Annotated in this window: 54 protein-coding genes and 2 pseudogenes (2 of these 56 cut by a window edge); 27 read left to right on the top strand and 29 right to left on the bottom strand. The window is 64.8% G+C overall.

The window, feature by feature from the left end:
- The 5 genes from ABDJ85_RS01070 to ABDJ85_RS01050 form a co-directional block, all read right to left on the bottom strand.
- Positions 1 to 1,092 carry the 5' portion of a HesA/MoeB/ThiF family protein gene (locus ABDJ85_RS01070; protein WP_347702874.1) on the bottom strand. The gene continues 246 nt to the left of window position 1, outside the view, so only the first 1,092 of its 1,338 coding nucleotides appear in the window; the start codon lies at positions 1,090 to 1,092; its stop codon lies beyond the left edge, outside the window.
- Complete coding sequence (locus tag ABDJ85_RS01065) at positions 1,089 to 1,418, bottom strand: E2/UBC family protein (RefSeq protein WP_347702873.1); 330 nt, start codon at positions 1,416 to 1,418, stop codon at positions 1,089 to 1,091. Before ABDJ85_RS01065 ends, ABDJ85_RS01070 begins: the two co-directional genes overlap by 4 nt.
- 77 nt (positions 1,419 to 1,495) lie before the next feature.
- Complete coding sequence (locus tag ABDJ85_RS01060; protein WP_347702872.1) at positions 1,496 to 1,732, bottom strand: multiubiquitin domain-containing protein; 237 nt, start codon at positions 1,730 to 1,732, stop codon at positions 1,496 to 1,498.
- Entirely contained in the window at positions 1,725 to 2,744 is a 1,020-nt protein-coding gene (locus ABDJ85_RS01055; protein WP_347702871.1) for a helix-turn-helix transcriptional regulator, read from the bottom strand. The genes ABDJ85_RS01060 and ABDJ85_RS01055 overlap by 8 nt, the downstream gene beginning before the upstream one ends.
- Before the next feature lie 6 nt (positions 2,745 to 2,750).
- Complete coding sequence (locus ABDJ85_RS01050; protein WP_347702870.1) at positions 2,751 to 3,587, bottom strand: helix-turn-helix transcriptional regulator; 837 nt, start codon at positions 3,585 to 3,587, stop codon at positions 2,751 to 2,753.
- Between the two features lie 157 nt (positions 3,588 to 3,744).
- On the opposite strand from ABDJ85_RS01050, the gene ABDJ85_RS01045 reads away from it, so the two are divergent.
- Genes ABDJ85_RS01045 through ABDJ85_RS20315 form a run of 6 tightly spaced genes read left to right on the top strand, consistent with a single transcriptional unit; the run spans position 3,745 to position 10,372 of the window.
- Positions 3,745 to 4,035, top strand: a complete 291-nt coding sequence (locus ABDJ85_RS01045) for a hypothetical protein (protein ID WP_347702869.1) — start codon at positions 3,745 to 3,747, stop codon at positions 4,033 to 4,035.
- Between the two features lie 20 nt (positions 4,036 to 4,055).
- Complete coding sequence (locus ABDJ85_RS01040; RefSeq protein WP_347703813.1) at positions 4,056 to 5,336, top strand: hypothetical protein; 1,281 nt, start codon at positions 4,056 to 4,058, stop codon at positions 5,334 to 5,336.
- Positions 5,333 to 5,989, top strand: a complete 657-nt coding sequence (locus ABDJ85_RS01035; RefSeq protein ID WP_347702868.1) for a chromosome partition protein MukE — start codon at positions 5,333 to 5,335, stop codon at positions 5,987 to 5,989. Before ABDJ85_RS01040 ends, ABDJ85_RS01035 begins: the two co-directional genes overlap by 4 nt.
- A complete protein-coding gene (locus tag ABDJ85_RS01030; RefSeq protein WP_347702867.1) occupies positions 5,970 to 9,008 on the top strand; it encodes a hypothetical protein in 3,039 nt (1,012 codons plus the stop codon). Before ABDJ85_RS01035 ends, ABDJ85_RS01030 begins: the two co-directional genes overlap by 20 nt.
- Complete coding sequence (locus tag ABDJ85_RS01025) at positions 8,995 to 9,963, top strand: DUF2399 domain-containing protein (protein ID WP_347702866.1); 969 nt, start codon at positions 8,995 to 8,997, stop codon at positions 9,961 to 9,963. Before ABDJ85_RS01030 ends, ABDJ85_RS01025 begins: the two co-directional genes overlap by 14 nt.
- Positions 9,911 to 10,372 (top strand): RNaseH domain-containing protein, encoded by a 462-nt coding sequence (locus tag ABDJ85_RS20315; protein WP_430765515.1) that lies wholly within the window; start codon positions 9,911 to 9,913, stop codon positions 10,370 to 10,372. The genes ABDJ85_RS01025 and ABDJ85_RS20315 overlap by 53 nt, the downstream gene beginning before the upstream one ends.
- Positions 10,373 to 11,258: 886 nt before the next feature.
- Here ABDJ85_RS20315 and ABDJ85_RS01020 read toward each other — a convergent pair.
- The 3 genes from ABDJ85_RS01020 to ABDJ85_RS20310 are packed head-to-tail and all read right to left on the bottom strand — an operon-like array spanning position 11,259 to position 13,232.
- On the bottom strand, positions 11,259 to 11,897 hold the full coding sequence (locus ABDJ85_RS01020; RefSeq protein ID WP_347702865.1) for a hypothetical protein: 639 nt from the start codon (positions 11,895 to 11,897) through the stop codon (positions 11,259 to 11,261).
- On the bottom strand, positions 11,894 to 12,925 hold the full coding sequence (locus ABDJ85_RS01015; protein ID WP_347702864.1) for a phage exclusion protein Lit family protein: 1,032 nt from the start codon (positions 12,923 to 12,925) through the stop codon (positions 11,894 to 11,896). The genes ABDJ85_RS01020 and ABDJ85_RS01015 overlap by 4 nt, the downstream gene beginning before the upstream one ends.
- Positions 12,912 to 13,232, bottom strand: a complete 321-nt coding sequence (locus tag ABDJ85_RS20310) for a helix-turn-helix domain-containing protein (RefSeq protein ID WP_430765514.1) — start codon at positions 13,230 to 13,232, stop codon at positions 12,912 to 12,914. Before ABDJ85_RS20310 ends, ABDJ85_RS01015 begins: the two co-directional genes overlap by 14 nt.
- Positions 13,233 to 13,329: 97 nt before the next feature.
- Here ABDJ85_RS20310 and ABDJ85_RS01010 point away from each other — a divergent pair, with 97 nt between their 5' ends.
- Positions 13,330 to 13,899, top strand: coding sequence for a sce7726 family protein (locus ABDJ85_RS01010; protein ID WP_347702863.1), 570 nt, complete (start codon positions 13,330 to 13,332; stop codon positions 13,897 to 13,899).
- Between the two features lie 12 nt (positions 13,900 to 13,911).
- Here ABDJ85_RS01010 and ABDJ85_RS01005 read toward each other — a convergent pair whose 3' ends face one another.
- Positions 13,912 to 15,009 carry a beta family protein gene (locus tag ABDJ85_RS01005; RefSeq protein WP_347702862.1) on the bottom strand — a complete coding sequence of 366 codons (1,098 nt, stop codon included), beginning with the start codon at positions 15,007 to 15,009 and terminating at the stop codon, positions 13,912 to 13,914.
- A 556-nt stretch (positions 15,010 to 15,565) separates the two neighbouring features.
- Complete coding sequence (locus ABDJ85_RS01000; RefSeq protein WP_347702861.1) at positions 15,566 to 16,012, bottom strand: diguanylate cyclase domain-containing protein; 447 nt, start codon at positions 16,010 to 16,012, stop codon at positions 15,566 to 15,568.
- A gap of 565 nt (positions 16,013 to 16,577) precedes the next feature.
- Between ABDJ85_RS01000 and ABDJ85_RS00995 the strand changes: the two genes are divergently transcribed.
- From ABDJ85_RS00995 to ABDJ85_RS00970, 7 genes and pseudogenes are all read left to right on the top strand, one after another.
- Complete coding sequence (locus ABDJ85_RS00995) at positions 16,578 to 17,096, top strand: hypothetical protein (RefSeq protein WP_347702860.1); 519 nt, start codon at positions 16,578 to 16,580, stop codon at positions 17,094 to 17,096.
- Positions 17,097 to 17,192: 96 nt separating this feature from the next.
- Positions 17,193 to 17,744: a hypothetical protein gene (locus ABDJ85_RS00990; RefSeq protein ID WP_347702859.1), complete on the top strand. Its 552-nt coding sequence runs from the start codon at positions 17,193 to 17,195 to the stop codon at positions 17,742 to 17,744.
- A 2-nt stretch (positions 17,745 to 17,746) separates the two neighbouring features.
- Positions 17,747 to 18,607 carry a hypothetical protein gene (locus ABDJ85_RS00985; protein ID WP_347702858.1) on the top strand — a complete coding sequence of 287 codons (861 nt, stop codon included), beginning with the start codon at positions 17,747 to 17,749 and terminating at the stop codon, positions 18,605 to 18,607.
- A gap of 389 nt (positions 18,608 to 18,996) precedes the next feature.
- Positions 18,997 to 19,593, top strand: a pseudogene (cysC, locus tag ABDJ85_RS00980) (adenylyl-sulfate kinase); the annotation flags it as partial.
- 292 nt (positions 19,594 to 19,885) lie between these two features.
- Positions 19,886 to 20,401 carry a DUF3658 domain-containing protein gene (locus ABDJ85_RS20305; protein WP_430765504.1) on the top strand — a complete coding sequence of 172 codons (516 nt, stop codon included), beginning with the start codon at positions 19,886 to 19,888 and terminating at the stop codon, positions 20,399 to 20,401.
- Between the two features lie 185 nt (positions 20,402 to 20,586).
- Entirely contained in the window at positions 20,587 to 21,669 is a 1,083-nt protein-coding gene (locus ABDJ85_RS00975; protein WP_347702857.1) for a hypothetical protein, read from the top strand.
- Positions 21,670 to 21,836: 167 nt separating this feature from the next.
- Positions 21,837 to 23,360, top strand: coding sequence for a hypothetical protein (locus ABDJ85_RS00970; RefSeq protein ID WP_347702856.1), 1,524 nt, complete (start codon positions 21,837 to 21,839; stop codon positions 23,358 to 23,360).
- Positions 23,361 to 23,445: 85 nt separating this feature from the next.
- On the opposite strand, the pseudogene ABDJ85_RS00965 reads toward ABDJ85_RS00970, so the two are convergent.
- The 6 genes and pseudogenes from ABDJ85_RS00965 to ABDJ85_RS00940 form a co-directional block, all read right to left on the bottom strand.
- A pseudogene (locus tag ABDJ85_RS00965) lies at positions 23,446 to 23,655 on the bottom strand (integrase core domain-containing protein); the annotation flags it as partial.
- 12 nt (positions 23,656 to 23,667) lie between these two features.
- Positions 23,668 to 24,033: a hypothetical protein gene (locus tag ABDJ85_RS00960; RefSeq protein ID WP_347702855.1), complete on the bottom strand. Its 366-nt coding sequence runs from the start codon at positions 24,031 to 24,033 to the stop codon at positions 23,668 to 23,670.
- Positions 24,034 to 24,061: 28 nt separating this feature from the next.
- Complete coding sequence (locus ABDJ85_RS00955; protein ID WP_347702854.1) at positions 24,062 to 25,207, bottom strand: TniQ family protein; 1,146 nt, start codon at positions 25,205 to 25,207, stop codon at positions 24,062 to 24,064.
- Positions 25,208 to 25,218: 11 nt separating this feature from the next.
- Positions 25,219 to 26,931, bottom strand: a complete 1,713-nt coding sequence (locus ABDJ85_RS00950) for an AAA family ATPase (RefSeq protein WP_347702853.1) — start codon at positions 26,929 to 26,931, stop codon at positions 25,219 to 25,221.
- Between the two features lie 531 nt (positions 26,932 to 27,462).
- Positions 27,463 to 28,050 carry an HPP family protein gene (locus ABDJ85_RS00945; protein ID WP_347702852.1) on the bottom strand — a complete coding sequence of 196 codons (588 nt, stop codon included), beginning with the start codon at positions 28,048 to 28,050 and terminating at the stop codon, positions 27,463 to 27,465.
- A gap of 4 nt (positions 28,051 to 28,054) precedes the next feature.
- Positions 28,055 to 29,422, bottom strand: coding sequence for a cation:proton antiporter (locus tag ABDJ85_RS00940; protein ID WP_347702851.1), 1,368 nt, complete (start codon positions 29,420 to 29,422; stop codon positions 28,055 to 28,057).
- Positions 29,423 to 29,643: 221 nt separating this feature from the next.
- On the opposite strand from ABDJ85_RS00940, the gene ABDJ85_RS00935 reads away from it, so the two are divergent.
- The 4 genes from ABDJ85_RS00935 to ABDJ85_RS00920 are packed head-to-tail and all read left to right on the top strand — an operon-like array spanning position 29,644 to position 32,508.
- On the top strand, positions 29,644 to 29,892 hold the full coding sequence (locus ABDJ85_RS00935) for a type II toxin-antitoxin system Phd/YefM family antitoxin (protein WP_347702850.1): 249 nt from the start codon (positions 29,644 to 29,646) through the stop codon (positions 29,890 to 29,892).
- A 10-nt stretch (positions 29,893 to 29,902) separates the two neighbouring features.
- The gene (locus tag ABDJ85_RS00930; RefSeq protein ID WP_347702849.1) at positions 29,903 to 30,403 is read left to right on the top strand and encodes a PIN domain-containing protein; all 501 of its coding nucleotides are present in this window, start codon (positions 29,903 to 29,905) and stop codon (positions 30,401 to 30,403) included.
- Positions 30,404 to 30,451: 48 nt separating this feature from the next.
- A complete protein-coding gene (locus ABDJ85_RS00925; protein WP_347702848.1) occupies positions 30,452 to 32,056 on the top strand; it encodes a tryptophan halogenase family protein in 1,605 nt (534 codons plus the stop codon).
- Positions 32,053 to 32,508: an OsmC family protein gene (locus ABDJ85_RS00920; RefSeq protein ID WP_347702847.1), complete on the top strand. Its 456-nt coding sequence runs from the start codon at positions 32,053 to 32,055 to the stop codon at positions 32,506 to 32,508. The genes ABDJ85_RS00925 and ABDJ85_RS00920 overlap by 4 nt, the downstream gene beginning before the upstream one ends.
- A 4-nt stretch (positions 32,509 to 32,512) precedes the next feature.
- Here ABDJ85_RS00920 and chvE read toward each other — a convergent pair whose 3' ends face one another.
- The 3 genes from chvE to glmS form a co-directional block, all read right to left on the bottom strand.
- Positions 32,513 to 33,565 (bottom strand): multiple monosaccharide ABC transporter substrate-binding protein, encoded by a 1,053-nt coding sequence (gene chvE / locus ABDJ85_RS00915; RefSeq protein ID WP_347703812.1) that lies wholly within the window; start codon positions 33,563 to 33,565, stop codon positions 32,513 to 32,515.
- Between the two features lie 122 nt (positions 33,566 to 33,687).
- Positions 33,688 to 35,076 (bottom strand): glycoside hydrolase family 28 protein, encoded by a 1,389-nt coding sequence (locus tag ABDJ85_RS00910; RefSeq protein WP_347702846.1) that lies wholly within the window; start codon positions 35,074 to 35,076, stop codon positions 33,688 to 33,690.
- Between the two features lie 478 nt (positions 35,077 to 35,554).
- Positions 35,555 to 37,414 carry a glutamine--fructose-6-phosphate transaminase (isomerizing) gene (gene glmS / locus ABDJ85_RS00905; protein WP_347702845.1) on the bottom strand — a complete coding sequence of 620 codons (1,860 nt, stop codon included), beginning with the start codon at positions 37,412 to 37,414 and terminating at the stop codon, positions 35,555 to 35,557.
- A 134-nt stretch (positions 37,415 to 37,548) separates the two neighbouring features.
- Here glmS and ABDJ85_RS00900 point away from each other — a divergent pair, with 134 nt between their 5' ends.
- Positions 37,549 to 38,016 (top strand): Lrp/AsnC family transcriptional regulator, encoded by a 468-nt coding sequence (locus ABDJ85_RS00900; protein ID WP_347703811.1) that lies wholly within the window; start codon positions 37,549 to 37,551, stop codon positions 38,014 to 38,016.
- A gap of 102 nt (positions 38,017 to 38,118) precedes the next feature.
- On the top strand, positions 38,119 to 39,174 hold the full coding sequence (locus ABDJ85_RS00895; RefSeq protein WP_347702844.1) for an NF038122 family metalloprotease: 1,056 nt from the start codon (positions 38,119 to 38,121) through the stop codon (positions 39,172 to 39,174).
- A gap of 26 nt (positions 39,175 to 39,200) precedes the next feature.
- On the opposite strand, the gene ABDJ85_RS00890 is transcribed toward ABDJ85_RS00895, so the two are convergent.
- The 6 genes from ABDJ85_RS00890 to ABDJ85_RS00865 all read right to left on the bottom strand — a co-directional run bounded on the left by ABDJ85_RS00890 (position 39,201) and on the right by ABDJ85_RS00865 (position 45,409).
- The gene (locus ABDJ85_RS00890) at positions 39,201 to 40,382 is read right to left on the bottom strand and encodes a class I SAM-dependent rRNA methyltransferase (RefSeq protein WP_347702843.1); all 1,182 of its coding nucleotides are present in this window, start codon (positions 40,380 to 40,382) and stop codon (positions 39,201 to 39,203) included.
- A complete protein-coding gene (locus ABDJ85_RS00885) occupies positions 40,379 to 41,839 on the bottom strand; it encodes a hypothetical protein (RefSeq protein WP_347702842.1) in 1,461 nt (486 codons plus the stop codon). Before ABDJ85_RS00885 ends, ABDJ85_RS00890 begins: the two co-directional genes overlap by 4 nt.
- A gap of 134 nt (positions 41,840 to 41,973) precedes the next feature.
- A complete protein-coding gene (locus ABDJ85_RS00880) occupies positions 41,974 to 42,900 on the bottom strand; it encodes a tyrosine recombinase XerC (RefSeq protein WP_347702841.1) in 927 nt (308 codons plus the stop codon).
- A complete protein-coding gene (locus ABDJ85_RS00875; protein WP_347702840.1) occupies positions 42,897 to 43,607 on the bottom strand; it encodes a DUF484 family protein in 711 nt (236 codons plus the stop codon). Before ABDJ85_RS00875 ends, ABDJ85_RS00880 begins: the two co-directional genes overlap by 4 nt.
- Positions 43,604 to 44,521: a diaminopimelate epimerase gene (gene dapF, locus ABDJ85_RS00870; protein ID WP_347702839.1), complete on the bottom strand. Its 918-nt coding sequence runs from the start codon at positions 44,519 to 44,521 to the stop codon at positions 43,604 to 43,606. The genes ABDJ85_RS00875 and dapF overlap by 4 nt, the downstream gene beginning before the upstream one ends.
- 9 nt (positions 44,522 to 44,530) lie before the next feature.
- Positions 44,531 to 45,409, bottom strand: coding sequence for a lysophospholipid acyltransferase family protein (locus ABDJ85_RS00865; protein WP_347702838.1), 879 nt, complete (start codon positions 45,407 to 45,409; stop codon positions 44,531 to 44,533).
- 138 nt (positions 45,410 to 45,547) lie between these two features.
- Here ABDJ85_RS00865 and metK point away from each other — a divergent pair, with 138 nt between their 5' ends.
- Positions 45,548 to 46,729 (top strand): methionine adenosyltransferase, encoded by a 1,182-nt coding sequence (metK, locus tag ABDJ85_RS00860; protein WP_347702837.1) that lies wholly within the window; start codon positions 45,548 to 45,550, stop codon positions 46,727 to 46,729.
- Between the two features lie 252 nt (positions 46,730 to 46,981).
- On the opposite strand, the gene ABDJ85_RS00855 is transcribed toward metK, so the two are convergent.
- Positions 46,982 to 47,665 (bottom strand): glutathione S-transferase, encoded by a 684-nt coding sequence (locus ABDJ85_RS00855; RefSeq protein WP_347702836.1) that lies wholly within the window; start codon positions 47,663 to 47,665, stop codon positions 46,982 to 46,984.
- A gap of 231 nt (positions 47,666 to 47,896) precedes the next feature.
- On the opposite strand from ABDJ85_RS00855, the gene ABDJ85_RS00850 reads away from it, so the two are divergent.
- The 6 genes from ABDJ85_RS00850 to ABDJ85_RS00825 all read left to right on the top strand — a co-directional run bounded on the left by ABDJ85_RS00850 (position 47,897) and on the right by ABDJ85_RS00825 (position 53,976).
- Complete coding sequence (locus ABDJ85_RS00850; protein ID WP_347702835.1) at positions 47,897 to 48,565, top strand: hypothetical protein; 669 nt, start codon at positions 47,897 to 47,899, stop codon at positions 48,563 to 48,565.
- Between the two features lie 114 nt (positions 48,566 to 48,679).
- Positions 48,680 to 49,357: a hypothetical protein gene (locus ABDJ85_RS00845; RefSeq protein WP_347702834.1), complete on the top strand. Its 678-nt coding sequence runs from the start codon at positions 48,680 to 48,682 to the stop codon at positions 49,355 to 49,357.
- Positions 49,358 to 49,533: 176 nt separating this feature from the next.
- Positions 49,534 to 49,869 carry a methylglyoxal synthase gene (locus tag ABDJ85_RS00840; protein ID WP_347703810.1) on the top strand — a complete coding sequence of 112 codons (336 nt, stop codon included), beginning with the start codon at positions 49,534 to 49,536 and terminating at the stop codon, positions 49,867 to 49,869.
- Positions 49,853 to 51,991, top strand: coding sequence for a putative bifunctional diguanylate cyclase/phosphodiesterase (locus ABDJ85_RS00835; protein WP_347702833.1), 2,139 nt, complete (start codon positions 49,853 to 49,855; stop codon positions 51,989 to 51,991). Before ABDJ85_RS00840 ends, ABDJ85_RS00835 begins: the two co-directional genes overlap by 17 nt.
- 42 nt (positions 51,992 to 52,033) lie before the next feature.
- Complete coding sequence (locus ABDJ85_RS00830) at positions 52,034 to 52,198, top strand: hypothetical protein (RefSeq protein WP_347702832.1); 165 nt, start codon at positions 52,034 to 52,036, stop codon at positions 52,196 to 52,198.
- Positions 52,199 to 52,263: 65 nt separating this feature from the next.
- Positions 52,264 to 53,976, top strand: a complete 1,713-nt coding sequence (locus ABDJ85_RS00825) for an NAD(P)/FAD-dependent oxidoreductase (RefSeq protein ID WP_347702831.1) — start codon at positions 52,264 to 52,266, stop codon at positions 53,974 to 53,976.
- 133 nt (positions 53,977 to 54,109) lie between these two features.
- Here ABDJ85_RS00825 and ABDJ85_RS00820 read toward each other — a convergent pair whose 3' ends face one another.
- The 3 genes from ABDJ85_RS00820 to ABDJ85_RS00810 form a co-directional block, all read right to left on the bottom strand.
- A complete protein-coding gene (locus ABDJ85_RS00820; RefSeq protein WP_347702830.1) occupies positions 54,110 to 54,481 on the bottom strand; it encodes a hypothetical protein in 372 nt (123 codons plus the stop codon).
- Between the two features lie 65 nt (positions 54,482 to 54,546).
- Entirely contained in the window at positions 54,547 to 55,011 is a 465-nt protein-coding gene (locus ABDJ85_RS00815) for a RidA family protein (RefSeq protein WP_347702829.1), read from the bottom strand.
- A gap of 70 nt (positions 55,012 to 55,081) precedes the next feature.
- Positions 55,082 to 55,245, bottom strand: partial view of a hypothetical protein gene (locus ABDJ85_RS00810; RefSeq protein WP_347702828.1) — the 3' portion only. 82 nt of this gene lie beyond the right edge of the window; 164 of the gene's 246 nt are visible here — the last part of the coding sequence; its start codon lies beyond the right edge, outside the window — the gene reads right to left on this strand; it ends in the stop codon at positions 55,082 to 55,084.

Raw genomic sequence — 55,245 nt, 5'->3', positions numbered from 1 at the left:
GATGTAGCGGTCGAGCTTGCGCTCTGACTCGCTCATCATGTCGCGCCGCACCTCGGCCGCGTTCAGCAGCTCGCTGCACCAGAGGCACGGCAGGCCGGGCGCGAGCAACTGCACCCGGCCATAGATGCCCTTGACCTCGCCATTGGCTTGAATGATCGTCGAGCCCATGTCGATGCAGGGGATCAAGTGCTGGTAGGCCACCTGCTGGATGACCGAGCGGCTGCCATGGGAGTCGGTGCAGCACATGATCAGGTCGGCGTCGACGAGGCGCCGGGCTACCGAGTCCACCACGACATCGCCTTCGACCACCTCCACCGACACCCGCTCGTCGAAGGCCTTCAGGTAGCGCGCGGCGACCTCGGCCTTGTTGGCGCCAAGATCTGCGCGCGTGGCGTTGACGACGCGGTTCAGGTTGGTCGTCTCGACGACGTCCGGGTCGATGAGGATGAAATTGCGGATGCCCAGGTGCACCAGCTGCTGCGCCATGATGGAGCCGGTGCCGCCCGTGCCCACGATGGCGGCGCAGAGCTGCTCCAACTGCTTTTGCCCCTGGGCGCCGAACGCACGTACTTGCCGATCAAAGGCCAGGTCGGTGGCCGAGTCGTCCGCGTCGGGGTCGAAAACCACGTGCCGCTTGCTCCCCAGCACGACCACGCGCAGTTCCTCCTCAGTTCCCAGCCGCCGGGCGCGCAGGCCACCTTCGCTCAGAACCAACGCGGCGTGCTCGCCCTGGATGCCCCGCATGACTAGGAAGTCCTTCAATGCCTTCTCGCCGCGGTCATCGACCAGGGAGAAGCGCGGCACGCCCGAATCGAGATGCGTGTGCACGAAGACCAGCGCCAACTTGTCCTTGGCAGCGCGCTTAGTCACTTTCGCCACGAACAACGGGCTCAACTGTGCCTCGATCGGCCCCTGAGTGGTGTAGTCGGTGGCGTCCGGGAACACCGCTTCTCGCACCAGCAGGCGCCGGCTGCCATCGCGGCGCTGGCTGTGGGTGGCGAACAGCACCGCGCAGCGCTCGATGTCCGCGCCCAGCAGCTGCTCGCGCAGCAGAGCCATGTCGGCCTCGGTGATGCTCAGCTCAGTCGTCATCGTGCCGGCCGCAGGCGGTCCATGATGCTGTGGAAGAAGCTCGTCAGCGAGTCCTTGTTGGGGTTCCAACTCTGCACGTGCCACGAGAACCAAGTGGCGCTGCGCGGCTGCGTGTCGCCAGGGATGGGGTTGGAGTCGTTCGTGTTTTGAGGCGTGTCTCCGTTGGCCAGGCGCAGGCCCGCTTCCTCGACCCAGAAGCAGTCCGGCATCGCGCTGGGGTAGCCGGGCGGGGCGACGAACAGCACATTGGCGTGCGTCCGGTTCCAGCCCGTCAGCGGGATTCCGACCACCCTGATCAGCTTGCCTCCGTTGGGCATGTCGGCCATCGTGACCTCCGTGCCCCAGTTCCTCTGACTGATCCGCTGTTTGAGTTCTTCGAGTTGCGCCTCATGCATGGGTCACCTCAGCCAAACGTTGCGGGGGGAACAGCGAAGAAGTGCTCCTTGCGAACGATCTGCACGGCCTCGCCATCGGAGATGGCGCGGTCCGGCGCGTCGCCCTCGGCCTCGAGGAAGAGCTGGTACTCGCCTGGGACGCTGGCGATGGTCTTGATCTCCAGGCCGGTCAAGCTGGGTTTGTCGGTCGAGTACTCCTTCCCGTCGACGTAGAAGTGGTGCGAAATGGGCTTGACGTCAGACATGCGAACTCTCCTTGTGAGCGATGGGGTGGGGGCCGGTTTCAGGTTGCTTCCTGGCGGCTGCGATCAATGCCTGCAGTTCAGGCGTGTCTTCGTATTCCAAGGGTTGCTCCAGCAGTGGGGCGGTGCCTGGCCGATCCAAGTGCAGTTGGCGCAGCACATAGAGCACCAGCGCCTTGCGGCAGTGAATGACCAGACGTCCCTTCTTCATGCCGTGGTCGATCTCGATGGCGCGCCGCTGGTCAGGGGTCAGGCCATCGCGCGGCCGGATCACGATGTCGACATGCTCGAACCACAGCGTGTCGTCGGCTGGCTTCACATCCGACGCTCGGACGCTGCTGATCGTCTGGATGCGCGATAGCACGAAGTCTCGGAACTCGCCGTCGGCATGACTCCAGGCGCGCGCGTGCCAGCGCAAGCCGTCGCTGCCCAGGGCGTGCGGGGCGATCCAGATGGCGCTCGCGCTCGGCCGGCGCATCGACTGGTAGGTAATCCGCACTTCCTGCCGGTCTCGGATGGACCACAGGATCTGCAGCAGGGTAGGCGTGCTGACGGCACGCGCCGGGTAGTGGATGACGTCGCTCGGCGGCAACCAGCCGATGAACGACGCAGCGCTCGACGCGGTGCCGGCGGCGACGTCCATCAACTGGCCCAGGTAGTGGCGCGCGTCGCTGGCCGGCGACAGCGGCTTAAAGCCCGGGGTGGCACGGTAGGCCTTGGCACTCTTGTCATAGGCCAGGTTGTCGGGTGCCAGCTCCGCATACCGCGCCAGGTCGGCAGAGGCCTGCTGCATCGAGATGCCGAAGTGCTCCGCCAGCTCGGCGCGATTCATCCTGCCGTCCCACCTCAGCCGGAAATCGATGAACTCCAGGCGCCGCTCGGGCCCCCAGCGCTCCGTCGTCTTCGCAGTGATGTCGTCAGTAGCCATATCTTGTTTCATCCAGTTTCTAGATCCATAAAGAAACTGGACGCATTGTAGGGCGCCGGCGACGGCGGTGCAACTGGTGCGCAGCACCGACCGCTAGGCGCCACCTCCGCCTTGGAACAGGTAGCGCTCGACCCGGGACGCATCTGCGACGGCCAACTGGTACTCCGGCGGTTGTTGGCGGGTGAGATCGACGGCTACGCGCAGGTCTTGCAACACGTACTCGACCAAACAACTTCTCAGCTTGAGAACGCGCGAGGGCTGGCTGGCCAGGTGCTCGAAAGCGATGAGCCGGGCCTGGGGCGGCGTCAAGGCGGGATGGGCGATCAGCTCGATCTCCACCTCGGTGTTCCAGCCGCGGTCTGTCGAAGGCGGACGGGGCGGCGCCTCAGGCGCCAAGGCGGCGGTCTCCACACGCGTGATTGCAAAGTCCCGAAACTCCTCGCGCTCGAAGCACCAAGCGCGCGCGTGCCAGCGGCGGCCGGCCCGCACGAGGGCGTGCGGGTAGATGAGACGCACCCGGCCATCCGGAGTTGTCATCGAGCGGTACCGCATCTTGACCGCGGCCTGGCTGACGCACGCACGGACCAGCACCGAGAACACGGCCGGGTCGGGCAGCGTCAGCTCCAGCCGTGTGTCCTCGACGGCGGCCCGGATTGGCGAGCCCGCATCGAGTTGTGCCATGTACTCCTCCAGCGTGCCAGACGCGTGCGCTGGTCGGAACCGCGGCGTCGCTACGTAGGCCGCCAGGGCGGACTCGCGCTGCAGGCCGTGGGGATGCGCGTCGCTGAATTCGCGGAGCAACCGGCTGGCTTGCACGTTCTGGATGCCGAACAGGTCGCGCACACGCGTGTTGTCGATCTGTCCCTCCCAGAGCAGGACGGATTCCAGCCGTTGAAACCGAGCCTCAAGCCGATTCAGGGTGTTCGCCAACGCGCTTGCCTTCCGTCATCCTGTCATTATCATTGACGATAACCTCTGTTCGAAATCTGGGCTAAAAATCCCGCATGCAATCCCATTGGAGTCCTGTTTGGGCGCACCAATACGGGAAAGTAAACTTTATGATACTAGTATCAACAAACTTACTCTCATGCAGAGCGAGCTTCCAACCTTGCTGTTGACGCCGCTGTGCGTGTCGATTCTGACGCGCGGTGAGCTGCCCGCAAGCCAGCACCGGCTGCTCTGGTTGCTGGCGGCGCAACTGCGGGGTGGGGTGGCGGTGGTGTCGCTGACCGAGCTGGCTGAACGAGCGGGTCTGAGCCGGCTGACGGCGGTCCGGTCGGTGCATGCACTGCTGCGGCTGGGCCTTTTGGTGCGAGGAGCCCGTGTCGGCACCTCGTACCAGTACAAGTTGAACCCGGCCTATCTCAAGGTGCTGTAGCGATGGAGGCACCAGCCGTGATGCAGATCGCTCACGAACTGCTGGTGCAGCAGCGTTCGCTGCAGCTCGAAGCGCGCGATCTGGCGCTGCTGCTGATGGTCCATGATGCGCTGGAACGGCGCGCCGGCGCGTTCTGCCTGACAGTGCGCGATCTGTTGACCTTGTCGACCCGGCTGGACCGGCTGGAGGCGCTGGACACCGCGAAGGCCCGCATGCGGCTGACCGGTTCGCTCAGCCGTCTCGTCGACGGCGATTGCCTGATGCGCGTTGACCTGCACCAGGTCGGGCATCCCGACGAGGCGCAGTACCAGCTCACCACCGTTGGCCTGGCGTGGGTCGCCTGGGAGTTGGACCGCGCCCGCTTCACCGGGGCGCCTCTCGTCGCGCTGCTGCGTGCCTTCAACACGCAGATCGAAGCGATGGTGGAGAAGCTGCCGGGGGTGATCGAACTGGTGGCCTGGCAGGCCCAGGTCGAGTTGCCGCTGCGCAGCGTGGTGGGAGAGCTGCTGCACGGCATCCATCGGCACCAGGTCAGCCTGGATCGCCAGCATGCGAAGTTGCGAGACGAGATTCCCGGACTGCTGTCGGACGGCAGTGACGACGCGCTGGTGCGGTGCGAGGCACAGCTGCGCGAGGTGCAGACGACCATCCGTGACCTCCACGATGCCAGCACCGCCTACGGCACGACCGGCCTGAGCTTGCTCGGGGAACTGCGTCGGCATGAGACGAGCCTGGCTGGCGAGTTGTACGCCTGTGCGGAGGTCGAGCGGCGGCTACTCTCGGTGCTCGAATGGGCCGCGCAGCGCAGCCGGGATTGGACGCTGCACTACCAGTCGGTGCACCAGTTGATCCGCACCGTCATCCGGGTCGACCGCGAACGGCGCGTCACGGCGCACCTCAAACGCGCTATCACCGTGGCACCGACCTGGACGCTGGCGGTGCCCGACGCCCCGAAGTGCTACCGGCTCAGGAATGAGGCCGACGACGTTGGCCGCCGCACGAAGCAGTTGCGCCGGGAGAGGACGGACTACAGCCCGCTGGAATACGTCCGGCAGGTCGACGAGTTCCCTCGGATCCTGCTGGAGCTGGCCAACGAGCACCTGGCTCGCGGGCAGGTCCGTTGGAGCGAAGTTCTGCGCGAGGCGATGCAGCGAGCAGGCCGCGAGTCGATTGACGTGTTGCGGTACCTGCCGCGGCTGATGGCTTTCCTGGTCTCGCACGGTGCGCTGGATCCGACGCAGCGGGCACCGGTGTCGTTTGACCATTTCGTGCTGGAGGAACTCAGGGTGATACAGCGATGAACACGATCGATCCTCGGTTTGCAGCGGTCGATGTCCTGCTGCGCAGCGGCGGGCAGGTTAATCGATCGGACTTCGCCGACTACGAGTACCTCAGCACCCAACTGGACGAGTTGCAGCGGTTCTACGCCGGCTATCAGGCGACGCTGGTGCAGCACCCGGACGGCTTCTTTTTCCTGCAGGCGCAGGATGGCCTGATTCCGACTCGACGCCTACCACGCAGCACCATGCACATGGGACAGTTCGTGTGCAGCAAGTGCCGCGACCCGGAGATCACGCGCACGTCAGGCGTGCTGTCGGTGCGGCAGATCGTGCAGGAACTGGAGTCCGCGCTCACGAAGACCGAGCTGCTGCGCATCTACGCCCCGCGGCACGGCCGCACGGTGGCGCCGGCGCGGGCCCATGAGCAGATGCAGAAGTCCTTGCGGGAACTCGCCCGGTTGCGGTTCGTGCGTATCAAGGGCGACGCGCTGACGCCGGCGGAGTCTATCCATCGATTTGCCGAGCTGGCCCGGCATGGCAACGAGCCCGACGAACTCGGCGCGCTGTCGCTGCAGGGCCGCGGGGTGGTGCTGGATCCCGATGAACTGGACGAGGCCGGCGAGGAAGCGGGCGACGGCGAGGGGGAGGGCGACGATGAAGCCGAGGCTGAATAAGTTCGCGCTGGTCTGTTGGCGCGGCATCGACTATGAAGAGGTGGCCTTCGAGAACGAGGTGTTTGCCGGTCTGACCGGGCCCAGCGGCGCGGGCAAGACGACGGCCGCGTTATGCCTGGCCTATGCGCTGCTGCCGGATCGCAAGTCGTTGCGCCTGCGGCCGCTGTCCAGTGTCAACGACCCGTCCCAGGCAGAGGTGGACCAACTGGCCGTGCGCATCAACCGCGAGTACGGCTTTGCGTATGTGGCGCTGGACGTCCGCAGCCGCGACGGATCCCGCATCGTCGCCGGCATCCATGTGGCATCGGCCGACTCTGGCGCGGTGCTGACCGGCTGGCACCTGATGAACGCCAGCGAAGACACCCCGCTGCAGGATTACCTGCGCCTGGTCGACGGCGACGATGAAACATTCGTGGATCTGCACGACCTGCGCGCCGGGTTGGCCCGCCAGGGCGTGGACTTGAGAATCTGCAAGTCCGTGTCGGAATACGGTGAGTTCCTCTATGACGTAGGCATCCTGCCTGCGCCGCTATCCGATCTATCAGACCGAGCGCTGTACGCCCGCTTGATCGAGTCGACGTTCCGCGGCGGCCTGTCGGCGGAGGTCTCCACCCGGCTGAAGGATTACCTGCTGCCCGAGGCGTCGCGTGTGCCGGAAGCGCTGAGTCGATTGCAGCAATGCGCAGCCCAGCTCAGCCGCACCAAGCGCACATTGGCGGACGCACGGCGCCATCTGTCCTTGCTGAAGACCGTCTTCGACACGGGTAAGCAACTCGTGTGCGCGGCGATCTGGGGCGTGCAACAGCAGCGTGACACAGTGCAGGAACGCCAGGCGATCCTGCGGCACAGCGAGGCGTCCTGCATCACGACCATCGAAGGCGCGGGCCCCATCCTTGCCGAGTTGTCGAACATCGAGGCGTTGGTGCGAGACCAACAGCAGCAGTTGAAGTTGGAGCGCCAGGGCCGCATGGCGTCCGCGCAGCTCTCCGTGACGTTGGCGCAGGATCTGGTGACGTCGACCCAGGAGGTCGCTCGCAGCGCCGGTGAGGCCCTAGCCTCGTTCGATGCCGGCGAGACGCTATGGAGGACGCTCTGCGCAGGGCGCGAGGTCGCGGACTACGACGCGTTGCATTCGGCCATCGACGAGGACCGGCAGGCCCAGGCAGCCGCCGCCGCCGGGTGTCGCGCCACGCTGGCCCAACTGGATCGGGACATCGCGGCCTTGCAGGGTAGTACTTTCTCGCGCTCGGGCCTGCTAGCGGAGCAGCTGGGCGGCACGTCGTTGGTCGAGGCGGCGGCGTTGCTCACTATCGAGGACAGCCGGGCGGTCGAGATGTCGCTGACCACGTTGACCGAGGGAGTGCTCGGGGCCTCGCCGGAGGCCTTCCTGGAGACCCTGGCCGCGCTGCCGGACGATCCCGCACTGCCCGACAGCTTCTGGCTACGGCGCGAGCTGCCGCAAGCGCCGGACTTGCGCCGTGCGGGCGCTTGGCACGTGCTGCGGACGCCCCAGGGCTATGTCGTCTCCTCCGATCGCCGTCACGCCACGCTCGGCGAGAAGGCTCGCAAGGCCCGGTGCGCACAGCTCGAAGCGGCGAAGGCGTCCCCCGAGCAGCAGCTGCGCCAAGCCCTCGCGCGAGATGCCGAACTCGCCGCGCAGGCCCGGACGGCTGCCGAGAACGTCGGGCGCATTCGACTGTTCCTTGCCCACGCTCTTCGGCGGGTCAGCCTGGAGGAAGCGCATCAGGTGGCGATGACACGCTTGGCCGACGCCAAGAACGCTGCCAGCGAAGCGGTGAAAGCGCTGGACGCGCTGTCGAGCCAGTTCGAGGGCAGGGCCGCTCAGCATCTGGAGCGCCTTGGCGAGGTGGACGTTCAACGACGCGAAGCCCTGCGGCGCCGCGATGACGCCCAAGCGCTGCTCACTGGGGTCCAGGCTGAACTCGCCGAGCTGGACCAACTGCAGCAAACGCTGCTCACGCTAACGGATGGCGTGCAGCAGGCCCTGGACGCGACCTACGCCGGGCTGATGCAGGCGGCCCAGCTGCAAGATTGGGGAGACCCGACCAGCGCGCGGTTTGGCGCCGAACAGACCAGGCGCCTAGGCGATCTGGTCACACTGCTGCGCCAGGAAAGCGAGCCCATCGCGGAGGTCGTGGTAGCCGTCTCGGCCGACGACGCAGTGGGTTGCGCTGCCTTGTGGCCAGTGCTGGTTCGCATGCTCCGGGACCGGTTGCCGATTGAGGTGGCGGACGAACCCGACGAATCGCTGCTGGACGAGATGCAGCGCACCCGTGCGGACCTGGAACAGCAGCTGCGGGAGCACGAGGACGAATTGCGCATGGAGGCTTCGGTCCTGCCGCGGTCGGTGCTCGTGGATGTGCGGCGGCAGATGAGCCGCATTGAGGACCTGAACAAGCTGGCAGCAAGCGTCGTGTTCGGCAACGTCATCGGGCTGCAGTTCAAGGCGGCCCCCAAGCCCGACTTGATGGCAGCGTTGGAGGGCGTTTCGGCCCAGCTGTCGTTGCTTGTGACCGAGAACGAGGTACCGGTGCATATGTTGCTCGAGCGGCTCTTCAAGGAGGTCTACGACGCCTCCTACGACGGCTCGGCACTGATGGACTACCGCACCTACATGGACGTGCGGCTGGTCGTGCTGCGCAAGGGAGCCAAGGATTGGGAACTGGCCAGCAACCTGTCCGGCGGCGAAGCCATCGGCGGTGGCCTGGCGGCGACCTTGATGCTGGCTCGGTCGCTGCACCACGCTGGGCCGGTACCGGCCAGCCAGTTCACGCCAGTTTTTATTGCCGACGAGGTTCAGCGCCTGGGTGTGGAGGGCCACAAGGTGGTCGTGGATCTGTGCCGCCGCGAAGGCTTTCAGATGCTCGTCACCGCCATCGAGCTGGAGCCGGCCTATCCCTGTGTGCTGTACGCGCTGCATCGCGAATATGAGCCGCGCGAGCGGGTGGTGATGCGCCGTGCCCTGGTCCATCCGCGAGAAGGCCATGCAGACGCTTGAAGTCGCGCTGCTGATGCGGCTGATGGACAAGGGGCTGGCCAAGGAAGGGCGGCGCAACACGTCGCTGATTCAGCGCTATCGCTCGGCAGGGTGGTTGGAGCCCACGACCCGGCGGGACGAATGGGCCGTGCGGTTGCCGGCGCGCGAGGCGCTGCTGGCGCGGCTGGCCGCGCTGCTGCCCAGTTGGGCCGCCGATGCGGCACTGCTGCGCCAGCTGGGGCTGGACCCGTATGACGCGGCGGACGTGGCCTGTCTGCCGAGGCTGCGCTCGCAGCGGACGGCGTTTGCCTTCCTCAACCGCAGGAACTGGATGGCGGCCACGGGCCTGGGGCCCAAGCATGCCGCCAGGCTGCCGGCGCCGGGGCAACTGACGAAGGACTGGGTGATGCGGCTGCGGGCAAGTGTGGACCTGCAACTCGCGTGGCCGGATCGGATCCATCCTCTGCAGGCCTTGACGGAGGAGGAAGGGGAAGCGTTGGTGACCGAGCGACAGTGGCGCCGGCGCACGGGCTGGGCGCAGTCAGGCCACGGGCCTCAGCATGTAACGGTAGTGTCCTTGGAGAACCGCGGCGCCTACATCGACACCCCGCTGGTCCCGGGCTGCGTCTACGTCGAGTCGCCAGGCTGGAACGTCGAGACGACCATCGAACTGCTGAAATCGTTGGAAGGTTGCCGGTGGCTTCATTTCGGCGACCTGGATGTCGAGGGCCTGGCGATTGCGACCCACATCGCCGATGCGACGTGGCGGCCGTTACGCTTTTACGTGCCGTCGTTTGCGCAGGAGTACATGGACGTGCCCCAAGGAAGCAGATTGACGTGGCCGGCGCACGCGAGCGGCATTCCGGGCCTAGCGCCGTTCGTGGCTGCGCGGTTGGGCGTGTCGCAGGAGGCGTTCGTCATAGATCCCCGCCTCGCGCGAGACCTGGAAGCATTCGTCAACGCGGACCGGCCGTAACGCGGTCCAGACGCCGGCGAAGCGGGGCAACAACTATGGTCCGGTCGGTTCCCCAACGGACTACTGGAACGGAACGGCTCAATCGGGAAGCGTGACCGTCGAGGTCAAAAGTACCAATCCGCCAGCTGGCTACAACGCGCAGACAACCATCTTCTTCACTCGCATCTGCTCAGAGACGTATTTGGGCCCTTCCGCTGTGGCCCCAGCTCAACCCGACACACACCATGCAACGCCGCAAGCTGTCGAGATCGTCGTGCTTCAGGCGCAGCCAAGTGAAAACGCCAATCAGCTGGCGACATTTGCGCACAGGCTGAGAGGCGGCATGCTCACTACCCGCAATGACCGATGGGTGTCATCGCCGACGCCACTACGCATCACGGACAAGCTAGGGCCGTACATGCTCGCGTGAGGTTGACTGCATGCGTCAGCGCAAACGCATGAACTTCACGTTGTCGACTCGCTTCTTGCCTGACTGGCTTTCGACATCGCGGGGTGCGATCTTGACATCTCCGCCGTTTTTATATCGGAACGTCCTGAGTGGCTCACAGCCGACTGGGTTGAACGGGCATGTCCAGATTGCTCATGCCCTCGAAGACGGCGCCTGAGTTCTTCTCGATCCCAAGATGCATTGGGGCCTCTTGTGGTTGAGCGGAATGTCTTCCCCAAAAAACAAAGCCCCGGCCATGGGCCGGGGCGCAACGCCGTCGCTGTCAACACGAGCGGCGCCTAAAGCTCAGGGAGGAAAAGCAGGGCTGACGCAGGGCCAGCGGCGCGATCCTACTCTTGGATGGACAAATAGGGCATCGCAAGTATCAATGAGCGTGCTCAATGGATTCCGGGCGGTCACCAACATGGCGTTCGCTGCCATGGCCGCAATTTGCTCGCGGCCGGCACGACCTTGAATCGTAGGGTCAACGTCGTCGAGGATAGAACGAGCCTCAGCGATAAGTCCGCCCAACAGTGCTTAGTGGTTGTCCCGCCTCTCGCGAATCGACGCGCATCGGCGGGCAAACGCTTCACGGTGCAGATGATCCATAGGCGCATTCTTCCGCGTCGCTTGTCTAGCCGGATTGCCGCTGAGTGGTCGGGCCAATTCCGGGTCGCCTGAGGCGAGAGCCGCGTGGACGGCGGACGCGTTTCGCACGAGTCGACGCCGCAAAGCTGCATCTGGCAGCGCCTTAGCCAATGCCTCATTTTGGAAATGCGGCGCACTTCCAATCCATAGGCTTCGTAGCGCCGCGAGCGTCCGGCAGGTCCACGGCACCATGTGCAATACAAGGCGGCAGCGGTGCGGCCTAGGGAATCCAGGCGAATGGTCTGGTGTGCAGGACGCCAGCACTCGCTCCTGCCAACGCCTGGATGCGCCGCTCTAGCGCCTGGCGCGCGGCGACTTCGCTATTGCCCTTGAAGCAGTCTGCGGTGGCCGTGTCGGCGGTGTAGCAGGTTGCGATTGCAGCACTGACCGTGGGGAAGGTCCACCGAGCAACCAAGTAGTCGATGGTCTGTTCCAGGCAAGCGATCTTGGACTGCAAGGCGCTGACTGCGGGGTTGTTCGCGCCGAGTGCACCCAGAGCCCGGATTGCATTCTTGTCACCCGTGTCAACCAGCACGGCATCGAACTGAGCTGCAGCGGCAAACAGCGCCGCTTCGCCGGCATCGATAGCAGGTACGTCAACCAGTGCACTTGCGACGGCCAAATCTTTGCCTTTGGCCTCTTCGCAGACGCCGAGGAAGTCAATGAGCTGTTCAACTGCTTCCGTACTACCGAGGAGTGACGTGGCCTTTGCTTTGTCCTGCAGCTTGAACTTGAAGCGCAGCGTCTTGACGGTATACAGCTTGGCGTTGCCCTGTTTGGTCAAGTGCGTAGTGAAGCGCCTCAAGAGCCCCCATTTCGCCAGCTTCACTGCGACGTCGCAATCGATGTAGAACTTCATTGGCCGGCGAAGTCCATTCCGGTCAGCGTCATGAGATGGTCCTTGCCATCGGTCGACAACGCGTCCTCGTCGATGGCCCGCCTAGCCAATGCATTGATAACCTCGGGCGCAGGGCCCGTCGTCATAAGGAATCGCAGAGCCATGTTGGCCATCTGCCAGTCGTCGGCGAGGCGAGCCCAGCCGAGGATGACCTGACCCGCGTCCAGATGGTGCGCGCGAGCGGCATCCATCGCGGCCACCGCCAGGCTGAGGTCCGTGTAGTTCTTCTTGCCCAGCAGGCTGTTCGCTGCGGCGCGCAGGCTGTCGCCACCCATCACGGTCATCGCGAAGGAATCGGCCGCCATTTCGTCTTCGTCGTGGAATGACCGCTGGTTGTCTACGGGTAGGGTGTCATCCACGAGCACGGCGTTCCCGATGTTCCGCAGATGCCCAAGTAGGACATGCCCGAGTTCGTGACAGATCAAGTACGCCAACTTCGCGGGCGTTTTCTCGTTGCGCACGACGAGGATGACTGGTCGTTCACCGATACGCACGCACATCGCGTCCGGCCGTCTCAGGCTGGTTGGCCAGCCCTGGATATGCACGACGGGAACGCCATGACTCCAAGACCACTGGCACAACGCTTCAAGCGTCACTGCAGGAGCGAGCTCCAGTAGTTCGGAACGCAATTGCGCCGGCGTGATCGCCAGTGGCGGCGGCGCTCCGCGCACAGCGCTGTCAATCAACTGCGCAAGTCCGTTGGCAATGCTGGCCGCGACGGCCAGCTGCGTTGAGCCTTCTGGGTGGACCGTCTTGAAGCGGCGAACCGCGTCACGGAAAACTGGCTTGGGCGGTGCCTGCTGCAAACTTTCCAGCGACACATTGAGCCGTCGAGCCAGGAGCATTTGCAGCTCCAGCATTCCGCCTTCGTCCTCAGCCGCTTCGTCATCCCACCACTCGGGCATCAGCTTGCGGACTTGGGCAGCAGTGACCCCGAGTTCCTTGAAGGACCCCATCAATCGGCGAGCGGACTTGTTATCGGTAGCCATGGGATCTGCGTGGCTTGCCTGCACGATCGATTGCGTGCGCTTCTAGGCCGGCGGCAGCCCTCAGGAGTCTAGCAATCGAGTGCGCATGCTCTCTCGACCCGTCCCATACGCCCAACAGTTCAGCCACCAACTCGTCCTGAAGGGATCCGGCTGCCGGCTGATGCTCTACAGGTATGCCAGAAAATTTGCATAGCGCACGGTGCGTCTTGGTGAGCCTTGTCGGGTGATTCAGGGCGCGGCTGATCGTTGACTGCGGAATTCCTGTCTCTTTAGATAGCCTAGTCTGGCTGTAGCCCTTCTGCTCCATGAAGGTGAGTAGGGCCTTAGCTACAACGTGCACATTCATGCATTTAGTTTAGCAAACTGCATAGAAAGAGATAGACTTCCGAACACGCCGCCTACCCATGCAGTCCGCCAACCACGATCACCAGCTCCGAGCCGTTTTGAAGGCTCACCTTGCGCCGCGCGTTGGTGAGAAGGATCTGTTGGTCGACGAGCTACTTCTCGCATGGGGTGCCGTCCGTGCCGACGTCGCCCTGGTCAACGGGACCCTGGAGGCGTTTGAGATCAAGGCAGGCAAGGACACGCTGAAGCGCCTACCTGCGCAGGTCGAAGCCTATGACGCGATCTTTGAATATGCATGGCTGGTCACGACGGCCGATCACCTTCCGGAGGCGCGCGCCGTGCTGCCGACCTGGTGGGGCATCCTTGTAGCGAAAGAGGGGCCTGCGGGACTCTCATTGGCTCAGGCGCGTACGGCCAAGCCGAACAAGAAGAGGCAAGGCGAACATTTGGTGCGACTGCTTTGGCGGGACGAAGTGCTCAGCAAGCTTGAAGCACTCGGCCTCTTGAAGGGTCTCAAGTCCAAGCCGAAGCTTGTCCTGTACGAAAGTCTGGCCGCCGCGATGCCAATCGGAGAGCTTGGCGTGTACGTGCGCGAGTGCCTGAAGGCTCGGCCTGGCTGGCGCGCCTGACTGTCCGCCCGTTTAGGGCAAGGTGCCACCGGTCAACTGGCGCAGCACAACATGAACGTGGTGGTTTGTACTGTCACGTCTCCAGTGCGTTGCATTTCCGGGGCCCTCCACCGCTCCCACCGCGATGTCGTTGTAATTCTTGTCACCGTGGCTGAACTTCTTGCCGAGGTAGATCGGTAGCCCGACAAGCAACTTGCACAGGTCACGGTACTGCCCAAAGCCCTTGTCCTGCACACTGCCGGCCTTCAGGATGAACCACTGATCGGCTTGCGTGTAACGCAGGTTGGCGGACATCTTCAGCAACCGCGGATCGGCGTCGAACGGATCAATGTGGCTGATGGCGTAGTCCCCGAAGCGGGCCTCGCAGCCCTTGGAATGAATTAGCGGGCTGGCAGTGCGGAACAGCGCCCAGTCGTGCCGAAGAATCTGATGTGTGCCCTTGGGCACGCCGGCGAGGTTCTTTGGAAAGCCGCCGCTCACCAGGAATATGCGACGCCAAGATGCAGCGGCGTTGATGGCCGCGATGACGTCCGCCACCCAAGGCGCTCGCTCTGTCAGATCCCACTGCCCAACATGGCCACAGTCGAACGCCACATCCAACTCGGATGCCGGCACGCCTGTCGCTTTCTGCACGGTCTTCAGCCACTTGGTCACTTCGGCGGGCGAAATCATCGGCGCAGGGACGTCTTCAACGGGAGGCGCCAGCCGATACCGCAAGATGTAGCGGGTCCGGCCCGCGCTTTTGGACGCGGCAACGATGGCTGCTACTCCAGCCGCACTAGCCCGGGACGACAGCACGGGGACCGCCTGTACGCCTGCGCCCCAAAGCTGATTGAAGAGGTAGGCCCACACTGTGCCCGGGCCGGACACTAAGCCATCGTCTGAGGTGAGGTTCTGGTCAAACCCAATCTCCAGGCTTTTGCCCCAATGCGTCACTGTCTTCTTGACAACCGCATCGATGTGGTCATCCCAGCTCTTGCTGTACTCGTCCGTCTCCCAGTTGACCGGGCGATCCTGAAGTTCCGCCACCGGCAGCAGTTGCGACTTCTGCATTGCAGACAACGGCTTGATCGCCGTCTGTTCCCCAAGTTTCCACTTGAGCACGGGCATGTACAAGACGGATTCCAACGCTCCCACGGCGCCCTCCCAGGCATTGCTTCTCTTGAGCAGATCACCTCATTTGGCCCGCTAGGTATGGATTCGAGAAAGTGGGGGTAGCCCCGATCTGTTGCGGCTTGCCGACGCGCGATGCGGTCTCTGGACCGCGCTGAAGTCAATTGCTGCCGTTCGCTCGATTTCTTACCGGCCGTCTGGCTATGCAAAACGACTCGAGCTCGGTCTTGAATGCTTGAAGCCGAATGGACAAGTCGAGCACCCTCGCTTGCGTCAATGCCACCAAGTCCGCGCCTGGGTGAGCGTCGACGCCGGCACTGTTCTGTCCGGCCTCCGCCAGGATGCGGACCAAGTGGTCGTCACGTAGCTGCTGAACCGAGATTGCCGCGCCCAGCAGCTGTGGTGCGGCGGGGGCCAGATCAACCGGCGCAATCCGACTCTTGGCCGATATGGCTCCAGAATCAGCCGGCGGCATTGGCGGCCAGCCTCTACGGCCGGCTGATTCTGAGTTCCGAGGTGACTTCAAAGCGAGCAAGTGTCCGCGCCAGGCGTACTAAACGCCTCGGACCGCGTTTTTGCCCGCGCGCTTCGCTGCATACATCGCCGCGTCGGCAAGCCTCATCAATTCGTCAGGGTCTTGGCTGTCTTTCGGACAGAAGGCTACGCCGTTGCTGGCTGACACGGTACCCGTCTGGTCAGGCCCCACCTCGACAGGCTCTTCCACCTTGCGCAGCACGCGCTCCAAGATGCGCTTGCACTCTGACTCGCCATGCAACTGGGTGAGCACGAGCACGAACTCGTCACCGCCCAGCCGCGCCACTGTGTCGTGGCCGCGCATGCACTGCTGGAGCCGCAGTTCGACGACTTGAAGCAAGCGGTCGCCAGCGGCATGTCCGAAGCGGTCGTTGACGGCCTTGAAGCCCGCCTCATTAGGGGTTCCAACGCCGACTGGGTGAGGGGCATCGCTTGCCAGTCTATGTACGTGGAGCACCTCAATCATCGCTGCCTATGCTGGTTAACGACCTTGAGTCTGTCAACCGTGGTGGCGTCGCAAGCGAAGGTTCAGTTGCCTCCGCCTCAAGAGAGTAGCGCCGCCGCGATTGCAGAGGCGGTCCATTGCGCCCGCAAAGGTTGCGGGAACTCCGCATGCCCCCATTCCATGCGACGGTACAACTACTGATTCCTGCGCACTAAAGCTGATGCTAGCGTGTTTTGTCCTAGCGGCACGACCTAGCGGAAGTAGTTGCTACGAATCCTCTTCCTGATGATCTGCCTCATCAGGGTTCGACGGAGCATGAAAGCTAGAAGCGACACCAGAAGTGCGGCCCCATGAGTTCGCAAGTTGTTTTGGGGTTTACTCACCTTATGTATTTGGTTCCAAATATCAAGCCGACCTTGCTATCGCCAACCAATAGTAAGGCCACCAAGAAATCAAATTATTGGCATCCGCAATATCTGAATGGGCGCAGATTTCTTGCATTCAGACGACGCCTATGAATTGTATTGCAGTCGCCAGCAGTTGGACGATGTGCTGTCAATCTTAAGCAAATACTTGGGAGTTATAGATGCAAAAAAGAATGATTCTTTCGATCTTCGCCCTCTGGTTTGCAGGCGGCGCGCATGCGGAAAACCCACCTGCCGAAGTGGAGGAGCCTGCTAAGCCAGCTGAAATTATGGGCACAGCAGAAAATTGTGCGCAACGTCGAGAACTGGCAGAGCCCTCCGTGCCCACCAACGGAGATGCTGCCAATGGCGATGCAGAGATTGTAGTTGATCGGGGTTATACCGTCAGTATTAGTGGGGTAGGAATTAAGAGGGACTTCCTTCTAAAGCGCCCCTATTCTTCGGCGTTCGTCAGCGGAAGACTCATTCGGGCGGCATACAGTTGCCCGACGCCTGAAAAGCGACTTGCTGATTGCCTTAGGGGTGCTGATGCACTTGCTGTTGCGGGCGAACAAACCTGTTGGAGACTATTTTATACCAACGCCGCCTTGCGGACGTTTTGCCTAGCACAAGTGGCGGTAAATCGATATTTTGACGGAGAGGCTTGTCAAGCTGAATATGATGAGGCCACCGGAAACTGAAGAAGCAATCTCGCACTGCCTGCCCCCAAATTGATCAATGCTGGCTCAACCGATGTCAGTGTCAATGCTGATGGGCGCCTAAAAAGGAGGTATATCTTGAACAACGATGAAAACCGTGATTCGGGACGAATTCGTCGCCGCTCGATAGTTCTTTCGCCAATCATCTTTCTGGCGGGAGGTGGTGTTGCCGCCGCGCCTGGGGCAGTAGGTAAAGATCCAGCCTGGAAGCAATACAACTATCGCTTCAGATTTGCGCGCCGGGGCCATTTTGTCTCATTCTGGTTTCGTGCTGCAGAGCGTGAGAGACGGGGAGTGAAGCTCCCCGTTCAAATAATTATCTCTGCAGCCAACCCAAAGTTAGTTAAGCCTGGAGAAGCGAACAATAATCTGGTAGCAACTGTCGTTAGGAACCTTGAGGTGACGCCTCGGGGCGACTACAGCAAGCGCGGCCGCCTGCGCTTAGATGAAAGTGTTTTGGCTGGTCCGACCAAGCTTCAATTTACCTTGCTTATTGGCCTCAATAAACTAGCTACGCAAACCTGGGAATCCAAGACTTTCGATCTGCAAAAAATTAGGAGTAGAAACCTAAAGCGGAATAAGAAATCGAGGGCGGTCGCGATGAAAGACGCGGAAACCATGGGAGCTTGACTATGCAAATTACAATTATTACTGGCAGCCTCGAGCCATTTTCATACTCAATGGAGGAATCAATTTCCCTAAGGCTTACCACGCATCTCAAGAAGAAGAATGCGTGGATTTTGCGTGATTCGCAGGGCGTTGAAGTCGGGAAAATTCTTGGCGCTACGCCACTCTTACAACCTATTCGCGCGCATTCAAACGGCAGTGCCCTTGCCCTTCAGCTACTCAAGCTGGTGGTGCGTGTCAAGAGCAAAAAAATTCCAGAGGCGCAGTCGACGTTCCAGCTTTTCACCCCAAGCAACTCAAAATATGGGTCACTGGTAATAGGCCCCTCTTTGGCTGCTTTTGGTATGAGGCAAATCATACCTGCCATGATCAAGTCCGATAGCCTTAACGCTATCGACCCATCGATTGAAGTGGGTTTGAACAATTTCATTGCGCGACTTGCAATGAAGCATTGGAAGAAGGAGCCTATTAGCTACACCACTCACAGGTTCTATCTCTCGTTCGCCGGCAGAGTCGAACGAGCTGATGAAATAGTGAAAGCCGGGGGTCGAGTAGCCGAACTCGACTTGTTGCCATTTAAAGTGGGATTTAGGGCCGGTGTGGTTCCTATGCAAGCTGCGGTATCAGGCCTTCAGGAGTGGCATGGTGCAGGCCGGACGATTGCTAGGCGAACTCGAAGAGCGAGGGCGGGAGGAAACATGGTCAAGACTGCCTTCGATCCAAGCAATCTCGTCAATACGTTTGCAGGCGACTGTGGCGATTCGGACTCTAGTAGTTCATCGAGTAGCTCCAGTAGTTCATCGAGTAGCTCCAGTAGCTCCTCTAGTAGCTCCAGTAGCTCCAGCAGCGGGTCATCATATTATTAGACACGCAGCAAATGAGGACTATCGATCTTTGTATAGCCCTTCAGGTATTAAATCTCGTGATCTACTTCGGGGGTTTGAACTTCGCCTCTGTCAGAATTCCCCATTGGGTCCGCTGAAGTCGGAAGGGCTCGGTAAGCAGTAAATCGGCTTGGCACTACGGGATTGGTGGGCGACCATCGCAGTTGGTCGCCTCAATGCAAGCCATTTGGCTTCATATGACTTCCATACGATCGAGGCGCCCAAGACATATTTTTATCATGTGCTGACTGCCACACAATCGGGCGCAAAGGCGATTTTCTCATGAACGATCAGATCGAGCTTCAGCTGGAGAAGGTTCGATGAGTTCCTCCGAGATTTCCCGTATTCTTAACACCATCTCCGCCGATTCCCGAGCCCACCTTCGGCAAATTCACTGCCAACATTTGGATGTAGATAAGGCTGCTCGCGCCGCGCTCAAAGTCCAACGGCCAGTCGTGCTTTGGTTCACTGGCCTTTCGGGGGCAGGCAAAAGTACGATCGCCAATTTGGTGGAGAAGAAGTTGTTCGCCATGGGGCGTCATAGCTACCTGTTGGACGGAGACAATGTGCGCCAAGGGCTCAACAGCGACCTTGGCTTTACCGTCGTCGATCGGGTGGAGAACATTCGCCGTGTCGGGGAAGTGGCAAAACTGATGGTGGATGCCGGTTTAATTGTGCTAACGGCGCTAATCAGCCCCTTGAGGGCTGAACGCGCAATGGCGCGCGCACTGGTGGATCAGGACGAGTTCATTGAAATCCATGTGGACACGCCGTTGGCGGTAGCCGAAGCGCGGGACGTAAAAGGGCTGTATGCCATGGCGCGCCGGGGCGAGCTGAGGAACTTCACTGGCATTGACTCGCCCTACGAAGCGCCCACCGCACCTGAGCTTCGGCTCGATACCTTAGCCTTGAGCGCCGAGCAGGCTGCCGAAGCTGTGCTTGCCCATCTGCAGGTGCGCGAGCAAGCTAGGCAGACCATGGTTAACCAGCGTGCTGTGGCCGGGAAGCCCGTTGGCCCAGCATCCGCTGGTGATCTCCATCTTGGAGGGGTGGTTCAGGCCCGATAGCTTGCGCTAGAGCTCGGAACGCTGCGGTTGCATTCGCCACGACGGCAACGTCCCACGATTCCAGCGCCATGAGATGCTTGCCCAAGACATCTGGCCGGCATGACAACGATGCACCTGTTGCATGCAGCATCCGGATATGGAGATGTGAAGAGGGCACTGTCAAATATATGCACGGTTAGCCCTCTATGTCATCATGCAGTCCGACAAGGAAGTAGCTATGAGTCCCGCTCAACATGACGATTTGCAGGCTTTGCTGGCACATGCGAGTGCAGCAATGCGAGCGGCCGCAATCGAAGTCGAATCCATGCCCGACGGCGAGGCGCGAGATCGCTACCTTCGACAATTTGCCAGCTTGCTTGCAAATGCCACGGAGATTGATCGCGAGGAAGCATTCAAGATATGCCCAGCTTTGCGGTCGTCAGTAGCTGAATCAGAGGGCCCTGCTGAATCTGTCTCTGAGCACTTTACCGAGTCTCTCGCAGCGGCAGATATCGAGACAATTGATGCTGCGATAGTTTCCAACTGTTCGCACTCGAAAGAATTGGCCGCGAGGGCAATTGGTATGGCACTCACCGCGCTTCCGCCGGAATTGCGGGACTTACCACTAGACTTTTTTCAAGGCAGAATTCCCATACTAGTAAGGGCGGGGCGACTCCGTGCAGAGGGAAACCTCGGGCAAATGCGGAGTTGCAACATATGGCTTCCTTGATTAGAAGTGTGGGCGTTATTGGGTTACCCTTCTTATTGCTACCGATGGGCGATGGGTACTAGATATGCGAATCGCAAAAGGTGAAGATTGGCGTACGCCCTAACGATAGGTAGAAGCGGGCATGGCTGCTTAATACCTCGTCGTCCTCGACTGGTCGTTGGACGAGACTTGTTACCACTTGAAATATGCACTCCCAAGAGTCTGCCGTCATTGCTTCGCTGTCTGCGGCATTCGTAGATTTTCTCTGCCACCTCTTGGATGATCAGGGCTATGGCACTCAAGAATGGTCGGATCAGGTAACAGAAAAGACGCGTTCAAACAGATTCTCAAAGATTAGTCGCGCGGCAAGAATTGAGAGAATTTTGTTGTCTGAGCAAGGTCAGCATGCGATTCGCCGGGTTGCGAGCTGGAATGAGGCGCTGACAACTGGAAATTTGGACAAGCTAACTGAGTTTCATGACAAGTTCAGATTCATTTGCGTTGTTGGTATCCCTAGAACGGGTGGTTCGTACCTCACTTCAGAGCTCTATCAAGCGCTAGGCTACAATCCAGAAGCGGTCCCTGCGGTTGTGGCGCACGATGGCTTCCCAGACGCAAGGCCATTCAAAATCGGCCCTGGTAACACCTGGATTGAAATATTGAGTGCGCTCGCTCAATATTTGACAACCGTGGAAATGTACTTCGACACTAGGAATGCTCGGCCGAAATCAGGGCGAGTCGTCGTTCCGAAAAAGTTGACGAAAGCAGTCTACGCCGGCGCCCTATTTAGGAGTGTTTTTGGGGCTGACGCGCACTACTTTTTAACAGTCCGAAATCCTGTATCAGCCTGTCTGTCTACCATCGACAAGTCCGGTGGAATGCCAGCTGGGGAGAAGTTTGAGGCGAGATCAAACATTGAGCGATGGGCGGAGCGAGACGTGTCATGGCTCATTAAGGACGCTTCAGAATGCAGAATCATGGATTACTTCCATGTCTATGTAAAATATTGGGAGCTCTATCACTATAGAATGGCGCTATGCGGAATTCTCCAGCCTGGGAATTTTACGGTAGTTCCCTATGAGAAGTATTCGATGATACAAGTTGCTGATCAGTGGCGAAATGCGTTTGGATCCGAGTCGGCTGCTGGCGATTTCTATATCGGCAAACCTGGTATCGAGAAGCGGTCAGATTGGTCTGAAATGAGCAACGCAGCTATACATAGAGTGGCGTCGGTTTGGGAATCTGTCGGACTAAATTTTCCGGTCGAGGCTCTATTGAAAGGCTACTGACGCAAAGTTGTTATTGACATTTCATGGCGCTTCACGTGCAGGCCGTCATCCCCCACGGGCAGAGTGAAACTTCTACAAAGGTTGTAGTGCCATCAGGACTGCCGGAGTCTCTCTTCGTTAGATTCCCTGTTCGACGCCTAGCGCAGCCAAAGGTGCTGTGGTCGAACATGGCTGATGATCCGGCTGAATTTGCTTATTGCGAACCTGTCGCGCGGGAAATTGGTCACCTGAAGCACGACGGTGATGCCCTGGCTCTCGCGGATCGATATGGCGGTCGTGGCGTAGGGAGAAATGGTGGCTCAGGACGCTGCGGAGTAGTCGGCGATATCCAAATTAAAGGTTTGGGAAGAACGCCTCTCGCAGCCATGTCGGCACCTTTTTGGCACAGTTTCGGTGGAAGCTCACTGCAAGACTGTTTGCGGGAAGTCTATTTCACCCGTTTCGCTGAAGCCGCGCTTCCTCATGGCGTCACCAAAGTCTTCGCCGCGATTGCGACCGAGACTTTCATACCGGCGTACCCGGGCTCAGCTGGTTCGGCTGAAATCGTACCCAGGTGTATTTTACTTCGCGAGTTTGATATTCGATTCGCACACCTGATGCCTGCGCGACACTTCCTTTCGCCAGACCTCGCAGAAGGTGATGCATTGCGAACGATATCGATGAGGGAATGGGCACGCGAACATCTACAGTTGTCGCGCAATGAATGGCCCCTCATTACAACTGCCTCTACGCGCGCGCTTGACGCTCTACTCAAGAAGCAGGCGGAGCAAATTGCAAGAGCTATCTCGAAGAGATTCGTACACGGAGGCGTCGGCCCATCAAATGTGTGCCTGTCCGGACGGTGGCTGGATTTCTCCGCTTCCCACATATTGCCTCACTACGGAATAGTGACGGGGAGGCGTGGCCCCCACTATTTAGTGGAGCAGGCAACGCACTTGGCAAGAATGCTATCACGCTGTATAGCAAGAAGCTTTCCAACGTCAATAGCACCGCACTTTGGGGCCAACTATTACTATCTGAGCTTCATGCAATGGTTCTGGGTTGCATTTGGCGAAGCCCTCTTGCGTCTTTCCGGGCTACCAATTGTTGACCGATGTGCGATCAGAGACGAGCTGGAGGCATTGCTCGTTCAAATGTTCCCGGGCACCGACTTGGTGCGAAATGCTGGTCTTGCCGATGAATACCCAGAATCTGAAGTTCCTTTGCAAGAAGCAGGGTGTCGAATAGATTTAATTTTGCTTCTCGCATCACTCACTCGAGACGCGGAAAAAATGGATCGATGGCTCAGGTCATTCCTGCCGAACGAGTTAACTAGAAGTTCTTTCGTTAGGGCGTATTGTGCCTATTTTAATCTTTGCGTGGCAAGAACCTCTCATGGGACCGAGGATGACTTGGGACAGGCTTTGCCGCTAAAATGCATGCACAACGTTGGATTTGACATTGAGTGGGCTGCCAGATTGTTATTCCCGAATGATCACAAGGCGAATAGTGAAGTTTCAGGATACATGGAGAGCTTCGGTACAGCCATGACCGTGTTGGCAAAGCGTGATTCAGCATGCAAGGAAAGCAGAGATTTTTATCTAAATTCTGGCGCCGTTCATGTAAGATTCGATTCTGGGAAATTGGTTGTTAATAATGTGCCAATTAGTTTCGAGTCCTTTGGGGGTGAGGTTTCGAGCCTGGTGCAGTAGCTTTGGTTAACTAGTACTTCGCTGACTGAGCTGCCCGCAACACCCGTGCCAGCCGATTCGAGAAATTCCGCCGGGTTGAAGGAGATTACTCCTGGGTCTGCTGTGGCGCCGCGACGGCGCCGCCGGTTGTCTTGCGATGCAGTGCGGCGAACTTGGCTGGTGGCGTCCGCCCGCAGCTACTGTGCGGCCTCACCTCGCTGTAGTCGGTTCGCCAGCGCGCAATTTCGATGCGAGCCTGCGCCAGGCTCTGGAACCAGTGCTCGTCGCGGACCTTGCCGTTGAAGCTCGCGATGTAGGTGAGCGTGCTTCATGATGACCTTTGGCGGGCCCTGGGTTGCAGTGGGTGATCCTCGGGCACTTCGAGCTCAGTACCACCTTCGAAGTCCGCAAGGACGTCATGGGGCAAGGGTGCGTTGAAGGTCTCCGGAATGACCAGCTTGCCCTTGAGAAGACCCACTTGGCGCTTTGTGATGACCGTGGCGAGTGCTGGATCGAAAACGCCTCGGCCTAGGCGGAAGTCCTCTTCCATCAGGCGTTCGAAATCCGGGCTTCCGAATTCGCGTCCAACCGATGCCATCTGATCCCACAGGCGCAATTCCTCGTCGAAGCGGCGCCGACGGTGCCAGAGCGCATGCTCATTGATGATCGACTTCCTCCTTCTCTGAGACGGCATGCTTTGGTCCTGCGATGTAGACGAAGCGTCAGCAATTCAACTGAGCACTGGATGGGGTCCTGGCCTCGGCCCGATATCTCCGCCGAATAGCTGCCGCACGCAAGGGTTCTGCGACCGCCAGGTGCCGTGCATCGATGTTCAGGCGCCGAGCAACCTGTGAGACCGGCAGGGCGACGGTGGCTTGCAACTCCATGTCCAGCGCACCCTGCGCGGACTGCCAGTCAATCCGTGGCTTCGTGCGTGCCGGCCACGTGATGGCGGACCACCCCGGCCTCGCCACCAGGTAGTCCAGGTCACGCCCTGATCGCTCGAACAGCAGGTCAGGCAGCGGCACTCGAAGCGCCGTCGCCAATCTCAGCATGAAGTCCAGGCTGGGCTGGCTGTGGCCCCGCATCAGACTGCTGACGGTGCTCTTCACGACACCCAGGCGCCGAGTCAGCTCCGTGGGCGACACGGGGTGTCCGCGGCGATGCAGCTCAGCAATCAGGCGTGCGAACGACAGGGGCTTGCGGCCCAGCGCCGCTGGCGTTGCAAAGCAAATCAACTCTCCAAGCTGGTCCTGGATGGCCCGCTCACCGCTCGACATCCGCTGCCCGTCAACACCGCCGGCATACGCACCAGCAGGTATCTGCAGCAGATAGACACCACAAGAGTCGCACCGGGTCACGCTGTCGGCCTGGACCCGGCTGCACGACTTCATTCGACCGCATGCAGGACAGCGATCGCAGAGCAGGCTGCCGTGGCGTGGGCAATAGGCACCGAGGAGAAAGGCCCATCGCAGCGGTTCATGCAATGGCATCCCCGACGCTTCCATGTACCTAAAGCACCCCGCACACCAAGCCCGTTGCCTCCTCAGCAGGTACTGCCCCGAGAAACGACCCGCCAGCCACCCCAGCCCAAGGAGCGCCACCTCGGGCTGCCGGGTCAAGGTGGCCAGGCGCTGCATGTACATCGACGCTTCCGCCGTCGGCGCATCGAGCCGCGGCGGCTGTCCGCGCAGATCCTTGTAGATCTCAGCCCCATGCCCGTTGATGAACTTGTGAAGCGTCAACGGCGCGACGCCGTGGGAGTTCGCCAGGCGCCACGCATAGCTCTGCGCGGATTCGGCATCCGCCGTCCCAACCCCGATGGGCCGCAGAGGCCAAAGCATCGATCGACCCAGGTCTGCGCTCATGCTGCCCCGCATCAGTGCCGTTGGATCTGGCGCGCCCACTCCGTCACCGCAGCCTCGGTGGCCGCTCGGACCTGCCTGGCGCTTTGCAGATGATCCAAGGGAAGCCTCAACTCACTCGGTTCGGGCAGGGCCTCGCGTTCCACCCCCCAGCGGTTCGCGACGTCGGCAATGACGTTCTGGGCGATCACTTCAAGGTGCTCCCGCCCAGGCTGCCGCAGCATCAGCACCCTGAAACGAGTCAGCAGCGTCGGCGCAATGTCCCGCAGGCTGTTGGCAGTGGCTAGCCACAGCACGCCGGAGTAGTCGCATTCCGTTTTGAGGAACACATCGGTGTGCCGTGAGGCGGTTTCTGGCTCCAGGAGCCCGAGCAAATAGGCCTGCAGGCCCAGGCCTTGCCGAAGGTTGTCCTGAGCCTTGTCGAGTTCGTCCAAGAGGACGAGTGCCGATGCCGTCCGCTGCGTGGCCATCAAGGTGGCCAAGTCACCCGGCTTGCTGGACCCCCAGCCTCGGCTGGTGCCGCCGAGCATCTTGGTGTCCGAGCTTCCGGCCAGGCAGAGGTCCAGGCGGGGCAGCTTCAGCTGCTCCGCGATCCGCCGCGCCAATCGTGACTTGCCACTGCCAGCGGCACCGACCAACAAGGTCGGCGGCATGGAAAGCGTCAGGGCGCCCATGGCCGATCGACCCAGCAAGTCGTCGAAGACGATGTCCAGGACGTCCTGAGCCCAAGGGAATTCCTGGCAGAGCCGATATCGCGCGTCGTCGAGCGCCAGGCGTTGCGGCATCAACGCGAGCGGCAAGGGGTGTTCCAGGATGCGGTGCCGCTCGACTTCCTCCTTGTCGAATCGGTCGGAGCTGGGCGCGATGGGCCGGCGGCAGACGACCCGGGAAGGCCCCTGCACCGGAGACGCGCTCAGCGCCAACTCCTGCGCGACCTCCGTCCTTGGCGACCTGATGGACAGGTACACCGCCGCCTGGGCGCGTTGGTGCCAGTCTTCGTCCCCCAGCAGGCGCGCATCAGGCTGCCGTAGCTTGAGGCTCGTGGCCGCGTCTCGCAGCGCGTCCCACAGCGGTTGGCCAACCGTTCGGAAATCCTCTTGCCGGGGCTTGGGGATAGCGAACTCACCCAAGACAGTTCGGGTCATGTTGGCGTAGAGGTAGCGGATGGCAAACAGGGCAGCGTTGAGGTCCTCCATCGACCAGCCGATGAAAGGGCGACGAGCGCAGACCTCCCGGACAGCCCGGAAACACAGCGCTTGGATCTGCCGATCGACCATTGCGTTGAACTCGGCCGCCGACGTGCCTCCCGCCAGACCCGGCGGGCCGTGACGCGGCACGACGACATCGATCCCGGTCTGTGCATGCAGTGCTTCTAGACCGAACATCACCAGATCCAGCCGGTCCTTGGGTCGGGCGTCGAGGCTGGCAGCGAACTCAAGGAGGGTCAGCTTGGCCTCGGTGGGCCAGGCCAGGGCATCGCCGCACCGCGGCAGCATCCCAGCCGCAGCGCGCAGGTGCTTGGCACGGCGCTTGTCGTCCAGGCGGGCTGATAGAGCTGCCCTGAATTCGGAGCAGAACGGCGCCAGCGATTCAGGTGGCTGGGCATGCGTGGCCAGCATTTCCAAGAGGAGTGCATTCGGACTGTTCTCAGAAAGCGCGGAGAGCCCGCAGCGATGTCGCAGGGCAGCCAGTTGCTGCATCACCCGCTCGCGCTGGGTGGCGCGCAACCGCTGCGGCGGGGCCGGTGAGGCGGCCCTGTCGGTTGAAGGGGGAGGTAAAGGTTTCACGGCGAGCTGCCCAGTCCATTGGTCGACACTGGCCGCGAGGGATGTACACCTGCTTGGTGGTCGCGGTCGGAAAGTCAGGATAGGAATGCCGGCGCACGAGCGTCAACGCAGAAGCGCGCCGCGCGAAGTCGCCAGAATTCGGGGGCTCAGGCGGCGCTGCGCGCGACAGTTTTTGGGAGACTTTGGGCCAAGCTTTGGCTGCTCAATGGGAAGGGCTCTCGCAAGCCCTTGAGCGGACACAAGAACTCTCGGCCAGCGTTGAGTGGAACGAACGACTCTCGGCCAAGGTTTGTGAACGGGCCGGACAGCGAGCACGAAGCCTTCCCGGGAGCGACAACGTTGTGGGCGTTGCGCCGGCGCTGAATCTGGCCAGACTTCAGTTCACACGCTCGGCCAGACTTTGGGTCAAGTCACACAATGACAAACGCCATCCTTGCGGATGGCGTTTTGCTTGGTGCCCCGGCTGTTGATTCAGCGCCAATACAGCGGATAGCGCCGCTTGCAGCCCCGGTGGTAGACGATGGCCACCAGCACCATGGCCGCCGCGCCGAAGAGGGTGGGGAAGAGCACGAAGTCCCAGTGCGGCGCGGTGAGGAAGGCGATCACGGGGTTGGAGCCGGCGGGCGGGTGGACGGTGCGGGTCAGCATCATCAGCGCCAGCGAGAGCGCGGCGGCCAGTGCCAGCGACCACCACACCGGGCCCCACAGCTGCAGCGCCGCCAGGCCCATGGCCGAGCAGATCACGTGGCCGCCGATCACGCTGCGAGGCTGCGAGAAGTGGATCTCGGGGAAGGTGAACACCATCACCGCGCTGGAGCCGAAGGAGCCCAGCAACAGCAGCACGTGCAGCTTGAACGAGAAGATGGCCAGCACGCCGATCACGACAAACACCCCGGCGCAGGCCACCAGGCCCTGGGCGAGGGTGTGCTGCGGTGCCCGTGCCGGGCTGGGCGTCGCGATAACCGGACCTGATACCGGGCCTGACACCGGGGCTTGGCTGAGTTCGGTCATGCGACGCCCCGGCCGCAGCGGCGCGGCCAGGGGTTTGAGGGACTCCACGCGCTCAGGCGGCGCTGGCGGTGGTGGACGCCTGGATGCTGCCCAGCTCGCCCGAGGCGCGCGCCTTGCGGCCGTAGACCAGCTCGAATACCGGGGTGGCCATCATGGTGGTGACCACGGCCATCAGCACCAGCATCGAGAACAAGGCCGGGCCGATGATGCCCTTTTGCAGGCCGATGTTGATGATGATGAGCTCCATCAGGCCGCGCGAGTTCATCAGCGCGCCGATGCCCAGGGCGGTGCGGTTGTCCTCGCCGGCCAGGCGGGCCGCCAGGTAGCAGGCGCCGAACTTGGCCATCACCGAGGCAGCCAGGATGCCGATGGCGATCAGGAAGAGCTGCATGGAGTTCAGCATGTCCATGCGCGTGTTCAGGCCCGAGTAGGTGAAGAACATTGGGAGCAGCAGCACCACGGCCAGCGGCTCGACCTTCTTCTTCAGCTCCGCAGCGAAGAGGCCGCGCGGCATCACGGCCCCGAGGATGAAGCCGCCGAAGATGGAGTGGATGCCCACGGCGTCCATCACGAAGGCCGACAGGCAGAACAGCGCCATCGTGATGCCCAGCACCGTGGTGCTCATATGGCCCTCGCGCTCGACGATGCGGCCCAGCGGCGCCAGCAGCTTGCGGCCGAAGAGGATGATGAAGGTGGCATAGAGCACGCCGCCACCAATGGCCAGCACCGCCACGCCCGGGCCCGCGCCAAAGGCGGCCAGCACCAGGGCCAGCACGCACCAGGAGCAGGCGTCGTCAAACGCGCCGGCCGTCAGCGACAGGGTGCCCAGCGAGGTGTTGGCCAGGCCGCGCTCATTGATGATGCGGGCCAGCATGGGGAAGGCCGTCAGCGCAATGCAGGCGCCCATGAAGAGCGTGGCGTTGGCGGTGGAGATGCCTTCGGCGAACAGCCCCGGCACGGTCAGCAGCAGCGGCGTGATCAGGAAGGCGATGAAGAAGGGCGCAGCAATGCCCGCCATCGACACGCCAATCGCGCTGCGGGCCTTGGACTGGAAGTGGTCCAGCTGCAAGGTGGTGCCAACCAGGAACATATAGAGCCCCACGCCCAGCTGTGAGCCGGCGTAGAGCACGTTCTTCATCTCCTTGGGGAAGATGGCGGCCTGCAGATCGGGCATGAGGAGCCCGAACAGCGACGGGCCGAGCAGAACGCCGGCAATCATTTCGCCCACCACTTGGGGTTGGGCGAGGAATTTGCGGCCGGCCCAGCCCACGATGCGGCAGGCCAGCAGGATGAGCGCCAGTTGCAGGAAGAAGTGGACGCTGAAGTCCGCCGGTGAATAGCTGGCGGCCTGGGCCGGCACGGCGGGGCCGTGTTTGGCGAACACGTCGCCCAACAGCTCCAGCAGGTTGAAGTTTTCCATGGTGATGCAGGGGTCTTGATGTTGTAGGGCGTGGACGCCGCTCGGAAGGGCGATGTCAACGTTGTCTCCGTCCACCGCTCGGCAAAGACTGGGCCGGCGAGGCAGCGAGGCGCGACTGTCGCGATCGAGGCAACGGCTGTCCATGGGTTGCGACAGCATCGAACCTACGTACCTACCTAGCATTTGCCAACTTGCAGGCACGTCACTACCATCGCGGCCCCATGAAGCTGCTCTCCAGCCGTGAGTTCAACCGCGACGTCAGCCTCGCCAAGCGCGAGGCGGCCGTGGAGCCGGTGCTCATCACCGACCGCGGTCAGCCCACCCATGTGCTGATGAGCATTGCCGAGTTCCGCCGCCTCACCGGCGAGAGCGAGAACATCGTGGACCTGTTGGCTGCGCCCGACACCCTGGAGCTGGAAGCCGCCGATGGCAATGACGGCGCCTGGGACCACCGCGAGGTGCTGAAGTGAGCCGCCGCGCATGATGTATTTGCTCGACACCGGCATCGTGCTGGAGCTGCGCAAGGCGCGCTCGCCCGGGGCCGACCAGGGGCTGGCCGCCTGGGCGGCCGGCATGGCGCGGCAGCGGCTCTTCATGTCGGCGCTCAGCCTGCTGGAGGTCGAGAACGCCGCCGCGCGCCTGGCGCGCAAGGACAAGGCCGCCGGCCTCTCGGTCCGCGAATGGATCGACAACCAGCTGCTGCCCGCCTTTGAGGGCCGGGTGCTGGCCGTGGACGCCGCCGTGGTGCGCCGCCGCGCTCAGCTACCCTATGCCAACACACGGGACGGCCTGCTGGCCGCCACCGCGCTGGAGCACGGGCTCACCTTCGTCACCCACCGCATCACCGCCTTCCGCGCCGGGCGCGTCAAGCTGCTCAACCCTTCCGGCTATGTGCCCCAGGTGGGCGACGAGGACGAAGACTGGGGCCAGGGCACGCAAACCGGCCACCTCTGGCTCAAGAACCTCTACGTGCGCGCCTGATGGGCTTGAAGCCGGCCGCCGCTCTCTCCTGAAAGACTCCGCATCACCATGTCCAGCAAGCGTCGCATCCTCATCGTTGGTGGTGGCACCGCCGGCTGGCTGACGGCCTGCTACCTTGCCAAGCACCTGCGTCTGGCCGAGCGCCCGCACCTGGAGATCACGGTACTGGAGTCGCCCGAGATCAGCGTCATCGGCGTGGGGGAGGGCACCTTCCCCACCATCCGCGCCACGCTGCAGACCCTGGGCATCGACGAGTGGCGCTTTGTGCGCGAGACCTCGGCCACCTTCAAGCAGGGCATCCGCTTCGTGGACTGGGCCCATGCACCGGAACCAGCAGGCGAGGGCGAGACGCGGCACCAGTTCATCCACCCCTTCGAGGCGCCCTTCTACGCCGAGGACCTCAACCTCGTGCCCTACTGGCTGCTGCAGCCCGAGGCCGAGCGCCCGCCCTTTGCCCAGGCCATGACCCTGCAGCACCGCGTGGCCGCTGCCGGCCGCGCGCCCAAGCGCCTGAGCGAGGGCGCCTATGCCGCGCCGCTCAACTACGCCTACCACTTCGACGCCATGAAGCTGGCGCGCCTGCTGGGCGAGCACGCGCGGCAGCTGGGCGTGCGGCACGTGGAGGCCACGCTCAGCGGCGTGGCGCTCAATGCGGGCGGCGCCATCGACCACATCGAGACCCTGCAGCACGGCCGCTTCGAGGCCGACCTGTTTGTGGACTGCACCGGCTTCCGGGCCGAGCTCATCGGCCACCTGCCCGGCAAGCCCTTCCGCTCGGTGCGCGACACGCTCTTTGCGGACCGCGCCATGACCTGCAAGATTGCCGAGCCGTCGCCGGACGCGCCGCTGGAGAGCTTCACCATCGCCACCGCGCACGAGGCGGGCTGGACCTGGGACATCGGGCTCAACGGCGCGCGCGGCATTGGCTGCGTGTATTCAAGCAGCCACCTCAGCGACGAGCGCGCCGCCGAGATCCTGCGCCAGTACGTGGGCCGCGAGCATGCCGACGTGGCCATGCGCCGCATCCCCTTCGAGGCCGGTTACCGCGAGCAGCCCTGGGTGCGCAACTGCGTGGCCATCGGGCTCTCGGGGGGCTTCCTGGAGCCGCTGGAATCAACCGGCCTCGTGCTCATCGAGGCGGCGGTGGGCATGCTGGCCGAGATGCTGCCGCACAGCGGCCCCATCGATGCCCCGGCGCGCCGCTTCAACGAGCTGATGAGCGCGCGCTACGAGAACATCATCAACTTCCTCAAGCTGCACTACTGCCTCAGCCGCCGCACCGAGCCCTTCTGGCAGGACAACCTGCAGGCCGCCAGCATCCCCGAGCGCCTGGCCGAGCTGCTCGCGCAGTGGCGGCTGCGCCCGCCGGGCCGCTTTGACTTCGCGCTCGACACCGAGGCCTTCGCCTTCTTCAACTACCAGTACATCCTCTACGGCATGGGCTTCGAGACCCAACTCGAAGCCGCGCGCGAGGACTTCCCGCAGGCCGAGCAGGCGCGCAAGCTGTTTGCCAAGATTCAGCGCTTCGCTGAGCGCGCCGCCACCGACCTGCCCAGCCACCGCGCCTTGATCCAGCAGATCCATGCACTGGCCGCCCGGCCGGCCGCTCGCGCAGCCCGGCGGCCGCTGGCCGCCTCGGAGCCCACACCATGACCGAGAGCGCCAACCAGCGTGTCCAGATCACGCTGCACCAGCAGCAGGACTACGCCTTTCGCATCGACTTCGGTGGGCCCGTGCCGGCCCTGCTGGCCGACGAGCCGCCTCCGCTGGGCCAGTCCCAGGGCCCGTCGCCCGTGCAACTGCTGGCTGCTGCCGTGGGCAATTGCCTGAGCGACTCGCTGCTCTTTGCGCTGCGCAAGTTCAAGCAGAGCCCCGAGCCCCTGCGCACCGAAGTGGGCGCCGAGGTCGGGCGCAATGCCGAGGGCCGGCTGCGCGTGCTGCGCATCGAGGCCGACCTGCACCTCGGCCGCACCGCCGCCGAGTTCGAGCGCCTGGACCGCGTGCTGGCCAGCTTCGAGGCCTATTGCACCGTCACCCAGAGCATCGCCCAGGGCATCCCGGTCGAGACCCGCGTCTGGGACGCCGCGGGTCTGCGGCTCAAGTAGCGCCTCAGCGGATCTGGCTTTCCTTGTAGTAGCCAGAGTCGATCAGCAGCGGCTTCCAGTTCGTGCTGTCCACCAGCACCGGCTTGAGCAGGTAGGAGGGCACCACCTTCGCACCGTTGTTGTAGGTCTTGGTGTCGTTGATCTCGGGCTGCTTGCCGCCCAGCAGCGCATCCACCATGCCGGCCGCCACGCGGGCCAGTTCTCGGGTGTCCTTGTAGACGGTGGAGGTCTGCTCACCCTTGAGGATGGCCTTGACCGACGGGATCTCGGCATCCTGGCCGGTGATCACCGGGCAGGCCTGCTTGGCGGTGCAATAGCCCACGCCCTTGAGCGAGGAGATGACGCCCACGGCCAGCGAGTCGTTCGGGGCCAGCACCGCATGGACCTTCTCCGTGCCATAGAAGGCCGAGAGCAGGTTGTCCATGCGCGACTGGGCGGTGGCGCCGTCCCAGCGCAGGATGCCCACCTTGTTCACGCCCACCTGCTTGCTGCGGATCACCAGCTTGCCGCTGTCCAGGTAGGGCTTGAGCACGCTCATCGCGCCGTCATAGAAGAAGTAGGCGTTGTTGTCGTCCGGCGAGCCGCCGAAGACTTCGATGTTGAACGGGCCCTTGCCGGCTTTCAGGCCCAGCTTGTCGACGATGTTGTTGCCCTGCAGGACACCCACCTGGAAGTTGTCGAAGGTGGCGTAGTAGTCGACGTTCTTGGTGCCCTTGATCAGGCGGTCATAGGCGATGACCTTGATGCCCTGGCTTGCAGCGGTCTGCAGCACCTTGCTCAGCGTGTTGCCGTCAATGGCGGCGATCACCAGCACCTTGGCGCCCTTGGTGATCATGTTCTCGATCTGCGCCAGCTGGTTCGGGATCTCATCCTCGGCGTATTGCAGGTCGGTCTTGTAGCCGCGCGACTGCAGCTCCTTGACCATGTTGTTGCCGTCAGCAATCCAGCGGGCGATGGACTTGGACGGCATGGCAATGCCGACCATGCCCTTGGACTGGGCGAAGGAGGTGAGGCTGGTGGCCAGCAGCGCGAGGGCGAGGGCGCAAGACTTCAAGATCTTCAAGGGGAGGCTCCGAGAGTAGGCACCCCGCAGGGTGCTGGTGGCGGCGACAAGGCGACGACTGCGGCGAGCCGCGAGCGCCCGAAGCTGGGCGCTGCGCCACCTGCAGCAGGGGCTGATTATTCGACAGTCGGCCGCGTCTGGCTGCTCGGTTTGACGAGCCTGCCGCCAACGGTCACGTTCTCCAGCTGCAGGCCCTCCACGTTGACCATGTCGGCGATGCGATCGGCGCGCCCGATCTTGAAGTTGCGCAGGGTCACGCCGCGTAGCGGCGCCTCTGCGGGTGCGTGGCCGAGGAAGACGATGCCTGCACTGTCAACGTCGAAGTTCTCCAACACGATGTCGCGGTAGGTGGATGGGTGCCCGCCTCCCAGGAGGCCGGGGTAGTCGAGCTGGAACTGGATCAGGGTCTGGAAGGACTCGACCTTGAAGTTGCGCACGCGGATGTGCTCCACCGTGCCGCCCCGGTCCAGGTTGGCTTTGAAGCGGACCGCCGCGCCCCCAGTGCGCAGGAGGTTGTCGCTGAAGAAGACGTGCCGGATGTCGCCTGACATCTCGCTGCCCAGCGCGATGCCGTCCTCACCGCCCATGTCATTGCGGCGCACCACGATGTACTCGCTGGGCTTGCCAACGTCGCGGCCGTCACGGTCACGGCCGGACTTCACGACCACCGCGTCGTTGCCTGTACGGAAGTGGCAGTCCTCGATCAACACAAAGCGGCTGGAGTCGACGTCCACACCGTCGTTGTTGCCGTGGTGGCTCACCACCTTCACGCCGCGCACGGTGGCGTGCTCGGTGTAGACGAGGTGGTTGACCCAGAAGGGTGATTCGGTGGCGGTGTAGTCCGCCAGCAGCACCCGCTTGGCGCGGAAGAACTGGATCAGCGGCGGACGCAGATGGCTGCCGGCGCCGAAGACGCGACGCGCTGCCGGCGTACCGTCCACCCCCATGCGACGTAGCTTGTCGGTGTCGGCGCGTGCGCCCGCAGAGTCCAGCCACTTGAGGAAGCCACTATCGGCATTGCCGTCAATCGTGCCGCTGCCGGTGATGGCGACATCCTCGACCTCGGCCGCGTAGATCAAGGGGGAGTAGCCCTGCATTTCCGTGCCCTCCCAGCGCGTGGGCACGGTGGGCAGGTAGTGCTCGGGGGCGGGGCTGAAGCGCAGCGTGGCGCCGGCCTCCAGGTGCAGGTCGATCTTGCTGCGCAGATGGATCGGGCCCTGGCTGAGCCAGGTGCCCGCCGGGATGACCACGCGGCCACCGCCCGCCTTTGCTGCCGCTGCGATGGCCGCCTGGATGGCGGGCCGCGCGTCCGAGCCATCGGCGCGGGCGCCGTAGGCGGTGATCGGAAAGCGGCCTTCAGGGATCCGCGGCAATTCGATGCGCGCGACGATGTCGTCCGCCATCGCCCAGTCGTTCGTATCGGGGCTCCCGTCAGCTTGGCCGCTGACGATCAGGGTCAGGGCGAGCGCCACAGCGGTCCAGGCGCTGCGTCCCATGCTGCTCATGTCAGCGAACTCATGGCCGCCCATTGACGCGCACGCTGTCAAAGCTGCAGTGCTCAATGCGCAACGAAGGGAAGGCGGTGCCTGCAGCGCCTGTGCCAGCCAGACGCAACAGAGCACGGCGTGAGGAAGTCTTGCTCATGCGAGGAGAGGGTGCGGGTCTCGTGTTCGCCGTCGTGGCCCGGGCTGGCCGTGCCTGAGACTGCGGTGCATGCTGAGAGCCTCGCAGGGGCTGCTCGCGAGAGGATTTTGTGCGGGCGCAAGGGCGTCATGGCCGCCTGTGCCCGAGATTCCTCCAAATGATCAAGATCTTGCGCGAAGCGAGCCCGTTATTCGACAGTGACCGACTTCGCCAAGTTGCGAGGTTTGTGGTCTCCACTCACGCGGCCGGTGGCCGCATGAGTCGCGCCCCAAGCCGAGCCGGCTCGCTACGCGATCCAACGCCGCAGCTGCGGCGTAAACCGCGCTGCGTCGTCCCCGGTCATTCGACCGTGACCGACTTTGCGAGGTTTCTCGGCTTGTCCACGTCCGTGCCGCGCGCACAGGCCGTGTGATACGCCAACAACTGCAGCGGGATCACGTGCAGGATCGGCGACAGCGCCCCATAGTGCTCGGGCATGCGGATGACGTGCAGGCCGGGTTCGCTGGCGATGTGGCTGTCGCCGTCGGCGAAGCAGTAGAGCTGGCCGCCGCGGGCGCGGACTTCCTGCATATTGCTCTTGAGCTTTTCGAGCAGGGCGTCGTTGGGGGCGATGGTGACCACCGGCATCTCGGCCGTGACGAGGGCCAGGGGGCCGTGCTTGAGCTCGCCGGCCGGGTAGGCCTCGGCGTGGATGTAGCTGATTTCCTTGAGCTTCAGGGCGCCTTCCAGCGCAATCGGGTAGTGCAGGCCCCGGCCGAGGAAGAGGGCGTTTTCCTTGCGGGCGAACTCCTCGCTCCAGGCGATGACCTGCGGCTCCAGCGCGAGCACGGCCTGGACGGCGACGGGCAGGTGGCGCAGGTCCTTGAGGTGCTCGGCTTCTTGCTCGTCGGTGAGCTGCCCGCGTGTCTGCGCCAGCGCGAGGGTCAGCAGGAAGAGGCCGACGAGCTGGGTCGTGAAGGCCTTGGTGGAGGCCACGCCGATCTCGGCGCCAGCGCGGGTGATGTAGGCCATCTCGCACTCACGCACCATGGCGCTGGTGGAGACATTGCAGATGGTCAGCGTGTGCGTCATGCCCTGCGCGCGGGCGTGCTTGAGGGCGGCCAGGGTGTCGGCCGTCTCGCCGCTCTGGCTGATGGTGACGACGAGCGTCTTGGGGTCGGGGACGCTGTCGCGGTAGCGGTACTCGCTGGCGATCTCGACACTGGTGGGGATCTTGGCGATGCTCTCCAGCCAGTACTTGGCCGCGCTGCCGCTGTAGTAGCTGGTGCCGCAGGCCAGGATCAGGACCTTGTCGATCTCCTTGAAGTGCCGGTAGGCGCCGTCGCCAAAGAGCTCGGGGCTGATGCTGGTGATGGCTTCGAGCGTGTTGGCAATGGCCGTGGGCTGCTCGAAGATTTCCTTCTGCATGTAGTGGCGGTAGGGGCCCAGCTCGGCGGCGCCGCTGTGGGCGTGCACGGTCTTGACCTCGCGCTCGACGGCCTTGAAGCGACCACTGGCGGCGTCGAGCTGGCTGAGCCAGTAGCGGCCGAGTTGCAGGTCGACGACATCGCCTTCTTCGAGGTAGACGATCTGGTCCGTCACGCCCGCGAGGGCCATGGCGTCGCTGGCGACGAAGTTCTCCTTCTCGCCGACGCCCAGCACCAAGGGCGAGCCCTCGCGCGCGGCCACCACGCGGTGGGGCTCGTCACGGCAGAACACGGCCACGGCGTAGGCGCCCTTGAGGCGGGGCAGCACGGCCTGCACGGCCTCTAACAGGTCGCCCTGGTAGGCGTGGTCGACGAGGTGGGCGATGACCTCGGTGTCGGTCTGGCTGGCGAAGTGGTAGCCGCGCTCCTTGAGCTCGGCACGCAGTTCGTCGTGGTTTTCGATGATGCCGTTGTGCACGAGGGCAATGCGCCCCACGGCCTCGGCGGCCGCGTTGGGGCCGGCCGAGAAGTGCGGGTGGGCGTTGTGCACCGCCGGCACGCCGTGCGTGGCCCAGCGGGTGTGGGCGATGCCGGTGCCGGAGGCGACGCCATCCTGGTCGGCCAGCGCCTGCAGCTCGGCCACGCGGCTGGTGGAGCGGGCGCGGCGCAGGGCGCCGTCTTGATGCACGGCCACGCCGCAGGAGTCATAGCCCCGGTACTCCAGGCGCTTGAGGCCCTCGATCAGGATGGGGGTGATGTTGCGTGCGCTGACGGCGCCGACGATGCCACACATGCGGGAAGCTCCGGGTTGGGGTGGGCGCATCCTAGGCAAGGCGGTTTGCAGAATGTGTGCAAAGTTGGCATGTTTTTGAAATCCGCTTGCGGCGTTTGTTTGCCGCGCAAGATTCATTCAAAATTCGACCAATGATGGAATTGGATGCCACTGATTTGCGCCTGCTGGACGCACTGCAGGCGGACGCCAGCCTGAGCAACCAGGATCTGGCCGCCCGCGTGGCGGTGTCGCCGGCCACCTGCCTGCGCCGCACCAAGCGGTTGGAGGAGGCCGGCGTGATCCTGCGCCGTGTGGCGCTGCTGGATGGCGAGCAACTCGGCCCCCGCCTCAACGCCCTGCTGGAGATCACACTGGACCGCCAGGGTGATGAGCACTTGCAGGCCTTTGAAGCCCGCGCCGTGGCCGAGCCCCAGGTGCGCCAGTGCTGGCGCGTCTCGCCCGGGCCGGACTTCGTGCTGGTGGTCGAGGTCGCCGACATGGCCGGCTACCAGGCCCTGAGCCAGCGCCTGCTCACGCAGGACGCCAATGTGCGCAACATCAAGGCCTTCTTCAGCGTGAAGCGGGCCAAGTTCGAGACGCGGGTGGACCTGCCGGCTGCCTAGGGCCTGTTAACAGGCCCTAGGCTCTGTGAGCCCCCTCTAGAGGGGACCGACAGCCACCGCCTGCCTGCAGACAATCCAGCGCTTACCTGTCTGGAGTCCACGATGTCTGCTCGCCTTTCCAAATGCCTGGCTGCCCTGGCCGTGTCCGCTGCCATGGCCCCTGCGGCGCATGCGCTGAACTTCGTGTTCACCAACACCGGCAGCACACCGATGACGGCTCAGCAGATGGCGGCCCTGCAGGCGGCGGGCAACTACTGGTCGAGCAAGCTGAGCGACCCGGTCACCATCTACCTCGGGGTCAGCTTCGATTCCTTGGGCAGTGGCGTGCTCGGGCAGGCCAGCTCGCTGCTGTACGTCAAGAACTATGCCGACGTCCGCAACCTGCTGAGCGCCGACAAGACCACCGCGGCCGACACCATGGCTGTGGCCAGCCTGCAAGCCGGCAATGCGCTGAGTTTCTGGTCCACCCAGGGCAATGGCAGTGCGCGCTTCGACAACGACGGCTCGGCCAACAACGCGGGCCTGCTGGTGTCCGCCGCCAATCTGAAGGCCCTTGGCGTGAAGGTGAACACCACCGCCGACGCGCCCGATGCGCATCTGAGCTTCTCCAAGGACCTGGCTTTCTCCTACAGCCGGGTCGGCGGCACCCCGGGCGGCCAGCACGACTTCATCACTGTGGCCGAGCATGAGATCGGCCATGCGCTTGGCTTCACGTCGGGCGTTGACAGCATTGACTACTGCCTGGATCACGCCAGTGGCTGCGGCCTCTCGGGCGCCGCCAACCAGTTCGAAGAAAGCGAGTGGTTCACCACGCTCGACCTGTTCCGCTACTCCGCGCCCGGCAAGCTGGACCTTCAAGTGGGCGGCTCGCCGTACTTCTCGATCAACGGTGGTGCCAGCGCCATCGAGAGCTTCTCGACAGGCGACGCGCATGGCAATGGCTTTCAGGCCAGCCACTTCGGCACCTCGCACCTGACCTTGATGCGCCCCACCATCAGCGCCGGCGTGTCCTATGACGCCATGCCCGCTGATTTGCTGGCCATGGACGCCATTGGCTGGGACGTGGCCACGGCGGTGCCTGAGCCGGCCAGCATGGCCATGCTGCTGGCTGGGCTGGGTGTCATCGGCTTGCGCGCGCAGCGCCGCACGAAGGGCTGACGGGCTGAGGGCCAGGCGGCCCGGGCTCAGGCCTTGAGGATCGCCAGCCCCTTCAGGTACTCGCCTTCCGGGAAGCACACCGTCTGCGGGTGGTCCGGCGCTGCGGCAAGGCGGTCGAGGATGTAGCCGTCGACGCCGGCGTCGAGGCCGGCGCCGGCCACGATCTTGTGGAAGAGGTCGGGCGGGATGCCGCCCGAGCACGAGAAGGTGTAGAGCAAGCCGCCGTCCTTGAGCAGCATGAAGGCCAGGCGGTTGATGTCCTTGTAGGCGCGCGCGGCGCGCTCAGCGTGGGCGGCGGTGGGCGCGAACTTGGGCGGGTCGAGCACGATGGCGTCGAAGCGCTGGCCTTCCTGCAGGCAGCGACGCAATGTGGCGTTCACGTCGGCATCCCAGGCCTGGTGGCGGGCTGGGTCGAAGCCATTGAGCTCGATATGCGCTCGGGCGCGCTCCAGCGCCGGGCCGGAGGAGTCGACGCTGATCACCTGCTGCGCGCCGCCCGCCAGCGCGGCGACCGAGAAGCCGCCGGTGTAGCTGAAGCAGTTGAGCACCCGCTGGCAGCCGAACTGCCGCACGGCCTCTCCAAAGCGCTGGCGACTGTCGCGTTGGTCGAGGTAGTAGCCGGTCTTGTGGCCGGTGGCGATGTCGAGCGTCAGGCGCCACGCGTGCTCGCGGATGGTCAGCGCCGTCTCACCGCTGCCGCGCAGCCAGCCGGTGGTGGCGGGCAAGCCCTCCCATTCGCGTGACTGCGTATCGCTGCGCTCGTAAAGCCGCGTGAGGCCGGTGGCGGCGAGCAAGGCGTCGGCAATCACGTCCTTCCAGCGCTCCACACCCGTGCTGCCGAACTGGGCCACCAGGGTGTCGCCATAGCGGTCCACCACCAGCCCCGGCAGGCCGTCGGCCTCGGCGTGGATCAGGCGGCGGGCGTCGGAGTCGATGGCGAGGCGCTCGCGCCAGGCCAGGGCACGTTCGATGCGGCGGGCAAAGAAGGCGGCATCGATGCGCTCGGCCTCGTCAAAGCTCCAGGCGCGCAGCCGGATCTGGCTCTTGGGGCTGAAGGCGGCCCAGCACAGGAATTCGCCTTCGGCGGACTCCACGCGTACGGTCTCGCCGGCATCGCCGCCGCCCTTGGCGATGGCGCTCTCGAACACCCAGGGGTGGCGCTTTTGCAGGGCGCGCTCTTTGCCGGGGCGGAGCCGAACGGTCTTCATCGCTGCAGGCTTCCGTAGGCGTAGCTGAGGTTCAGGTGCAGCAGCGCCGAACGCTGGTCATGGCTGCGCAGCGTCCGCCACTGGCCGGCGCCGGCTCGCAGGCGCAGGCGTTCGTCGGGCCGCCATTCGGCCCAGGCTTCGGCTTGCATCACGGCGCCGCCGCCTACCTGCACGCCACCACCGCCGGCCGCGCCGACCAAGGCCTCGGCGCCGACACGCAGGTTGCTGTTCGGGGTCAAGGGCCGGCTTTGCACGCCCGCGCCAAAGAGCCCGAACGAGTAAGCACCAGCGCTGCCCTTGGCGGCGCTGCCGGCATAGGCAACGCCGTAGGTCCGGTCCGAGAGCTCGCGGCGCATGCTCACCGCCAGCTCGCCCACGGTCTCGCGCCGGCCATCCTTGAAGCGCACGCGCGGCAGGACCAGGGTGCTCAAGCCCAGCTGCTGCTCGCGCACCGTGCCCATGCCTTCATCGCCCTGGCCGTTGAAGGCTGTCGCCGGTGTGCGGTCCAGGGGCATGGACAGCGCGGCCCGCCAAAAGTTCACCCGGTAGGTGCCGCTGTAGGAGCGCGTGGCGCCGCCCTCCAGCCGCAGCGACGCGCCCCAGGGCGTGACCCAGCGCAAGCTCGGGCCCGCGCGCAGCAACCAGCCGCTGCCGGTGTTGACGCCGCCGCCGCCGCCGAGGCCACCGGCCAATTGACCGCCGACGCGCAGCTGACCCAGGGCGCTCTTGGCGAGTTGCCAGTCCTGCCCGATCTGGCCGAGCACTTCCATGTAGCCGTCCACGCCGCCCTTGGCTGCCCCGGAGGCTTCCACCCCCCACCAACTGCCCTCGGCCACGTACTGCCGCAGGTCAGCGCCGGCAAAGCCCAGCGTGCCCGCCAGCGGCGAGCCCTCGCGGCGCAGCAGGCCGGCGCGCGGGCGGGCCATGGTGGCCGTGAAGGCGATCTCGTCGATGCCCAGCCCGGTGCGACCCGAGCTCGCGCCGCGGCGCCCGGCGTCGAGCGGTGAGAAGCTGCCAAAGTCCGTGGACCGCCCCAGGCTGAAGCCCAGGGCCGTGCCCTTGACGTTGCCGCCCGGAAAGCGGATCTGAGCCAGGCTCAGCCCTGAGTACCAGGCCCCCTGCTCGGTGCGCAGCGAGATCTCGGGCCGCAGCATCAGCCCACCGCCAAAGCGCAGCTCGCTGCTGGACAGCCCGCCGCCCGCACCCACATACAGGCTGGTCGCCAGGTGGGTGTTCGCCCCCAGCCGCCAACGCCGCTGCGCGGTGAAGCCCGCCGTGAAGATGCCGCCGTAGTTGCCCTTGGCCGTGCCGTACACCCCGGGCCCGAAGCCCCAGTCATCGTTCACCGCCATCAGGTAGCTGATCGACGCAAACGCCGTGCGCCCACCGTCGGGCATCTTCACCGCCGTCCAGTTGGCTTCGATGGCGGCGGGGCGTGTCGAGGCGGGGCGAACCAAAGACTCTTGCGCGGACGCGCACAACGGAGCGAGCGCGCAAAGCGCTGCGACCCATCCAGCGGCCACCGCAGAACCGGCTCCGCCGGGCTGCTGGTGGCGCCCCCTCGGGGGGCTGACGAAGTCAGTAGGGGGGGTCATTTTTTAGCTCGGGGGTGGGCTTGGTCGTAGACCTTGGCCAGGTGCTGGAAATCCAGCGCCGTGTAGATCTGGGTCGTGGTGATGTGGGCGTGGCCCAGCAGCTCTTGCACGGCGCGCAGGTCGCTGCTGGACTGCAGTACATGCGAGGCAAAGCTGTGGCGCAGCATGTGCGGGTGCACGTGGGTGGGCAGGCCGGCGGCCACGGCGCGCTGGGCCAGGGCGGCGCGCAGGCTGGAGGGGCTCAAGCGCCGCCCGCGTGCGCCCACAAACAGCGCCACCTCGTCCGGCAAGGCCAGTTGCCCGCGCTGCGCCAGCCAGGCGCGCAGCGCCGTGGCCGCCGCACTGCCCAGCGGTGCGCTGCGGCGCTTGCTGCCCTTGCCCAGCACGTGCACCTCGGCCGCATCCAGGTCCACCCAGCCGCGCGCCTCGGCGCTGGCTTGCACATCGAGGCCGGTCAGTTCGGCCAGGCGCAGGCCGCTGCCGTACAGCAGCTCGACCACCGCCTGGTCACGCGCGGCCAGCACGGGGTCGGCGGCGGCGGGCGGCGTGTACGAGGCCAGCTGCACCGCGTCGTCCACGCTCAGCGCCTTGGGCAGGGGCTTGGCCGCCTTGGGCGCGCGCAGCCCGTCAAAAGGGTTGCAGCTGACGCGGCCTTGGCGCCCGAGCCAGCGGTAGCAGCTGCGCCAGCAGGACAGCAGCAGCGCGATGGACTTGGGCGCCAGACCCTGGGCGTGCAGCTGCGCCGCCAGGCGCCGGGCCTGGGGCACGAGCAACTGCGTGGGCGCCAGCGCGCGCTCGGCCAGCAGCGCCTGCAGGCGCTCAAGGGCGTTGGTGTAGACCTGCAGCGTGCGCGGCGCCAGCCGCTGCTGCACGCGGGCAAAGCTCAGGTAATCCTGAAACTCGGCCGCGAGCTCTGCAGTCATGCCGCCGGCGGCAGCAAGCGGGCCAGCGCGGCAGCAGCCAGCTCGCCAATGCGGGTCAGGAACTCGGTACCCATCTCGGCGGTGTAGCGCGTCGGGTCGGGCGAGCCCAGCACCAGGAGGCCAAAGGTCTGCGTACCTCGGCGCAGCGGCACGAGGGCCAGCGAGGTGGCGGTGCCGCCGCTGTCCGCGAGGCCCAGCCAGCGCGCGGCCTCAAAGCCCGAGTTCACGCCGCAATAGGGGTGGGCCAGGCTGCCGGCAAAGCTTTGCACGTCGGCACTCACGGCCTGGGTCCAGGTCAGTTCGGCATGGCCTTCGTCCACGCCCCACAGCCGCAGGCCGGCCTGCGGGATCATGAACTCATGTTGCAGCGACTCCAGCAGCACGGCCGGCACGTCCTCGGGCTGGGCGGCTCGCATCAGCTTGAGCGTCCAGCGGTGCAGGCGGTCGGCAATGGCGACGTTCTCCTGCCCGTTGCGGATCATCTCCATCAGGCGCTGCTCCAGCCCCTTGATCTTCTCGCGCAGCATCTCGGCCTGGCGCTCCTGCAACGAGATCGCGCGGTGGCCGTGCGGGTGCGTCAGCTGCACCGTGGCCAGCAGCGCGGCATGCCGCTCGAAGAAGCCGGGCGTGTGGGCCAGGTAGTTGGCGATGTCGCCTTCGGTGATGCCCTGCAGGGCGTCGGCCGGATTCACGGGGGTCTGGCTCACAGGTCGATCTCTCCATCAAAAACTCGGGCGGCGGGGCCTGTCATCAGCACCGGGCTTTGGCCCCCGGCCCATTCGATGCGCAGCAGGCCGCCGCGCGTCTGTACTTCCACGGCAGCATCGAGCCAACCGGCCCGGATGCCCACCACCACCGCCGCACACGCGCCGGTGCCACAAGCCAGGGTCTCGCCCGCGTCGCGCTCGAAGACGCGCAGCGCGATGCGGTCGCGGGCCAGGATCTGCATGAAGCCGGCATTCACCTTGCGCGGGAAGTGCGCATTGGCCTCGATGCGCGGGCCGAGCGTCTCGACCGGCGCGGTGTTGACGTCCGGCACGCGCTGCACAGCGTGCGGGTTGCCCATCGAGACGACACCGACCTCCACGCCTTCAAGAAGGCGACGGGCCGCTCCCGAGCCTTCTTGACCCCCTTGGGGGGCCTGCCTCGCAGAGGCAGGTTCGGGGGCCGACAGGACCGGCCAGAACTCGAAGCCGTTTTCCAGCCGAGGCGTGAGGCCCGAGGCATCAAACGGCAGGGCGGCGTGCTCAAAGACCGGCGCGCCCATGTCCACCGTCACGCGGCCATCGTCCTGCAGTTGCAGGTGGAGGCGGCGGTTCATGGTGTCCACCACCACGCGGCGCTTGTTTGTGAGCCCGGCGTCCACCACATAGCGCACGAAGCAGCGCGCGCCATTGCCGCAGTGCTCCACCTCGTCACCTGTGTTGTTGAAGATGCGGTAGCCGAAGTCGGCATCGCTGGTGGACGGCTCGACGACCAGGATCTGGTCGCAGCCCACGCCGAAGCGGCGGTCGCCCAGGCGACGCATCTGGTCCGGGGTCAGGCTGAAGGGCTCACGCGTCGCGTCAAAGACGACGAAGTCGTTGCCCGCGCCCTGCATCTTGGTGAAGCGCACTCGCATGGGGCGGGATTATCCAGCCGGCCCCGGCGGCGCTGCGCCGATATCCAGCCCGCGCGGCTGCTTGTAGCGGTGGTAGCCCCAGAGGTACTGGCCGGGCGCGCGGCGAATCAAGCCTTCCATTGAGGCGTTGATGGTCGTGGCCGCCAGTTCGGGGCTGGCGTCGGGGGCGATCTCAGGGGCGGGCAGCAGGTGCACGATGTAGCCGCGCCCGGCAGGCAAGCGCTCGCCCCAGATCAGCAGCACCGCCGCCCCGGTCTGCTGCACCAGGCGGCCGGCCAGGGTCATGGTGTAGGCCGGGCGGCCAAAGAAGGGCGCCCAGACACCGAGGCTTTCGGGGGGCACCTGGTCGGGCAGCAGGCCGACGACCTCGCCCTTGCGCAGCGCGCGGATCATCTGCCGCACCCCAGAGAGCTGGGCCGGCGCGGTGGCCAAGCCCGGCCGCTCGCGCGAGCCAGCCATCACCTCGCGCAAGCTGGCCTGGCGGGCGGGGCGGTAGAGCACGGTGATCGGCGCCTCGGGCGAGGTGAAGCGCTCGGCGATCGCCTGGGCGCAGATCTCGAAGCAGCCGAGGTGAGGCGTCAGCAGCACCAGGCCGCGGCCGGCCGCCAGCGCGGCCTCGACGTGCTCGGCACCGTCCCACTGCAGGCGTTGGCCCAAGGGCCGGCCCTTTTGTGCCACCCACAGCCAGGGCAGTTCGGCCGTCATGCGCCCGGCGGCGGCGATGGCGGGCCGGGCTGCAGCCCAGGGGATGCCAGCCTGGGCCACATTGGCCTTGAAGCGCCGCCGGTAGGTGGGCGATAGCCCGTAAACCAACCACCCCAGCAGCCCGCCCAAACCGTGGAGAAACGCCAACGGCAGCCAGGAGATTGCGCGAAACAACCAGATCATGTTTTCTATACTCTGCCGCTATCGCCGAGTTATTGGACTACTTGCGGGCGATTCACAAATCCAGCTAAAGCGTTCGCCGCGCCACCTGGCTAGCACGGCAAGCGCCGAGCCCTCAACCAGCCAATGGAGTTTAAGAACGTGGCGAACGACTTTCTCTTTACCTCGGAATCCGTCTCGGAAGGTCACCCCGACAAAGTCGCTGACCAGATCTCGGATGCCATCCTCGATGCCATCTTCGAGCAGGACCCGCGCTCCCGCGTGGCTGCCGAGACGCTGACCAACACCGGCCTCGTCGTGCTGGCCGGCGAGATCACGACCAATGCGCACGTGGACTACATCCAGGTCGCGCGCGACACCATCAAGCGCATCGGTTACGACAACACCGAGTACGGTATCGACTACAAGGGCTGTGCGGTCCTGGTGGCCTACGACAAGCAATCCAACGACATCGCCCAGGGCGTGGACCATGCGTCCGACGACCACCTGAACACCGGCGCCGGTGACCAGGGCCTGATGTTCGGCTACGCCTGCGACGAAACGCCCGAGCTGATGCCCGCGCCGATCTACTACGCCCACCGGCTGGTGGAGCGTCAGGCCCAGCTGCGCAAGGACGGCCGCCTGCCCTTCCTGCGCCCTGACGCCAAGAGCCAGGTCACGATGCGCTATGTGGACGGCAAGCCGCATTCCATCGACACCGTGGTGCTCTCCACCCAGCACGCGCCCGAGTACAGCTTGGGCAACCGCATGACCGATGCCTTCTACGAGGCCGTACGCGAGGAAATCATCAAGCCCGTGCTGCCCAAGGAATGGCTCACGGCCGACACCAAGTACCTGATCAACCCCACCGGCCGCTTCGTCATCGGCGGCCCGCAGGGTGACTGCGGCCTCACCGGCCGCAAGATCATCGTCGACACCTACGGCGGCGCCTGCCCGCACGGCGGCGGCGCTTTCTCGGGCAAGGACCCGTCCAAGGTGGACCGCTCGGCCGCCTACGCGGCGCGCTACGTGGCCAAGAACGTGGTGGCTGCGGGCCTCGCGCGCCAGTGCCAGGTGCAGGTGGCCTATGCCATCGGCGTGGCCAAGCCCATGAACGTGACGGTCTACACCGAAGGCACCGGCGTGATCTCCGACGACAAGATCGCCGCGCTCGTGAACGAGCACTTCGACCTGCGCCCCAAGGGCATCATCCAGATGCTTGACCTGCTGCGCCCGATCTACGCGAAGACGGCGGCCTATGGCCACTTTGGTCGCGAAGAGCCCGAGTTCACGTGGGAAAAGACGGACAAGGCAGCGGCGCTGCGCGCGGCTGCTGGCCTGTAAGGCCACGAGCAAAGCGAGCTTGGCCGACTTTCGGCGCAGGCTTCACTTCGCTTGCGAAGTGAAGGGCCGTAGGCCCGGCCGAAGCCAACGCACAGACAAAGCGGCAGCGCTGCGCGCTGCTGCCGGGCTGTAAGCCTGGCAGCCGGTCGCGGTAGCGACCGGGGCCGCTTTGGGGCGAAGCTCATGTCGCTTGCGACGTGAGCGAAGACCACAAAGCCGCTCTCCCCTTAAGCCGGCCCCAGGCCGGCTTATTCACGCCCGCGCCGTCCGATACGGCTCGTCTTCGGGGATGAAGTCCTGCTCCTTGAGCGCGTCAAGCACCCAGGCCGCCACGGCCGGGTGGGCCTCGATGGCTTGGCAGTAGGCCGCCGCCGCAGCGCTCAGCGGCAGGCCATAGCGCGTGACGCGCATCACCACTGGCGCGAAGAAGGCGTCGGCGGCGCTGAAGCTGCCGAAGAGGAAGGGTCCGCCGCTCGCCGCCAGCGCCTCGCTCCACAGCTGGTCGATGCGGGCCAGGTCTTGCCGCAGACCAGCGTCCTCGGCCATCAGGCGCGCGCCCACCTCGGGCAGGGCCGCTTCGATGTTCATCGGGCAGACGTTGCGCAGCCGGCCAAAGCCGGCGTGCATCTCGGCGCAGACGCTGCGGGCACGTGCGCGTTGGCGGGCATCGCGGGGCCAGATGGCCAGCTCGGGGTGCCGGTCGGCCAGGTACTCGGCAATGGCCAGCGTGTCCCAGACGGCAAAGCCGTCGTCCTCCACCAGCACGGGCACGCGGGCGGCGGGGGTGATGCGAGCCAGGGTCTCGTAGAAGGCGGACCCGGGCGTCATGTCCAGGCGCAGCAGCACCGCCTCGTGCGGGATCTTGAAGGCCGCCAGCAGCACGCCGGCGCGCATGGACCAGGACGAGTAGTTCTTGTTGCCGATGTAGAGCTTCATGGAATGCAGGCGCGGGCTGTCAAAGCCTGAAGCCTAACGGTGCCAGGCCTTGCACCCGATGAGGGATGCGCAAGGCATTGATGCACGCTGAACGCGATTTCAGCTCTCACTGCGGGCAATATTGCCACGCGCCAGCTACACGGCATGGCGGCATTGGTGTTTACTCCGACCACACCACATCGGGCCCGAGCCCGGGGACTTGTGCGGGACGCAGTTTCAGGAGGAACCCCAGTGCACTCACCGATTTGCCAGCGATTGATGGACGCCCTGTCGGCCGACGGGATGAACGAAACCCATCTCGACACCCTGGTGGCTCATCCGGCCTATTTGCAGATGGGCCTCAAGCTGGCCCTGACGCAGATTGCGCTCCATGAGGCCAAGCCCGTCAACCTCGAACCCATCGAAATGTCGGACGGTGGCTTGCTGTTCAGGCAGCACATCGAGCCTTTGCCCTTTGCGATGCGGGACTGGCAGGTCTACCTGCGGCAGCGCAACAGCAAGGCGGCCGAGAACATGCGCTGCACGCTTGACCCCGCGCGGGCCGAGCTCTTTGGCGATCTCACCTTCCACGAACGCCTGGCGCCCGAGGTGTCGTCGATCTACCTGCTGGAGACCAACCAGGCGCGCATCAGCCCCAAGCAGGCCAGCGAGATGATCAGCGAGATCGCCCCGGAGTCCGCAGCGCGCACCAAGCCCATGCTGGTGTTCGAGCTGCTGCGCTACTTTTGGGACGAGATTACCAACCTCAACGCCGCCTACGTGGTGATCAACGCCGCCATCAAGGACGTGGGCTTTCCGGTCATCTTCAACTCGCTGACGCAGGGCAAGCGCGTGACCTTTGTGCGCGGCATCCCGCAGCAGCACGAGCAATACACGGGCTACTACGCCTGCTGCGGCTGACCGCCGCTGACCGCCGCCGAAGGGGCGGTACGGGGGCCGCGCTTTTCGCGCGATGGCCGGCGGCTGCCTGGCGCAAGATTTGCGCTCCTGCCTGCCATGTTGGAGGGGTGCGCCATGCCAGATGTCGAATCGCGCCGGGTCCTGCTGCGGGCCTGGCTAGCCCTCCCCATGCTGGGCGCCCCGATCCCCACCCGGGCAGCGCCGGCGCTGCGCTTTGAGGTCGAGCTGCGCTGGGTGGTGGTGCGCCTGGCGCCGGCCCTGCAGGCGGGTGTGCGCGACGGCGCGACCGTGATCGGCACGCAGGGCACCGTGTCGCCCCGCTCGGGGGAGGCCAAGGTGCTGAGCACGGGGGCGCAAGCCGTGCGCGTTGAGGCCCTTGCCAGCCTGGTGGTGCAGGACGGCCTGCTCGGGCAGGTCCAACTGCGTGCCCCGGCACCGACCGAACAGCCATTGAGCCTGGACTTTGCGTTGGCGCTGGACGCCCAGGGGCGGCCCGCCCAGCTGTGGGTGGCACCGCGCGCGGCCGGCTCGCCCGAGCGCCCGTTGCGTCTGGCGGTGCGCCCACGCTCGGCCGGCGCCGGCCAGCCCATCACGCTCAGCCTGGAGGCGGCCGCCCCCGATGGCACCGCCGTGCAGACCCAACTGGCGCTGCCCGAGGGCCATTGGCAGCGCGTGGCAACCCTGCAAGACGGCGCGGCCGACCCGGCGCCCGCTGGCACCCTGGCCAGCCGCGATGCCGCCCCGCGAGAGTCGCGCGAGCTTCAGGTCCGGGTTAGACGCGTCCTTCGGTAGATGGGTGGGTAGGCGCTTGCGCCAGCGCATTTCTGCGCGAAACCCGCCGAAAAATGAGGGCCCGCCTGGCGTTGGCGGCCTGCCACGGGCTGTGGGTCCTACAGTCGGCCAGTTTTGGTCCCGGAGCCCTCGCTTTGAAGCTTGCCTTGATCGCCCACGATGGCCGCAAAGACGCCATGCTCACGCTGGCGGGCCAGTTCCTGCCGCTGCTGCGCCGCTGCCAGCTGGTGGCCACGGGCACCACGGGCGCGCGGCTGGCCGCCGCCCATGGGCTGACGATCGAGCGCTGCCTCTCCGGCCCGCTGGGCGGCGACCTGCAGATCGGGGCCCAGCTGTCGGTCGGCGCCATCGACGGCGTCATCTTTCTGCGCGACCCGATGACCCCGCAGCCCCACGAGCCCGACATCAATGCCCTGGTGCGCGCCTGTGACGTGCACGACGTGCCCTGCGCCACCAATGTGGCCACGGCTCGGCTGCTGCTTCAGCGTTGGAGCGATGACGACCCCGATTGACGCTCGTCGAGGCCTGCGCATCCGCGTCCGGCTCAGCCTGGCCTTTGCGGCCTTGCTGGCGCTCGTCGTCCTGCTGGCCGCGCTGGCCATGCGCGCGCAGGACAGCCTCGATGGCGCGCTGGAGCGCCTGCTGGGCCAGCAGAGCGCGGCGCGCGACACCATCCACCAGATCACCACCAGCGCCGAGGACGCGACGCGCAAGCTGCTGACGCTGATGCATCGCGAGCGCACGCGCCGCATCCCGGCCTATGCCGACATCGACGCCGCACACCGCCGGCTCGACACCGCCCTGCAGCGCCTGGACCAGACCCTGCCGGTCGCCGCCTCCGCCGAGGTCAAGCAACTGCTGATGGAGCGCCTGCGGGACTTCCGGCGCCAGTACGACCTGACGGTGGACCTCATCGAGGCCAATGATTTCGAGGCGGCCCGGCAGTCCTTGAGCGGGCCGGTGGAGGAGGCGCTGTCGAGCTTCCTCGTCGCCGTGCAGACCCTGTCGGCCCAGACCGACCAGGCCGCTGCACTGGAGGTGGAACGGCTGCGCAACGAGACGGCCTCCACGCGCCGCTGGATCTACATCGTCTGCGCGGTGGCCTTTGTGCTCGGGGGGGTGCTGGCGGTGGCTGTCACGCGCTCCATCGCGCGGCCCCTGCGCCGCCTCACCGCCGCTGCCGACCGCATTGCCCAAGGCGACTACCAGCTCGACCTGCCGGTCGACCGTATCGATGAGCTCGGAGAAGTGGCCCAGGCCATGGGCACCGTGGCCCAGGCCGTGGCCGAGCGCGAAACTGCGCTGCGCCGCATGGGCAATACCGACCTGCTCACCGGCCTGGCCCAGCGCGCCCGCTTCATTGCCGAGGGCGACAGCCTGCTGGCGCGCCTGGCCCAGAGCGACGAGGTGGCCGCCCTGCTGTGCATCGACGTGGACCGCCTCAAGGCCGTCAACGCGGTGCTGGGCTTCGAAGCCGGGGACGCCCTGCTGCGCGGCGCGGCCGGCAAGCTCAATGTGATGTTCGAGGGCATTGCCGCCTACGGCCGGCTCGGTGGCGGCACCTTCGTGGCCTTGGTGCCCCTGTTGCGCTATGACCAGATCGGCGCCATGGCCGCCCACCTGCGCGACGAGGTCGAACACAAGCTCTCCTGGCAGGGCCAGGGCCTGGACCTGTCGGTGTCCCTGGGCATCGCCCACTGGCCCGTGCATGCGGACAGCACAGAAGGCCTGCTGCGCCGGGCCGAGCAGGCCATGTTCGAGGCCAAGCGCGCGCGCCAGCACGTGGTGGTCTACAACCCGGGCCTGGAGGCCTCGCGCGAGCTGCACCTGTCGCTGCTGTCAGACCTGCAGGCCGCCATCCAGGGCGACCAGCTGCGCCAGTACCTGCAGCCCAAGCGCCACTTGCGCAGCGGCCGCGTGGTGGGTGTCGAAGCCCTGGTGCGCTGGCAGCATCCTGAGCGCGGCTGGCTGCCGCCCAGCGAGTTCGTGCCCTTTGCCGAGAGCAGCGGCCGCATCCGCCTGATCACCCAGTGGATGCTGACCCGCGCTGCCCAGACCCTGGCGCGCTGGCAGGCCGAAGACGTGGACCTCTACATCGCCGTCAACGTCACCACGCTCGACATCCAGGACCTCGGCCTGCCCGAGCGGGTGCGCGCCGTGCTGGCCGAGTACCGCGTGGACCCGCGCAAGCTGCAACTCGAAGTCACCGAGACCGGCCTGATGGCCAGCGGCAACGACCCCATCACCGTGATGCACGGGCTGCGCCGCCTGGGCGTGCGGCTGGCCATTGACGACTTTGGCACCGGCCAGTCGTCGCTCGGCTACCTGCAGCGCCTGCCGGTGGACGAGCTCAAGGTGGACCGCAGCTTCGTCGAAAACGCCCACCTCGACCCCAAGCGCCGCGCGCTCCTGAGCGCCATCGTCGGCATCGGCCACAGCCTGGGCCTGACGGTCACGGGCGAGGGCGTGGAGTCCGTCGAGGAACTGGGCGTGGTGGGCGATTGCGGCTGCGATCTGGTCCAGGGTTTCCACGTCGCGCGGCCGCTCGATCTGGACGACTTCGAGGCCTGGCGGCTCGACCCCGACAACGACGAGCTTTTCCGCGCCGAATGGCAACGTTCCGCCTTCGCCTAAAATCTGCACCCTTTTCTGTCTGACCCCCTGCTGGAGCCATCAATGGGCAACAAGATCGTCACCGAAGCGGACCGCCGCGCCTCCCCCCGCCCCGCCGCCCCCAAGGGCGTCACCTTCACCACTGGCAAGGGCCAGAAGAGCAGCCTGGAGCGTGGGTCCCACACCCGCTCCAAGAAGAACCCGGGCAAGCGCCCGCATTCGGGCTGATCGGCTGACTGCCCTGCACTGACAGGCCCTTCGCGGGCCTGTTTGCATTTCATGATCCGCATCTCATGATTCGCATCACCGAGCTGCGCCTGCCGCTGAATCACGCCGAGGACGCCCTGCGCCCGGCCGTGGTCGCGCGCCTGGGGCTGCAGGACGCGGAGCTGGCCGCCTTCACCGTCTTCCGGCGTGGCTACGACGCGCGCAAGAAGCGCGACATCTGGCTGGTCTACACGGTGGACTGCGAGCTGGCCCCGGGCGTGGACCAAGCGGCCCTGCTGGCCCGCTTTGCGGTCGACCACCACATCCGGCCCACGCCCGACACCGGCTACCACTTCCTGGCCCAAATTGGGAAGGATGGCGGCGACTTCACCGGGCCCCGGCCCGTGGTCGTCGGCTTCGGGCCCTGCGGTATCTTCGCGGCCCTGATCCTGGCGCAGATGGGCCTGCGGCCCATCGTGCTGGAGCGTGGCAAGCAGGTGCGCGAGCGCACCCAGGACACCTGGGGTCTGTGGCGCGAGCAGCGGCTCACGCCAGAGTCCAACGTCCAGTTCGGCGAGGGCGGGGCCGGCACCTTCTCGGACGGCAAGCTCTACAGCCAGATCTCCGACCCGCGCCACCTGACGCGCAAGGTGCTGACCGAGTTTGTGAAGGCCGGCGCGCCCGAAGAGATCCTCTACGTCTCCAAACCCCACATCGGCACCTTCCGCCTGGTCAGCATGGTGATCAAGATCCGCGCCGAGATCGAGCGGCTGGGCGGGGAGATCCGCTTCCAGCAGAAGGTGACGGACCTATTGATCGAGGATGGCGCGGTCCGGGGTGTGCAGCTTGAATCCGGCGAGCAGATCGACACCCGCCACGTGGTGCTGGCCCTCGGTCACAGCGCGCGCGACACCTTCACGATGCTGCACGCGCGCGGCGTCTTCATGGAGGCCAAGCCCTTCGCCATTGGCTACCGGATCGAACACCCGCAAAGCATCATCGACGCGGCGCGCTTTGGCCCCAACGCCAAGCACCCGCTGCTGGGTGCGGCCGACTACAAGCTCGTCCACCACGCCGCCAATGGCCGCGCGGTCTACAGCTTTTGCATGTGCCCTGGCGGCACCGTGGTGGCCGCCACCAGCGAGCCCGAGCGCGTCGTCACCAATGGCATGAGCCAGTACTCGCGCAACGAACGCAATGCCAATGCCGGCATCGTCGTCAACATCAGCCCCGAGGACTACCGGCAGGATGGCAAGCGCGATGGCAGCCCCGTGAGCCCGCTCGACGGCATGGCCTTCCAGCGCTTCTGGGAGAGCCGCGCTTACGAGCTGGGTGGCGGTGGCTACCTGGCACCGGCCAGCCTGGTGGGCGACTTCGTCAAGCGCCAGAAGAGTGCCGCGCTCGGCAGCGTCGAGCCCAGCTACAAGCCCGGCGTGACCCTGGTCGATTTGCAGCAGAAGGCCCGTGGCTCCTTGCCCGACTACTGCCTCGACGCCATCCGCGAGGCCATCCCCGCCTTTGCCAAGCAGATCCCCGGCTTCGACCGCGCCGACGCCGTTTTCACCGGCGTCGAGACCCGTACCTCCAGCCCGCTGCGCGTCACGCGCGGCCGCGACTACCAAAGCCTCAATGTGCGCGGCCTCTTCCCGGCCGGTGAGGGCGCGGGCTATGCCGGCGGGATCATGTCTGCCGGCGTCGATGGCATCGAGGTCGCCGAGGCCCTCGCCGCCGATCTGCTGAACTTGCCCGACGCCCCCGTGCTCAAGGGCAAGGCCTCAAAGGCTGGCGGGCAAAGTTGAGGCCCCTCGCCCCCTCATGCCGCGCTGAACGCTGGCTTGAGGGGGCGGTCCCCCGAGGGGACGTCAATGCTGGAGGCACTGAGCCACCAGCATTGCCCCAGGGGCCGGCTTGGGGCGGCCCGGCGCTCGGCCCTCAAGGCATGGTCCGTCGCAGCAGGGCGCAACCCGCCAAAAAGGCGCCGCAGGCCGCAACCGAGATCAGCAGCAACTGCAGGTCGCTCGGGAACACCAGCACATAGCCCTTGCCCTTGATCAGCGAGGCAAAGCTGGAGACGCCAAACGGCATCATGAAGAGTCGGAAGGTCTGCCAGCGGTCTGTCTGGGCACCCTTGGCCACACTGAGCTGCAGGGCGAAGCCGATCACGGCGCTGATGCCGACCGAGTTGAGCCAGAGGGTGGGGCTGGGGTCGAACAGCGCCACCACGGTGACCAGGTACCAGATCAGATAGCACCACAGCACCTGCTTGCCGGCAGGCAGGTGGGCGAAGTAACGAAGCAGGGGCATCGGGCGGGATCAGGGCGTTGCGATACGCCGACCGCAGCAAGAACAGTGCCTTGGCGGGTCTTGGCTCAGCGCGGGAACGCGGCAATCAGCTCCACTTCCAGCACCAGCTCGGGGGCAAACAGTTTTTGCACCTGCGCCCAGGTGGCGGCGGGCGTGGCGCCGGCGTAGAAGCGCTTGCGGGCCTCCATTTGGGTGAGCATGGCCGGCAGGTCGGTGGCGTAGAGGTTCTCCTTGACCACGTTCGAGAAGTCGAGGCCCTGGCGCTTGAGCACCTGGCGCAGTTCCTCGTAGACCTGGGGCACGGCCTTGTCCATTGGACCTGCCGCCACGATGCCCGAGATGTAGAGCATGTTGCCGCTGCGCACCGCCTGGCAGTAGCCGATGTCGCGCTCCGAGGCCTCGTGGCCGTAGACGCAGCCCTGTGGCTTCACAGGCGTGGCGGCCTGTGCCAGCGCGCTGGCGGTGTGCAGGCTGGCGAGCAGGCTGATGAGGGCGATCAGCAGGGGACGGGGCGTCAGGGCAGCGGGCATGGGGGGCTCCAGCGGTTTGGGGGCGGCGCAGGATAGTGAAGCGCCGGGCCGGCCGTGCGCCTGGGGCTATTCAGGCCGCCGCCGGGCCGAGCAGCTCGATCAGCTCTTTGACGAATGCCAGCGCGGCTTCGGGCGTCTCGAAGTGCATCTCATTGTTCAGCTCCATCACCTCGCCGCTGGGGCCTTTGTGCACCACGGACCAGCCGCCCGCGCCGCCGTCGATGGCCAGCAGCC

The organism is Roseateles paludis (assembly GCF_039872745.1).
Taxonomy (GTDB): domain Bacteria; phylum Pseudomonadota; class Gammaproteobacteria; order Burkholderiales; family Burkholderiaceae_C; genus Pelomonas; species Pelomonas paludis.
Note: the sequence above shows the minus strand (reverse complement) of the source record. Positions and strands in the feature narration are given on the sequence as shown.

What these genes read in the sequence shown, in the direction of transcription:
- ABDJ85_RS01065 (WP_347702873.1), bottom strand. Translation starts at nt 1,418, where the DNA reads ATGGCCGACATGCCCAACGGAGGCAAGCTGATCAGGGTGGTCGGAATC.
- ABDJ85_RS01060 (WP_347702872.1), bottom strand. Translation starts at nt 1,732, where the DNA reads ATGTCTGACGTCAAGCCCATTTCGCACCACTTCTACGTCGACGGGAAG.
- ABDJ85_RS01045 (WP_347702869.1), top strand. Translation starts at nt 3,745, where the DNA reads ATGCAGAGCGAGCTTCCAACCTTGCTGTTGACGCCGCTGTGCGTGTCG.
- ABDJ85_RS01040 (WP_347703813.1), top strand. Translation starts at nt 4,056, where the DNA reads ATGCAGATCGCTCACGAACTGCTGGTGCAGCAGCGTTCGCTGCAGCTC.
- ABDJ85_RS01035 (WP_347702868.1), top strand. Translation starts at nt 5,333, where the DNA reads ATGAACACGATCGATCCTCGGTTTGCAGCGGTCGATGTCCTGCTGCGC.
- ABDJ85_RS01030 (WP_347702867.1), top strand. Translation starts at nt 5,970, where the DNA reads ATGAAGCCGAGGCTGAATAAGTTCGCGCTGGTCTGTTGGCGCGGCATC.
- ABDJ85_RS01025 (WP_347702866.1), top strand. Translation starts at nt 8,995, where the DNA reads ATGCAGACGCTTGAAGTCGCGCTGCTGATGCGGCTGATGGACAAGGGG.
- ABDJ85_RS01020 (WP_347702865.1), bottom strand. Translation starts at nt 11,897, where the DNA reads ATGAAGTTCTACATCGATTGCGACGTCGCAGTGAAGCTGGCGAAATGG.
- ABDJ85_RS01015 (WP_347702864.1), bottom strand. Translation starts at nt 12,925, where the DNA reads ATGGCTACCGATAACAAGTCCGCTCGCCGATTGATGGGGTCCTTCAAG.
- ABDJ85_RS20310 (WP_430765514.1), bottom strand. Translation starts at nt 13,232, where the DNA reads ATGGAGCAGAAGGGCTACAGCCAGACTAGGCTATCTAAAGAGACAGGA.
- ABDJ85_RS01010 (WP_347702863.1), top strand. Translation starts at nt 13,330, where the DNA reads ATGCAGTCCGCCAACCACGATCACCAGCTCCGAGCCGTTTTGAAGGCT.
- ABDJ85_RS01005 (WP_347702862.1), bottom strand. Translation starts at nt 15,009, where the DNA reads ATGCCCGTGCTCAAGTGGAAACTTGGGGAACAGACGGCGATCAAGCCG.
- ABDJ85_RS01000 (WP_347702861.1), bottom strand. Translation starts at nt 16,012, where the DNA reads ATGATTGAGGTGCTCCACGTACATAGACTGGCAAGCGATGCCCCTCAC.
- ABDJ85_RS00995 (WP_347702860.1), top strand. Translation starts at nt 16,578, where the DNA reads ATGCAAAAAAGAATGATTCTTTCGATCTTCGCCCTCTGGTTTGCAGGC.
- ABDJ85_RS00985 (WP_347702858.1), top strand. Translation starts at nt 17,747, where the DNA reads ATGCAAATTACAATTATTACTGGCAGCCTCGAGCCATTTTCATACTCA.
- ABDJ85_RS20305 (WP_430765504.1), top strand. Translation starts at nt 19,886, where the DNA reads ATGCAGTCCGACAAGGAAGTAGCTATGAGTCCCGCTCAACATGACGAT.
- ABDJ85_RS00975 (WP_347702857.1), top strand. Translation starts at nt 20,587, where the DNA reads ATGCACTCCCAAGAGTCTGCCGTCATTGCTTCGCTGTCTGCGGCATTC.
- ABDJ85_RS00970 (WP_347702856.1), top strand. Translation starts at nt 21,837, where the DNA reads ATGGCTGATGATCCGGCTGAATTTGCTTATTGCGAACCTGTCGCGCGG.
- ABDJ85_RS00960 (WP_347702855.1), bottom strand. Translation starts at nt 24,033, where the DNA reads ATGCCGTCTCAGAGAAGGAGGAAGTCGATCATCAATGAGCATGCGCTC.
- ABDJ85_RS00955 (WP_347702854.1), bottom strand. Translation starts at nt 25,207, where the DNA reads ATGAGCGCAGACCTGGGTCGATCGATGCTTTGGCCTCTGCGGCCCATC.
- ABDJ85_RS00940 (WP_347702851.1), bottom strand. Translation starts at nt 29,422, where the DNA reads ATGGAAAACTTCAACCTGCTGGAGCTGTTGGGCGACGTGTTCGCCAAA.
- ABDJ85_RS00935 (WP_347702850.1), top strand. Translation starts at nt 29,644, where the DNA reads ATGAAGCTGCTCTCCAGCCGTGAGTTCAACCGCGACGTCAGCCTCGCC.
- ABDJ85_RS00930 (WP_347702849.1), top strand. Translation starts at nt 29,903, where the DNA reads ATGATGTATTTGCTCGACACCGGCATCGTGCTGGAGCTGCGCAAGGCG.
- ABDJ85_RS00925 (WP_347702848.1), top strand. Translation starts at nt 30,452, where the DNA reads ATGTCCAGCAAGCGTCGCATCCTCATCGTTGGTGGTGGCACCGCCGGC.
- ABDJ85_RS00920 (WP_347702847.1), top strand. Translation starts at nt 32,053, where the DNA reads ATGACCGAGAGCGCCAACCAGCGTGTCCAGATCACGCTGCACCAGCAG.
- ABDJ85_RS00910 (WP_347702846.1), bottom strand. Translation starts at nt 35,076, where the DNA reads ATGAGCAGCATGGGACGCAGCGCCTGGACCGCTGTGGCGCTCGCCCTG.
- glmS (WP_347702845.1), bottom strand. Translation starts at nt 37,414, where the DNA reads ATGTGTGGCATCGTCGGCGCCGTCAGCGCACGCAACATCACCCCCATC.
- ABDJ85_RS00900 (WP_347703811.1), top strand. Translation starts at nt 37,549, where the DNA reads ATGGAATTGGATGCCACTGATTTGCGCCTGCTGGACGCACTGCAGGCG.
- ABDJ85_RS00895 (WP_347702844.1), top strand. Translation starts at nt 38,119, where the DNA reads ATGTCTGCTCGCCTTTCCAAATGCCTGGCTGCCCTGGCCGTGTCCGCT.
- ABDJ85_RS00890 (WP_347702843.1), bottom strand. Translation starts at nt 40,382, where the DNA reads ATGAAGACCGTTCGGCTCCGCCCCGGCAAAGAGCGCGCCCTGCAAAAG.
- ABDJ85_RS00880 (WP_347702841.1), bottom strand. Translation starts at nt 42,900, where the DNA reads ATGACTGCAGAGCTCGCGGCCGAGTTTCAGGATTACCTGAGCTTTGCC.
- dapF (WP_347702839.1), bottom strand. Translation starts at nt 44,521, where the DNA reads ATGCGAGTGCGCTTCACCAAGATGCAGGGCGCGGGCAACGACTTCGTC.
- ABDJ85_RS00865 (WP_347702838.1), bottom strand. Translation starts at nt 45,409, where the DNA reads ATGATCTGGTTGTTTCGCGCAATCTCCTGGCTGCCGTTGGCGTTTCTC.
- ABDJ85_RS00855 (WP_347702836.1), bottom strand. Translation starts at nt 47,665, where the DNA reads ATGAAGCTCTACATCGGCAACAAGAACTACTCGTCCTGGTCCATGCGC.
- ABDJ85_RS00845 (WP_347702834.1), top strand. Translation starts at nt 48,680, where the DNA reads ATGCCAGATGTCGAATCGCGCCGGGTCCTGCTGCGGGCCTGGCTAGCC.
- ABDJ85_RS00840 (WP_347703810.1), top strand. Translation starts at nt 49,534, where the DNA reads ATGCTCACGCTGGCGGGCCAGTTCCTGCCGCTGCTGCGCCGCTGCCAG.
- ABDJ85_RS00835 (WP_347702833.1), top strand. Translation starts at nt 49,853, where the DNA reads ATGACGACCCCGATTGACGCTCGTCGAGGCCTGCGCATCCGCGTCCGG.
- ABDJ85_RS00830 (WP_347702832.1), top strand. Translation starts at nt 52,034, where the DNA reads ATGGGCAACAAGATCGTCACCGAAGCGGACCGCCGCGCCTCCCCCCGC.
- ABDJ85_RS00825 (WP_347702831.1), top strand. Translation starts at nt 52,264, where the DNA reads ATGATTCGCATCACCGAGCTGCGCCTGCCGCTGAATCACGCCGAGGAC.
- ABDJ85_RS00820 (WP_347702830.1), bottom strand. Translation starts at nt 54,481, where the DNA reads ATGCCCCTGCTTCGTTACTTCGCCCACCTGCCTGCCGGCAAGCAGGTG.
- ABDJ85_RS00815 (WP_347702829.1), bottom strand. Translation starts at nt 55,011, where the DNA reads ATGCCCGCTGCCCTGACGCCCCGTCCCCTGCTGATCGCCCTCATCAGC.